This is a genomic window from Vibrio sp. NC2, from assembly GCF_025195005.1.
Taxonomy (GTDB): domain Bacteria; phylum Pseudomonadota; class Gammaproteobacteria; order Enterobacterales; family Vibrionaceae; genus Vibrio; species Vibrio splendidus.
Genome location: NZ_JANVFC010000017.1, coordinates 57,672 through 101,833 on the forward strand (window position 1 = coordinate 57,672; position 44,162 = coordinate 101,833).

At 44.4% G+C, this 44,162-nt stretch carries 41 protein-coding genes (1 of these 41 only partly in view); 16 read left to right on the plus strand and 25 right to left on the minus strand.

Annotation, left to right across the window (positions count from 1 at the left end; all coding sequences use genetic code 11):
• Positions 1-468, plus strand: partial view of a glycerol-3-phosphate dehydrogenase gene (gene glpD, locus NX845_RS18140; RefSeq protein ID WP_102569525.1) — the 3' end only. 1,092 nt of this gene lie to the left of the window's left edge; the window shows 468 of its 1,560 coding nt (coding positions 1,093-1,560); the start codon falls outside the window, past its left edge; its stop codon occupies positions 466-468.
• A gap of 302 nt (positions 469-770) precedes the next feature.
• Positions 771-1,580, plus strand: coding sequence for an SDR family NAD(P)-dependent oxidoreductase (locus tag NX845_RS18145; RefSeq protein WP_004732241.1), 810 nt, complete (start codon positions 771-773; stop codon positions 1,578-1,580).
• 104 nt (positions 1,581-1,684) lie between these two features.
• Here the strand turns inward: NX845_RS18145 and NX845_RS18150 are convergent, their stop codons facing one another.
• The 5 genes from NX845_RS18150 to NX845_RS18170 form a co-directional block, all read right to left on the minus strand.
• Positions 1,685-2,581, minus strand: coding sequence for a LysR family transcriptional regulator (locus NX845_RS18150; protein ID WP_260257042.1), 897 nt, complete (start codon positions 2,579-2,581; stop codon positions 1,685-1,687).
• 192 nt (positions 2,582-2,773) lie between these two features.
• A complete protein-coding gene (locus NX845_RS18155; RefSeq protein WP_004732244.1) occupies positions 2,774-3,010 on the minus strand; it encodes a YdcH family protein in 237 nt (78 codons plus the stop codon).
• 609 nt (positions 3,011-3,619) lie between these two features.
• The gene (locus NX845_RS18160; protein WP_017060945.1) at positions 3,620-4,315 is read right to left on the minus strand and encodes an aspartate/glutamate racemase family protein; all 696 of its coding nucleotides are present in this window, start codon (positions 4,313-4,315) and stop codon (positions 3,620-3,622) included.
• Positions 4,316-4,477: 162 nt separating this feature from the next.
• Positions 4,478-5,461 carry an HAD family phosphatase gene (locus NX845_RS18165; RefSeq protein ID WP_260257043.1) on the minus strand — a complete coding sequence of 328 codons (984 nt, stop codon included), beginning with the start codon at positions 5,459-5,461 and terminating at the stop codon, positions 4,478-4,480.
• Positions 5,462-5,696: 235 nt separating this feature from the next.
• Complete coding sequence (locus NX845_RS18170; RefSeq protein ID WP_260257044.1) at positions 5,697-6,941, minus strand: NADH:flavin oxidoreductase/NADH oxidase family protein; 1,245 nt, start codon at positions 6,939-6,941, stop codon at positions 5,697-5,699.
• Positions 6,942-7,220: 279 nt separating this feature from the next.
• Here NX845_RS18170 and nfsA point away from each other — a divergent pair, with 279 nt between their 5' ends.
• Positions 7,221-7,943: an oxygen-insensitive NADPH nitroreductase gene (nfsA, locus tag NX845_RS18175; protein ID WP_086968828.1), complete on the plus strand. Its 723-nt coding sequence runs from the start codon at positions 7,221-7,223 to the stop codon at positions 7,941-7,943.
• 149 nt (positions 7,944-8,092) lie between these two features.
• Here nfsA and NX845_RS18180 read toward each other — a convergent pair whose 3' ends face one another.
• A complete protein-coding gene (locus NX845_RS18180; protein WP_102540174.1) occupies positions 8,093-9,625 on the minus strand; it encodes a phospholipase D family protein in 1,533 nt (510 codons plus the stop codon).
• Positions 9,626-10,117: 492 nt separating this feature from the next.
• On the opposite strand from NX845_RS18180, the gene NX845_RS18185 reads away from it, so the two are divergent.
• Both NX845_RS18185 and NX845_RS18190 read left to right on the plus strand, forming a co-directional pair.
• On the plus strand, positions 10,118-10,615 hold the full coding sequence (locus NX845_RS18185) for a hypothetical protein (RefSeq protein ID WP_102561720.1): 498 nt from the start codon (positions 10,118-10,120) through the stop codon (positions 10,613-10,615).
• 207 nt (positions 10,616-10,822) lie between these two features.
• Entirely contained in the window at positions 10,823-11,113 is a 291-nt protein-coding gene (locus tag NX845_RS18190) for a putative quinol monooxygenase (protein WP_017062386.1), read from the plus strand.
• A gap of 120 nt (positions 11,114-11,233) precedes the next feature.
• On the opposite strand, the gene NX845_RS18195 is transcribed toward NX845_RS18190, so the two are convergent.
• A complete protein-coding gene (locus tag NX845_RS18195; RefSeq protein WP_260257045.1) occupies positions 11,234-12,115 on the minus strand; it encodes a LysR family transcriptional regulator in 882 nt (293 codons plus the stop codon).
• Between the two features lie 281 nt (positions 12,116-12,396).
• Here NX845_RS18195 and NX845_RS18200 point away from each other — a divergent pair, with 281 nt between their 5' ends.
• Entirely contained in the window at positions 12,397-13,584 is a 1,188-nt protein-coding gene (locus tag NX845_RS18200) for an MFS transporter (protein WP_102483345.1), read from the plus strand.
• Between the two features lie 71 nt (positions 13,585-13,655).
• Here the strand turns inward: NX845_RS18200 and NX845_RS18205 are convergent, their stop codons facing one another.
• The 6 genes from NX845_RS18205 to NX845_RS18230 form a co-directional block, all read right to left on the minus strand.
• Positions 13,656-14,219, minus strand: coding sequence for a sugar O-acetyltransferase (locus NX845_RS18205; RefSeq protein ID WP_017102277.1), 564 nt, complete (start codon positions 14,217-14,219; stop codon positions 13,656-13,658).
• 165 nt (positions 14,220-14,384) lie between these two features.
• A complete protein-coding gene (locus tag NX845_RS18210; RefSeq protein WP_260257046.1) occupies positions 14,385-15,383 on the minus strand; it encodes a LacI family DNA-binding transcriptional regulator in 999 nt (332 codons plus the stop codon).
• 99 nt (positions 15,384-15,482) lie between these two features.
• Positions 15,483-16,922, minus strand: coding sequence for a 6-phospho-beta-glucosidase (locus tag NX845_RS18215; protein ID WP_260257047.1), 1,440 nt, complete (start codon positions 16,920-16,922; stop codon positions 15,483-15,485).
• Positions 16,923-17,191: 269 nt separating this feature from the next.
• Positions 17,192-18,322 (minus strand): RHS repeat-associated core domain-containing protein, encoded by a 1,131-nt coding sequence (locus NX845_RS18220; protein WP_017081371.1) that lies wholly within the window; start codon positions 18,320-18,322, stop codon positions 17,192-17,194.
• Positions 18,312-22,004, minus strand: a complete 3,693-nt coding sequence (locus NX845_RS18225) for an RHS repeat protein (RefSeq protein ID WP_260257048.1) — start codon at positions 22,002-22,004, stop codon at positions 18,312-18,314. The genes NX845_RS18220 and NX845_RS18225 overlap by 11 nt, the downstream gene beginning before the upstream one ends.
• Before the next feature lie 64 nt (positions 22,005-22,068).
• Positions 22,069-23,196 carry a hypothetical protein gene (locus NX845_RS18230; protein ID WP_260257049.1) on the minus strand — a complete coding sequence of 376 codons (1,128 nt, stop codon included), beginning with the start codon at positions 23,194-23,196 and terminating at the stop codon, positions 22,069-22,071.
• Positions 23,197-23,973: 777 nt separating this feature from the next.
• Between NX845_RS18230 and NX845_RS18235 the strand changes: the two genes are divergently transcribed.
• A complete protein-coding gene (locus tag NX845_RS18235) occupies positions 23,974-24,225 on the plus strand; it encodes a hypothetical protein (RefSeq protein ID WP_241959147.1) in 252 nt (83 codons plus the stop codon).
• Between the two features lie 222 nt (positions 24,226-24,447).
• Here NX845_RS18235 and NX845_RS18240 read toward each other — a convergent pair whose 3' ends face one another.
• Entirely contained in the window at positions 24,448-24,972 is a 525-nt protein-coding gene (locus NX845_RS18240) for a hypothetical protein (RefSeq protein ID WP_102566836.1), read from the minus strand.
• 51 nt (positions 24,973-25,023) lie between these two features.
• The gene (locus tag NX845_RS18245) at positions 25,024-25,413 is read right to left on the minus strand and encodes a VOC family protein (RefSeq protein ID WP_017078507.1); all 390 of its coding nucleotides are present in this window, start codon (positions 25,411-25,413) and stop codon (positions 25,024-25,026) included.
• 198 nt (positions 25,414-25,611) lie between these two features.
• Between NX845_RS18245 and NX845_RS18250 the strand changes: the two genes are divergently transcribed.
• Positions 25,612-26,511, plus strand: a complete 900-nt coding sequence (locus tag NX845_RS18250; RefSeq protein WP_083994942.1) for a DMT family transporter — start codon at positions 25,612-25,614, stop codon at positions 26,509-26,511.
• A gap of 90 nt (positions 26,512-26,601) precedes the next feature.
• On the opposite strand, the gene NX845_RS18255 is transcribed toward NX845_RS18250, so the two are convergent.
• Positions 26,602-27,504 carry a LysR family transcriptional regulator gene (locus NX845_RS18255; protein WP_004732294.1) on the minus strand — a complete coding sequence of 301 codons (903 nt, stop codon included), beginning with the start codon at positions 27,502-27,504 and terminating at the stop codon, positions 26,602-26,604.
• A 188-nt stretch (positions 27,505-27,692) separates the two neighbouring features.
• On the opposite strand from NX845_RS18255, the gene NX845_RS18260 reads away from it, so the two are divergent.
• Positions 27,693-29,765, plus strand: coding sequence for an alkyl/aryl-sulfatase (locus tag NX845_RS18260; RefSeq protein WP_260257050.1), 2,073 nt, complete (start codon positions 27,693-27,695; stop codon positions 29,763-29,765).
• 198 nt (positions 29,766-29,963) lie between these two features.
• Here the strand turns inward: NX845_RS18260 and NX845_RS18265 are convergent, their stop codons facing one another.
• Together NX845_RS18265 and NX845_RS18270 are read right to left on the minus strand one after the other, a co-directional pair.
• On the minus strand, positions 29,964-30,878 hold the full coding sequence (locus tag NX845_RS18265) for a LysR family transcriptional regulator (protein ID WP_260257051.1): 915 nt from the start codon (positions 30,876-30,878) through the stop codon (positions 29,964-29,966).
• A 9-nt stretch (positions 30,879-30,887) separates the two neighbouring features.
• Positions 30,888-32,261, minus strand: coding sequence for an MATE family efflux transporter (locus NX845_RS18270; RefSeq protein ID WP_102448103.1), 1,374 nt, complete (start codon positions 32,259-32,261; stop codon positions 30,888-30,890).
• A gap of 327 nt (positions 32,262-32,588) precedes the next feature.
• Here NX845_RS18270 and NX845_RS18275 point away from each other — a divergent pair, with 327 nt between their 5' ends.
• The 3 genes from NX845_RS18275 to NX845_RS18285 all read left to right on the plus strand — a co-directional run bounded on the left by NX845_RS18275 (position 32,589) and on the right by NX845_RS18285 (position 35,559).
• Positions 32,589-33,434: an enoyl-CoA hydratase/isomerase family protein gene (locus tag NX845_RS18275; protein WP_102448104.1), complete on the plus strand. Its 846-nt coding sequence runs from the start codon at positions 32,589-32,591 to the stop codon at positions 33,432-33,434.
• A 210-nt stretch (positions 33,435-33,644) separates the two neighbouring features.
• Entirely contained in the window at positions 33,645-34,466 is an 822-nt protein-coding gene (locus NX845_RS18280; RefSeq protein WP_102445489.1) for an SDR family NAD(P)-dependent oxidoreductase, read from the plus strand.
• A 217-nt stretch (positions 34,467-34,683) separates the two neighbouring features.
• Positions 34,684-35,559 carry a radical SAM protein gene (locus NX845_RS18285; RefSeq protein WP_017059456.1) on the plus strand — a complete coding sequence of 292 codons (876 nt, stop codon included), beginning with the start codon at positions 34,684-34,686 and terminating at the stop codon, positions 35,557-35,559.
• Positions 35,560-35,690: 131 nt separating this feature from the next.
• On the opposite strand, the gene NX845_RS18290 is transcribed toward NX845_RS18285, so the two are convergent.
• On the minus strand, positions 35,691-36,275 hold the full coding sequence (locus tag NX845_RS18290) for a TetR/AcrR family transcriptional regulator (protein WP_108117267.1): 585 nt from the start codon (positions 36,273-36,275) through the stop codon (positions 35,691-35,693).
• A gap of 119 nt (positions 36,276-36,394) precedes the next feature.
• Here NX845_RS18290 and NX845_RS18295 point away from each other — a divergent pair, with 119 nt between their 5' ends.
• The gene (locus NX845_RS18295; RefSeq protein ID WP_260257052.1) at positions 36,395-37,285 is read left to right on the plus strand and encodes a DMT family transporter; all 891 of its coding nucleotides are present in this window, start codon (positions 36,395-36,397) and stop codon (positions 37,283-37,285) included.
• A gap of 33 nt (positions 37,286-37,318) precedes the next feature.
• Complete coding sequence (locus NX845_RS18300; protein WP_260257053.1) at positions 37,319-37,720, plus strand: SAM-dependent methyltransferase; 402 nt, start codon at positions 37,319-37,321, stop codon at positions 37,718-37,720.
• Between the two features lie 57 nt (positions 37,721-37,777).
• On the opposite strand, the gene NX845_RS18305 is transcribed toward NX845_RS18300, so the two are convergent.
• The 4 genes from NX845_RS18305 to NX845_RS18320 form a co-directional block, all read right to left on the minus strand.
• Complete coding sequence (locus tag NX845_RS18305; RefSeq protein WP_260257054.1) at positions 37,778-38,479, minus strand: lipoyl protein ligase domain-containing protein; 702 nt, start codon at positions 38,477-38,479, stop codon at positions 37,778-37,780.
• Positions 38,480-38,608: 129 nt separating this feature from the next.
• The gene (locus NX845_RS18310) at positions 38,609-38,959 is read right to left on the minus strand and encodes a hypothetical protein (RefSeq protein ID WP_215515226.1); all 351 of its coding nucleotides are present in this window, start codon (positions 38,957-38,959) and stop codon (positions 38,609-38,611) included.
• A gap of 12 nt (positions 38,960-38,971) precedes the next feature.
• Entirely contained in the window at positions 38,972-39,403 is a 432-nt protein-coding gene (locus NX845_RS18315) for a DUF4279 domain-containing protein (protein ID WP_260257055.1), read from the minus strand.
• A gap of 110 nt (positions 39,404-39,513) precedes the next feature.
• Positions 39,514-40,104: a hypothetical protein gene (locus tag NX845_RS18320; RefSeq protein ID WP_215515227.1), complete on the minus strand. Its 591-nt coding sequence runs from the start codon at positions 40,102-40,104 to the stop codon at positions 39,514-39,516.
• 91 nt (positions 40,105-40,195) lie between these two features.
• Between NX845_RS18320 and NX845_RS18325 the strand changes: the two genes are divergently transcribed.
• Together NX845_RS18325 and NX845_RS18330 are read left to right on the plus strand one after the other, a co-directional pair.
• Positions 40,196-41,221 carry an IS110-like element ISVisp6 family transposase gene (locus NX845_RS18325; protein ID WP_260257056.1) on the plus strand — a complete coding sequence of 342 codons (1,026 nt, stop codon included), beginning with the start codon at positions 40,196-40,198 and terminating at the stop codon, positions 41,219-41,221.
• Positions 41,222-41,807: 586 nt separating this feature from the next.
• The gene (locus NX845_RS18330) at positions 41,808-42,764 is read left to right on the plus strand and encodes an IS110 family transposase (protein WP_198594813.1); all 957 of its coding nucleotides are present in this window, start codon (positions 41,808-41,810) and stop codon (positions 42,762-42,764) included.
• Positions 42,765-42,786: 22 nt separating this feature from the next.
• Here NX845_RS18330 and NX845_RS18335 read toward each other — a convergent pair whose 3' ends face one another.
• Together NX845_RS18335 and NX845_RS18340 are read right to left on the minus strand one after the other, a co-directional pair.
• Positions 42,787-43,209 carry a hypothetical protein gene (locus tag NX845_RS18335; protein ID WP_065682920.1) on the minus strand — a complete coding sequence of 141 codons (423 nt, stop codon included), beginning with the start codon at positions 43,207-43,209 and terminating at the stop codon, positions 42,787-42,789.
• Between the two features lie 188 nt (positions 43,210-43,397).
• The gene (locus NX845_RS18340; protein ID WP_017094860.1) at positions 43,398-44,012 is read right to left on the minus strand and encodes a leucine-rich repeat domain-containing protein; all 615 of its coding nucleotides are present in this window, start codon (positions 44,010-44,012) and stop codon (positions 43,398-43,400) included.
• Between the last annotated feature and the right edge of the window lie 150 nt (positions 44,013-44,162).

Below are 44,162 nucleotides of genomic sequence, written 5' to 3' on the forward strand. Positions count from 1 at the left end.
GGCAAGTTAACTACTTATCGTAAACTCGGTGAAGCGGCACTTAAGAAGCTTGAGCCACACCTAACCAACATGGGTGCACCATGGACAGCAAACGACACGCTTCCAGGTGGTAACTTTAGTTGCAGCAGAGAGCAACTTGCGAAGATGATCCACACTAAATACCCTTGGGCATCTGAAGCGTTGTTACTTCGCTACGTGACTCAATTTGGTACTTACACGTGGAAGCTACTGGAAGGCGCAAATAGCGAAGCTGACCTTGGTATTCAATTCTCAAACGAAGCGCATGGCGTTTATCAAGTTGAGATTGATTACTTGATCAATGAAGAGATGGCGATGACTGACGAAGACATCTTGTGGCGCAGAACCAAGCTTGGCCTATACATGAGTGAATCCGAGCAGCAAGCAGTAACGGATTACCTGAAAGAGAAGCTACAAAGCAAGGTAGTGAGCTTTTCTCAAGTAGGCTAACCCCACCAGCCTAAGCATGGTTCAAGAACATACTTAACAACGAAGCTTAGCGTCCCCCGCGCTAAGCTTTTTTATTGCCTGCTATTCCGGCCTAAGAACTCGATCAGATAAATCTCTCGATTGATCTTCTCCTTCGCACGGACTGAGGCTTTGTTCACTCCCCCATTTTCAACAAAAACTAAATAGTGTTTTATTAATCCGGTTGATTATCAACTTCATAAAAGGTTGCTATTCTTTACCTCAACGAAACAACACATTTAAAAACGCTCACCATGTCAGCGCTTTAATAAGGAATCTATTCCATGCAAAAAGTTATTCTGCTCACAGGCTCTACCGATGGTATCGGCTTCGAAACGGCAAAAGTACTTGTTCAACAAGGCCACCACGTTTTATTGCATGGACGTAACCCAAGCAAACTCAAAGACGTTGAGCAGCAACTTGTGGCTATCTCTGCAGAAGCTAAAATTCAAAGTTACGTGGCAGACTTGTCCGTTCTGGCTGATGTGGATGCGTTGGCTGACGAAATAATTGCTGAGCACGATAAAATTGATGTACTGATTAACAACGCAGGTGTGTTCAACACTCCGAACCCAATTACTAAAGACGGTTTAGATGTTCGTTTTGTTGTGAATACCATTTCACCATACCACCTGACTAAACGTCTGCTACCTGTACTCGGTGCATCTAGCCGAGTGGTTAACCTGTCCTCAGCAGCACAAGCAGCAGTGAACATCGAAGCGCTAGAAGGCAAGAAGGCAATGTCTGATGGTGACGCTTACGCACAAAGCAAGCTTGCGATCACTATGTGGACTCGTGAGATGGCAAAAGAGTTAGGCTCTACAGGGCCAATGGTGGTTGCGGTCAACCCAGCTTCGTTACTAGGTAGCAAGATGGTGAAAGACGCTTACGGCATTGCAGGCGGCGACCTAAGCATCGGTTCTGATATTCTGGTTCGCGCATCATTGTCTGACGAGTTCGCACAAGCGGGCGGTCAATACTTTGATAACGACAACAACACGTTTGCGAACCCGCACCCAGATGCGATTTACGGCGATAAATCGCAGCAAGTTGTCGCTAAAATTGAAGAGATCATCAAAGCAACACTTTCTTAATTGCGACGACTCGTACTGAGTTAATTTGCAAATCTCAATAAAAAGCCCTGCGTTTCTAATAAATTAACTTAGACACGCAGGGCTTTTTCGTACAACGTTTGTCTCTACGTTTGTTCCCAATACGGCGGGTTACCATAATATTCAGAGAAGTAGTCGATGAAGGCTCTCACCTTTGGTGCAAGTAATCTTGTGCTTGGGTACACAGCCCAAATTGCAGGCTCTGAGGTTAATGGGTAATCTTCTAATATTTGAACCAGCTGACCGCTTTTCAGTTGTTCATAGGCACACCAATTCGATGTCACCGTGATACCCATACCACCTGAGGCTGCGTCACGCAGTGCTTCCCCGTTATCTGCCCTGAACGACCCAGATGCCTTAATCGTCTTAGGCCCGCTTTCAGTATTGAAGGTCCAGTTTTCTAAACCAATCAAGCTAATACACTGATGATCATTAAGATCTCGAGGTGTGGCTGGCTTACCATATTTGATTAAGTAATCAGGCGATGCACACACAATACGCTTGTCTGTCGCAAGTTTTCGGGCAATCAGTGTCGAGTCTTTCAGCTCTGAGATACGAATTGCGATATCAAAGCCACCCTCAACAACATCCACCATCGAATCTGATAGCCTGAGATCGACTTTTAACCCAGGGTAGCGCTCTAAGAATCCAGGTAAAGCAGGAACAAGATGCAAACGTCCAAAAGACGCAGATGCGGTAACTCGAAGCGTTCCGGTTGGAGAATCACAGCCCACACCGACCGCCGATTTGGCAGCATCCACGCTCGATAACACTTCTTCAGCATGAGGAAAGAATGCTTCCCCCTCTTCGGTTAAAGAGACCTTACGAGTGGTTCTGTGGACCAAGCGAACGCCTAAATTGTCTTCCAGTTTACTGATGTGCGAGCTTGCAACAGCAGGAGATAAACCAAGCTCTTGCCCAGCCATGCTGATGTTATGTGTAGAAGCTAAACGAACAAACAATTTGAGGTGTTCAATATTCATGAGATTACCAATAAAATCTTAAAAATCGTGTACCAGTAACCCTCATTATGCGTCATTAACATAACAATACAACGTATTAACTCAGTTGAATTGTGAAGAAGTGATTGAGCCAAAACGAAAAAAAACTCCCGAAGGAGTTTTTGTCTAAGTCTGTAATTTGCCATTTAGCTAGTCAGCAAAATTACCAACTCACTAGCCCGTTAAACGAGCATGCAGTGAATCTTTAAGCTCAGAACGATCATGTTTCAATTGGTGCATCGAGCCGTCATCAATGGGTGAATCTTTCAGCTCTAGTTTACGAATCTCTTTATCAAGGTTGTCGTATGTCTTCATATCTGCTGCAAAGCCATCGTCAGTTTTAGCAAGCTCAGCAATTTTGTCTTTCATTTCAGGAAATTCGTGAACAAGAGAGTGATTTTCACCTAGCATAGAAACCTCTTAAGTTGAGTAAAGTGATTGGTAGTACACATTCATTATTTACCTTAGCAAGGGACTCAAATAACAAATGAGATCCAGTACACAGCCTAGAATATAGACAGTTCAGATTCACAAATTTACAACATCCACCTAAAAAAATAAGATGCTTTACATAGAAGAAAGCCTTGTAAGAACACAAGGCTTTATAAGGTAGATCTATATACAAGTAGAGTTAACAATCGTTATCGAAGCAGCTGAAAAATGTTTCTACAAAGAGATTAGCTACTGCACCCGCTTGTATCTACTTTATTCATTTGATCATGTGAAGATGTTTCAGAGCCTGTTGATTGGCATCCCGCCACAAACAATAGCGTTACAGATAAGATAAGCCATTTCATAATTAATCCTCTTTTAGTCATGACTAAAGCATAGTGCTTAAAAGCGCGAATACCTCAGTCATTAACTAAAGCCTTACCTGCCGATAAAGCCTTAGTTAATGAACAAAGCATCGCTTCATTAATTAACGACCCGCTTTTGTACAAAAAACTTTCACTCAACTGAATAAAAATCGCACAAAAACTAAAAGAGGACTGCTATGGAGCTAAGAATAAGAGCTAGAAGTTAATCGCTCGTCGCCAAACGTACTGCCGCTTCTGCATGGATAGCAGTGGTATCAAACAGAGGAACATCAGTGTGTTGCTGCTGAATCAGTAGGGCGATTTCAGTGCACCCCAGAATAACGGCTTCCGCACCTTGTTGGCTTAGCTTATCAATGATTTGACGATAGACAGCTCGAGATTCTTCTTTTACTTCGCCTCGGCACAGCTCTTGATAAATGATGTTGTGCACTTTCTCTCGGTCGTCCTCATCAGGAATCACCACATCGATACCGAATTTGTTAGTCAGGCGTCCTTTATAGAAATCTTGTTCCATCGTGAAAGCCGTGCCGAGTAATCCAACTTTCTTTACGCCCTGTTCAAGCAGCTTCTGCGCCGTGGTATCTGCGATATGTAAGATAGGAATCGTGATTTTCTCTTCGATCTCAGGAACGACCTTATGCATGGTATTGGTACAGATCAGGATGAAGTCCGCTCCGCCCTTCTCTACCGATAAAGCCGCGTCCGATAAGATGTCAGCCGTCTCAGCCCAACGACCTTGGTGCTGTAGCTTTTCAATCTCATCGAAGTTCACGCTGTACATACAAACCTTTGCAGAATTGAGCCCACCAAGGGTAGCTTTCACACCCTCGTTGATGGATTTGTAGTAGCTCACTGTCGACTCCCAACTCATACCACCGAGCAAACCGATCGTTTTCATATTTTTATTCCTTTAATTTCCGACTATCCGATTAAACCGTCATGCGTTGAAAATTTATAGTACGTTCTTGCTTAAAATGAGACGAAGCCTTCGCTGTTTCACAAAAAAAGCTCGAATTTAAAATCCGAGCCTTTGAGGTTTTGACCAAGGGTATACTAGGTGTTAGTACACCTCACACCAATCGGATTTCATGTCGATCAGTGTCCAATCCTCTCTGGAATTCGCCTCATCTAGCGCTTTATCAAGCTTGCCAACATGAGACTCACGGTCGTACTGCCACTCGCGCTCGGCGTCAGTGTGATGAACAATCATCGCCATAGCGTTGGGTTGGCTCGTTGCCCATTGCATCATGGCTTGATCACCGTCTGAGTTACCGACCGCTAGAATAGGTTTTTTGCCGATAATATGCTGAATGTTAGTGACCTTTCCGGCTTTGTCATCAATGGTCAAAATGGACGAATCTTTGGTCACCGTTGGTTTGCCATCGTTGTAGCTGTAATTATATTTAAGGGCGCTGCCGATGATCTGTTCTGTAGGAATGTTGTAAGCTTGCGGAGCCCACGCCCTCATGAAATCAACACCTCCACCCGACACAATGTAAGTCTTAAAGTCATGCTCTTGCAGGTAAGTCAGCATCTCTTTCATTGGCTGATAAGTAAGGTCTGTGTAGGCTTTATTGAAGCGTTTATCTTTTGCTACCGCCAACCATTGCTCAACGTCTTGCTGGTATTGCTCTACTGTCATACCAGAATGTGTCGCCATGATGATTTTCAATAAACCTTCTTCGCCACTTCCTAGAACACTCTTGATGTCATCTTCAAGTACGAACTTAAACGGTTCTTCCGTTTTCCATTCAGGGTGCTCAGGCGCCATCTCTTTCACACGATCTAGTGCAAAGGCTAATTGAAAGTAGTAAGGCTTTTCCGACCAAAGCGTACCGTCATTATCGAACACGGCGATGCGATCGGCTACCGCAACGAACGTATCGGATTCAGCTTTGGTGGCTTGCCCAACAAAGTCGACGATAGCGGATTTTCTCTCGCTGTCCTTCCAAGAAGGCAGTAAATTAGGATCACAATCTTTAGCAAAAGATGAGAAAGAGAGGCTGGATAAGATCGCGACAGATAAAAGGGTTATTTTCTTCATAGCACTACCATGTTGTTGAATTAATTACCGGGTTTAATGTAATTCATCCTAGTTGGTCTACTCTGATTTTCCACTTATGAACACTATAACCGATACTCATGTTGGTATTAGATTAGTACCACAGCTAAGCTGGCTGAGGGTGCTCTACGATGTATTTATCGAGAATTTAAAAAGAGACAAACAAAAAAGCAGAACTTCAATTCCTCAAAATTCTGCTTTAACAATCCATGACTGCTTACGCTCTACGCTTTTTGAAAGCGTGCCAGCCGGCGCTGAGAATTGTTTTTACCACCACACCTAATGCGCTTAGTTTGGGGTCGGCATTCTTGCCAGAGGCAATGCGCCACATCTGATGTTCATACCAAACTAGCCCGACCATCGCCACCTTGTCTAATGCGGGTTTTCCTGTGGTTGGCACGGTTAACGGCATGCCGTGGCTAGGGTCTTCAATTAACTTGTTAGGAAAATCAGGATCAACCGCCATTGTGCGTGCAATACCAATAAAATCGGTCGCTGAGGTGTTTAATGCTTCATTCATTGCTTGCGCGGTTCGAAAACCACCCGTGACCACCAGCGGTGTGTTGACGAGTTTTCTCGCCTTCACCATGTAATCCATAAAATACGCTTCACGTTTTACCGTGCTGACTTTGATTGGTTCAGCTTTGTTTTTCGACCCCATCATTGATGGGCTTTCATAGGTGCCGCCGGAGATCTCAATCAGGTCGATACCGTTGTCACTCAGAGTTTGTACAACCTGCATCGACTCTTCTTCAGTGAAGCCACCTTTCATGAAGTCGGCGCTGTTGAGCTTAATTCCGACGGGGAAATCTTCACCGACCTCTTTTCGAATCGCGCGATAAACCTCAAGCACGAAACGAAGTCTGTTTTCGAGTGACCCACCCCATTTGTCTTGGCGTTGATTGTGTCTAGAAGACAAAAACTGACTGACAAGATAACCATGAGCACCGTGAATCTGCACGCCAGTAAAGCCTGCTTGTTTTGAAAGCTTTGCACTCAGCGAAAATTTATCAATGATTGCGATTATTTCCGTCTCAGTCAGAGCTCGTGGCGTATTGAAACCTTTTTCTAATCCACGCTCTAAAGAGATAGCCGAAGGAGCAACCGGGCTATCACATAAGAATTTAGGGATTTGCTTTCCTGGGTGGTTCAATTGCATCCATATCTGCGAACCATTTTGTGTTCCAGCCTTCGCCCACTCACGAAATACGCTTAAGTCACTTTGCTCATCTAACACAACGTTTTTAGGTTCACCAAGCGCACCTCTATCGACCATCACGTTGCCCGTCATGGATAGGCCAATTCCTCCTTGAGCCCAACGCTGGTAAAGCGTGACTAAACCTTGCTTAGGGTTATGATGTTTATCACCTAGCTGTTCACTCATTGCCGATTTGAACAGGCGATTTTTGATCACTTGGCCATTAGGAAGAAAAAAAGGGTCGTTGAGGCAGATTGGATTCATGCGCGTGGTTACTTTCTTGGGTTTATATATGGAGTCCAGTATGCCCTATTTTATCCGACAGTTTTTATCATTTAGTGCCTATTTCGAAGCAAGTTTCGCTCAATAATAAAATGCCAGCGGCATAGCAGCTGGCATTAATCGATTATAAATAGAATCTCAAAAACTGGGCTGACGCTGCTGAAATATGTCAACCAGAAAGGCTCGAACACCCTTTACGCTCATGGTAATTGTCGTTATTGTGATTCTCTACGTCATCATCACAAGGACTGTCTGAGAGTTATGAACAGCACGATTGAAACTATTCTGGGGCACCGCTCCATTCGTCAATATACAAATCAACCGATTGAAAAAGCACAACTTGATGTGATTATTCAGGCTGGTCTCGCGGCTTCGTCATCGAGCTTACTGCAGGCCGTTTCTATCGTGAGAGTGACAGACAAAGAGAAGCGCAAACTGTTAGCCGAATACGCAGGTAACCAAGCTTACGTGGAGAACGCGGCTGAGTTTTTGGTGTTCTGTATCGACTATCAACGCCACGCGCAAATCAACCCTGAAGTGAAAACCGACTTTACTGAACTGACCCTGATTGGCGCGGTAGATTCTGGCATCATGGCGCAAAACTGTATGCTAGCTGCTGAGTCACTCGGCTTAGGTGGCGTTTACATTGGCGGGCTGCGTAACAGCGCACAACAAGTCGATGAACTGTTAGAACTGCCACAGCACACCGCCGTGTTGTTCGGAATGTGCTTAGGTCACCCGGCACAGCAACCAGAGGTGAAGCCTCGCCTTCCTGCTCACGTAGTAATGCACGAAAACCAATACCAACCGCTGAGCCTAGATGACATTGCCAGCTACGATGATTCGATGCAAAGCTACTACGCAAGCCGTTCAAGCAATCAAAAGCAGAGCAGTTGGTCACAACAGATCACGCAAAAACTGTCTGGCGAATCTCGCCCGCATATCCTGCCTTACTTGAACAGCAAGCAGCTGACCAAGCGTTAAGCCGTTAAGCCGTTAAGCCGTTAAGCCGTTAAGCCGTTAAGCCGTTAAGAGCTTGCAACAAACCACAACAAACCACAACAAACAGCAGTACAAACAAAAATGTCAGCGTACAATACGCTGACATTTTTATTTATCCGGAGGCGGCTAGCTTACAGATATTTCTCAATCGGTAGCAATTGCAAAAAGCCTGACTGCATTCGTTCCCACTTACCCGTTTCTGGTTCGCTGTCCCAGCTTTGATCGCCTGAATACCAATACACATCACCGTCTTCCAGTTCCAAACGCCAGCTATTGTCGTCACTCATTGCTTGCTCAATAGTTTTTGCTAACGTTTCAGCAATCTCTTTATTCTCGATGATCAAAACCGATTCCGTATTGAGGTAGGTAGAACGCAAGTTGAAGTTAAATGAACCGATGCTCGCGATGCTGCGGTCGAATACGACTGATTTTGCGTGCAAGCCATAGGCCGTCTCAGGCGCACATTTAGACACGTCTTGAGTCGAAGCTTCGCACAGCTTAGATTCTGGTTTTAGCTCAAACAGGTCAATACCATGCTCCAGCATGTCGTAACGTCTACCCGCATAAGCGGAGTGATTGGTCACCAGATCATTAGACGCCATAGAGTTCGTTAGCGCTTTTATCTCAACGCCCTTGTTATTCAATACCTGCCACGCTTCAAGCTGACCATCATCGAATACAAGGTAAGCCGATTCCAATAAGATCTCTTGTTTCGATTCGCTCGCTAACTTACCTAGAAGAATCGCGGTCGCTTTTGGTTCATCAGTATTATCGGAGTCATCAGGGACGGGTTGATCATAAACAAAACGCGCATTCACCCAAGTCATCTCACCAATCACCTCTTTCAGTAAGCTATCAGAAGCCTTACGATCTAATGGTAATTCAGGATAATTTTGATAATGCGGAACGACAATATTATCTATCTTCGAGAGATCAGGTTGCTCGTCATCACCCAGCATATCGACAGGGTAAGACCAACGGCTGTTCCAGTATTCAACAAAACTGGTTTGGATGGTGTTAACTACCGAGCCCATGACTAATACATCGCGGTCACGGAAATTGATTTCATCAGAAAGGTCGAAGTATTCATCACCAATATTACGTCCACCCACCACAGACAAAGTACCATCGACGGTAAACGACTTATTGTGCATACGGCGATTTAAACGAGAAAAGTCGCCGACAAAGCTCAGCCATTTACTGAAGCCACGGCGTGTTGGTGTTGGATTGAAGATACGAATCTCGACGTTAGGGTGCGCATCCAGTGCCGACAGCAAACCTTCACGTTCGTTGAGGTTGATATCATCCAACATTACGCGCACCTTAACACCACGCTCAGCCGCGGCTAATAAACGGCTAGCGAGATAGCTGCCCGATTCGTCAGAGTTCCAGATGTAGTATTGAATATCGATAGTGTGCTCAGCACTTTCGACCAGTGCTAATCGCTGTGCCAAAGCATCCCAACCAGACTCTTGCAGACGAACCGCAGTGGTGCCTTGATCTAAAGCTTCAGGCTGAAATTCATTGGTTAGAACCGATAAAGAACTAGGTGCAGGAGAGGTTGGCGGTTCTGTTGGATGATCGATGCCTTCAGGAAGTGAAGAACACCCACCTAAAACGGCGATTAAGATTAACGTTAAACTGATGCGTTGGAGCACAGGCATGTATCTGACTTCCTTTTCACGATGCGTCTTTAGAAACTTTCCGTACAGCTTTTCAATGAACAAGCTATTCCGATCTATTCATTGATTATTACTGCTAAATCCTGAAATTTATAGGTAATTATCCAGTATAAATTTGAAGATCAGTAAATTGACCTACAAATCACCTAAGTTGAGTGAGTGTCAGGCAATATAAACTTAGCGGGTTTTCTACCATTTCGATGGTGAGTCTGTTCGGTCTGGGTGATGCTTCACCATTGTTTGGAGATCTAGTTTCACCGCTTGATTTCACACTAACAGGCGTGTCGACTTACTTATATGAGATTGTGCAAACGCATTACTTACGTAAGCGCTAAAGCTGTTGTTGATCTAAGGGCATGAAAGGATCAACACCGAAAACATTGTTCACGCTACGTAACCTTTATCGTCTCTACACAAGCCTTCCCTATCGTAGTACCCTTTATCGTCTCTCATTCTTGATGGTAGCTGGATATTATGAAGCTTTTGGTCGATCGCACTGGTGAACAGTTTTTAGAAATTCTGCAAGAATCGGGAGACACGCTGACGGTTCAATTCATTACCAATGAAGGCAATCGAAAGGGTAAGCCGTTCCAAGATAACTTGAGTGGATTGTTCCTCACAGGGTGGAAGCCGCGCACGACCTCAACCGCGATTGGCCTAGAACGCTTTAAACAAGGCAAGCTGAAAGACTCTAAAGTCAGCTTCGCTTTGCACCAACTTTACCCGCTCGGCCGAGATGTAAAATTACCTTCCGGTGATATCGCAACTATCGCGAGTTACGCCAATACCCATGCCGATGGCTACTATATGTTTGTGCGCCTCAACGATGAATTAACCCGACTCAAGATTACGCCCGATTGGGAACTGCAACCTTCCGCTCAGAGATTGGCTCTGCCTTATTACCCAGCCCCAAGAACTAAAGAAGAGCTCGACAACATTGACGATTTTGATGCGTGGGCGGGCGGTTTCTAAACACTCCTCACCTACGCTTAGTAGCACATAATACCCAAGTTATTATCAATTATTTTTTGACAATAATTCAAATGTAGCACTGTTTATCGTTTCAAATATTCCTACTATTATTTATCCATCGACACAGACTGCAGCTCAATGAACAAAAAGTGGCGCTGTATACACAGACAAATCACCATTTCGGTGAAAAATAATATAGGTACCAACATGACTCAACTAACTATCGTCGCAAACATCGTCGCTAACGAAGACAAAATTGAATTGGTTAAAGCAGAGCTGCTAAAGCTGATTGATATTACTCGCGCTGAAGAAGGCTGCATCAACTACGACCTTCACCAAGACAATGAAAACCCAGCACATTTCACTTTCTACGAAAACTGGACGTCTCGTGAACTTTGGCAAACACACATGGGTAATACTCACCTCGCTGAATACATGGCAGCAACCGAAGGTAGTGTTACGTCATTTACACTTAACGAGATGACTAAGATCGCTTAAGTACAGTTTCAGTAGTCTGTTACTAGAAAGCACACTGACAAGCTATCGAGTTCAATTTGAAAGCCCCGCTACACGTCAGCGGGGCTTTTTCATTTATGCGGATATCGTCAGCCGCCTTAGTTAGAGCTTCAAACGGGGTTGAATAAAATCAATAAACGCCGAGATACGTTTAGAGACAGATGACGACTTGTAGTAAACCGCATTCACTCGCTCTCGGTCTGTGTTGGCAAGTTTGTCTTGTTCCAGAATAGGGATTAGGCGACCCGAAGCCATATCTTCCTGCACCATAAACCCCGATAAACAAGCAATCCCATTTCCAGCTAAGACTAGTTGACGCACGGTTTCACCATTACTGGCTGTCACAGTAGGCGCGACATCACTTTGGTTTGGCAAAGGCCAATGGTTAAGCACTTTGTTACCCGCAAATCCCACAATTTGATGCGAACTCAAATCTTCAGGTTTGGTGGGTAGCCCACGCTTAGCGAGATAATCAGGTGACGCCACAATATGGAGTAAACTTTTTCCTAACGGTCGAGCGTGCAATGTTGAATCGGACAACTTACCGATTCGAATCGCAACATCAGTTCTCTTTTCCAGAAGATCAACGAAGCCTTCGTTGGAAGTGAGTTCCAATTCAATGTCTGGGTAAGCCTCTTTGAATGACTGCACCAACGGCACTAGCTGATGGAATACGAATGGACTGGCGGCATCGACTCTTAAACGACCTTTTGGCAACTCACCGCGCGACACGATTTCTTCTTCCGCGCTCTGGATCATCTGCAATCCCACCCTGACTGAATCGACAAACTGCCGCCCTTCCTCCGTCAATTCCACGCGTCTCGTTGTTCGGTTGAATATTGAGACACCGAGTTGCGACTCAACCTTACTCACCGAACGAGACACCTTGGCGACCTGCACATCCAGCGCCTCTGCCGCCGCAGAAAAACCACCAGCATCGACGACGGTGAGTACCATTTCTAAATCATCTGAACGGGTTAACATTAGGCTCCTTCGCTATCTTCATTTTGTTTAATGTCATCTCGCTTGTGCTCATCACAGCTCAAATCATCTATGTCTTTTCGATCTCATCAGCTTAACCCAATGATCGGCTAACTCTTCAATTATTGCATATTTAACAAAGGTTATTTGTTAATAGCGTCATTTATCACAAATATATATTGCTAGATAATCCTCGCCATCAAACGAAGCGCTCCTATTGCAGTCACAAGCTGCCCCATTTTATCGCGCTCGGTATTTAACAAAGAACAGTAAGAGAGATGATTATGCCATTAGCATTACTTGCATTGACGCTCAGCGCCTTTGCCATCGGAACCACAGAATTTGTCATCGTAGGCTTGATTCCTACCATGGCGAGCGACTTGAATGTATCTCTGCCATCGGCAGGCCTATTAGTCAGTTTATACGCGCTTGGCGTTGCTATTGGCGCACCAGTATTAACGGCATTAACCGGAAAATGGAATCGTAAAGCGGTGCTGCTGACCGTGATGGCATTGTTTGTCATTGGTAACTTATTGGCGTGGCAAGCTCCAGGCTATAACACGCTGATCGCCGCACGAATTTTGACTGGCCTTGCCCATGGTGTGTTCTTCTCGATTGGATCGACCATCGCGACAGGTTTGGTTTCAAAAGATAAAGCAGCCAGTGCCATTGCGATCATGTTTACGGGTTTAACGGTTGCATTGGTAACCGGCGTACCACTGGGCACTTATATCGGCCAAACCTTCGGCTGGCAAGCGACCTTCTTGATCGTTGCTCTGCTTGGCCTTATTGCTCTTATCGGTAGCGCTATCTTGGTTCCAAGCAACCTTAAGCAACCACCAGCGGCGAAGATTTCGGCACAACTAAAGGTTCTAACTCAACCACGCTTACTGTTGGTTTACGCTATCACAGCACTAGGTTATGGCGGTACATTCACAGCGTTTACGTTCCTTGCTCCAATACTGGAAAATGTATCAGGGTTTGATTCGAGCTCAATCAGCTTAATCATGTTGGTTTACGGTGTGTCAGTTGCGTTCGGTAACATCTGGGGCGGAAAAATGGCCGACAAGATGGGCCCGATTAAAGCACTGACCGTTATCTTCTCTGGTTTGGCCGCAGTACTGGTGGTATTCAACTTTACCGCAGTAAACCCTTACGCAGCTGTTGCCACCATTTTGGTTTGGGGTGCATTCGCATTCGGCAACGTTCCGGGGCTACAAGTGTATGTTGTGAAACTGGCTGAGAAATACACACCAGACGCCGTCGATGTCGCTTCTGGATTGAACATTGCAGCCTTCAACGTCGGTATTGCATTGGGCTCATGGGGCGGTGGTTTGATTGTCGCGAAATCTGGATTAATGAACACCCCTTGGGTAGGTGCTGTGATCGTTTTAATCGCTCTTGTTCTGACTCGATTCAGTGGTGCGTTAGATAAGAAGCAAGCACAACAAGCTGTTCCATCTAGCATCTAGCATCTAGCATCTAGCAAGAATAGAAAAAACAAAGCCCGAACCTAGGTTCGGGCTTCGTCATTTAAATCTAATTATTGTCCGTTATCGATCGCTTTCAGCACTTTACATGGATTACCGACTGCAACCACATTGGCTGGGATGTCTTTGGTTACCACACTGCCTGCGCCAATAACGCTGTTTTCGCCAATAGTGACACCGGGGCAGATGATTACACCACCGCCAAGCCAAACATTGTCGCCAACATTAATCGGTGTGCCAAACTCAACACCCTCTTCAACTCGGCCTTTCACATCAAGTGGATGACCTGCGGTCAGGATTTGAACGTTCGGACCAAGCAGCACATTATCGCCAATGGTCACTTCAGCCACATCCAAAATCACGCAGTTAAAGTTAGCGTAGAAGTTCTTGCCCAGCTTGATGTTCGAGCCGTAATCACAACGAAATGGAGGTTCTAGATGCGCGTTTTCACAGCCCGGAATGAGCTCTTGCGTTGCCGCTTCCCATTCGGGTGTGTCTGGAATACTGTTATTGAGTTTTTGAAGCACCTTACGACATTCGATACGAGCTGAATAAAGCTCTTTATCCCAAGCCTGATAAGGTTCGCCTGCTAGCATTTTTTGTTTTTCTGTTTTCACGTTACTTACCTGTTCTCACATTACTGAACTAATGCTGGTCAATTCATCGACCAAAAAACGCAATATCGCACATCTAAATAACAGTGAATAAGGAGTGTTTAAGCTTGGTTTAAGAGATGCGCAGCTCGTCACTTTTTGTAGGTAAAATATGAAATTCGAACAGTGCTAATTTAGCTTCGCTATCGAATCACGTAGCACCAAACTGCCGGTGGTTTTGATGGTGGTCGCTTGCTCTGTTTCACCGACAATTTGCAAGATCGCCTTTTGCGTCATTTGCTCTAATGGCACACTGACAGACGTTAAGCTTGGCGTTAAAAACGCGCCCACTTTGCTGTTATCAAAGCCGACAATAGAAACATCTTGAGGCAATGAGTACCCAAGTTCAGTTAACGCCTTAATCGCACCAATCGCCATATCATCGTTTTCAGACAAGATAGCAGTGAACGTGGTTTTGCTTTTTACCAGAGCCTGAGCCGTGTGATAACCGCTCTCCATCGTCCAATCACCTCGAACAACCTTGGACTCATCCAATGTAATACCCTGTTTAGTTAAGACATCTTGATAAGCTTGGTAACGCAACTCATCAGTCGAAGAACCGGCTTTTCCTCGAATCACTGCAATGTCTGTATGGCCTTGCTCGATGATGTGTTCAACCATCAAACAAGCGCTCTGATAGTGGTCGGTGGTGATAGCATGATTGGGCTTCGACGGCATTTCTCGGTTGAGTACCAGAATCGGTGTGTCAGTGCTTTCGATGATCTTTGCAATCTCGCTTTCGGTTAAGCATTGCGGATAGATGATGATGCCCGCGCACTTCATATCCAGCAGGAAGTTGATCGCCTTTACTTCGTCTTCAGCACTGTGTTTGCCATCGGTGATCACCAATTGGTGATTCGACTTTTCGCTATAAGAAGCCGCGTGATACATCAAGGAAGAAAAGTAAGGGCCATTGAACAACTCATTAGTGATTACAAAGCCGATGAAATTGGTCTTCTTGGTCGCCAATTGCTGGGCCAACAAGTTCGGTCGATAACCTGTTTCTTGAATCGCATCGAATACCTTTTTCACCACATCTGGGCGCACGATGTTCTTGCCATTTAAGACACGAGAAACCGTCGATTTAGATACACCTGCGCGGTTTGCGACGTCAAGCATGGTTACCATTCGCTTCTTTTCCTTTATAAAAAATTAGCCGACATAGGCCGACTAATTCATTGCAAAATGACAGCTCACAGTTCACATAACTGCGCTGGGAAATGCATTCTAAATAGTGGCACCGTTAGATGCAATCACGCCTTTATACCACTCAAACGACTTTTTGCGCTTGCGTTCTAGTGAGCCAGATCGATCGTTATGCTTATCTACGTAAATGAATCCGTAACGTTTTTTCATCTCGCCGGTGGTGAACGACACTAAATCGATACAGCCCCAAGGGGTATAACCCATCAAATCAACACCATCAATCGCAACGGCTTTTTTCATCTCTTTGATGTGGTCGCCAAGGTAAGCGATACGGTAGTCGTCATTAATGCTGCCATCTTCTGCAATGGTATCAACCGCGCCAAAACCGTTCTCAACGATGAACAATGGCACTTCATAACGTTCATACAGAGACGCTAAACAGAAACGCAAACCTGTTGGGTCAATTGGCCAGCCCCAATCGCTAGACTGGATAAACGGGTTATCGACCGAGTTTTCATGACCGCCGTCCATCGCTTCTTCGGTTGACTGATGCGAAGACGAGTCCAAGGTATTCGACATGTAGTAGCTAAAGCCTAAGTAATCGGCCTTACCTTCTTTTAGGATCTGCTCATCTTCTGGCTGCATCTCAATGTTGAAGCCTTTGATTGCCCAGTCACGCTTAGCGTAATTTGGGTAATGACCACGCACCATTACATCCGAGAAGAAATAACGGTCACGCATCGCTTGTTGTGCCACCATGATGTCTTCTGGCTTTGAAGAACGAGGATAGAAAGGCACCATCGCACACATTGCACCGATTTGAAGATCTGGATTGATCTCGTGACCTTTCTTAACCACCAAAGCACTCGCCACAAACTGGTGGTGAACCGCTTGATACATCGCCTCTTGCGGCTTTTCGCATTGTGGAAACTTCACGCCTGAGCATAACCAACCGAAGATGTCTGCCGAAGTGTTCATCTGGTTGTTGATCTCGTTAAACGTCATCCAGTATTTCACTTTGTGCTGGTAACGCTCCATCACCGTAGTTGAGTACTTAACGAAAAAGTCGATCACTTTACGGTTCATCCAACCGTCATATTCGTTAGCTAGGTGGTAAGGCATTTCAAAGTGGCTCAGTGTGACCACAGGCTGAATGTCGTATTTCAGCAGTTCATCAAACAGATCATCGTAAAATGCTAAACCCGCTTCACACGGTTCTGATTCATCACCATTAGGGAAAATACGCGTCCAAGCGATACTGGTACGGAAACACTTAAAGCCCATCTCAGCAAACAACTTAATGTCTTCTTTGTATCGATGGTAGAAATCCACTGCGACTTGGTTTGGATAGTTTTCGCCATCAATCACACCATCGGTGATTCGACGTTGCACGCCATGAGCGCCAGCTGTTAATACATCAACAACACTTACACCCTTGCCATTCGCATCCCAGCCGCCTTCTAGTTGATGTGCAGCAACCGCACCACCCCATAAAAAATCGTTCGGAAATTCGTTGTTCATACCATTACTCGCTACAAGTTATTCGTGAAAAAGATCAGAATTTGAGCTGCGATTACAACTCTCAAACCGATTTCAATAAAAGCAAAGATACAGACCGAAACCGGTTTCAGCAAGGTGGTTTTGATCTTTTTTTGATCACGAAGTGGGATCTAAGGAAAGTACTCATGGTTGATGGATAACGTTCGAGAACGCCTACACAGAATGCAAAAAAGCCAGTTCAATGAGGATTGAGCTGGCTTTGTGTTGTTAGAGAAAAAGAATAAATCAGACTACGACAATGGCAACTGACGGATCATCTGCTGAACCTCATTACCATATTTTATTCGTTGTCGTGTCTCTTCGAGTGCGTACATTTGCGTCTTCTTGGCTGCAGGGTTAGCACTTCGACCTTCCGTAACCATGGTATCTGCTGATGACTTTTCTTCATCTAATCGCCCTGGTATCGTTTTAACCGATGACCAACCTAAACCACCAATCGAGCGCGCCGTCATTATGCCTTGATAGATGGTATAACCTCGGGCGCCCACTTTGACTTGTCCAAGAAGAATCTTGGTAAATCCACCATGGATTGGAGGAGGCGTGTACGTCATCGTCTTACCGCCCTGCGTCATTCTGGTCGCAATCACCTGCCCCTTAGAGCTGCCTATGCGCATCGCTGGGTTCGTTTTAGAGGCCCACGCAAGATTGTACTCACCGGAAGGTCTAATCTTGTTCATCAAACGAGAACCAAGGCCGGGCTGAGTGACATCTTCCAATGCCCCACCCGCTCTTACCCAACGTAAGTTCTGAACCGACTTGTAGGCTGAATATCCGCCACTTACCACACCAATGATATCGAATGGAATGGTCGCAATATCGAGTTTATGAGAGATATCCCCATCATCGATAACTCCCGAGGCAATTTGTAAGGCACCACTGGTCATCCCAGCAATACCACCGATAATACCCGCCGCCAATACCAAGCTAGATCCGCCTGTTGGTGCAGCTAAGGCAATACCCACAATACCCGCGATAACCCCAAAAGCACCAAACAAGATCTTACTGATATTCAGGTGTCCGCTTGGGTCGGTGAAGTTAATCGGATCGTTATGGCAGTACACATAAGCATTGTGAACCCCCTCATTGAAAGGGGCCAAACTGTCCGGTGCATTGAAGCGCATCAACTTCGGCTGGTAAACGCGATAGCCTTGACCTAGATGGTAGCCTTGCAGTACAGGATCCAACCACTCGCCATTAAAGCCAATCTCCGAATGAGAGATAGTCATCGACTGTGCCATCGCTAAACGAACCGAAGTCGGAAGCAGTGAGATACCACCAGCCACCGCTGCAGTTTGACCAATTTTAATCAGGAACTCACGTCGATTAAGTGGGGTAATAAATACCGAGTCTTTATTGTTCATTTGCATTCCCCGCTTGATCACGTTGCCCATATGGAGAGTAACGGTACATCGACCCTGTTTTACCCGGCGTATTTGACGCGATTACCGAACCATTTTGATCCGTTGCCAATAACGTAGTTTCCGAGTCCATCTCTGACCATTTAGGCACTCCTTCGTGATAGATATACTGAGTGAGTTTGCCATTTTCCTCGATCGAAGCGAGGTCACCCCATAGATAGTTAAAGTGACGAGATTCAGAAACGGACTGTTGTGTAGACAGTCGGTCGTTGCTGTCATATTGATAGAGCCATTCGGTATTATCAGCTAACACACGCTGTAGTCGGTCGAAATGGTCATATTCCAGAATTCGACCATCCGCATCTTGAATCATGTTGCCATTCAAGTCGTATTTCACTGTTACCTGACCGTCGAGTTGTGGGTGGGAATGAGTAATACGAGTCAACTGGCAAGGGTCATCCGACTCATAAAAGTAACGAGCGAAATCCTCAGATTCAGCAGTAACTGTGCGTTGCGTCAGCATGTTACCTAGCTCATCATAGCTCCAATCAATAGACGTCATAGGCTGAGACCAATCACTCAGTGGACCCGCGCCGAAGAACTCAACTTTCGTCAACTGAGAGAGGTCATCATAGGTATAGATTTCCGTCAGGTTACCTAAAGTTGCACACTCCTTTTTACGAGAATTAAGCAGCCCTAACGCGTTATATTCTTGTGATTGCTCAGAGATATAATTATCGTTCAAGGCTATAGCTCGGTTGACTTCGCGACTATATTCATCCCATTCGAGTTCAGTGACTTGGGTTTGACTACCCGATATCAGTGTTTCTAATATCACTCGATCAAACTCATCATATTCGTAGTAAACCGTTGTTGAATTTGAACTCAACTTCACTAATCGTCCGAGTTCGTCGTAGCCATACTGGCGAGTGTCCGTGTCACTATCAATTGCAGCGATCACCCCACCATCGGAGTAGCTGTAATAACGAGACTGACCATCATTCACCTCGGCTTTAGGCAAGCCTTTAGTCGAGTAGGTAATGGTACTTTGATTACCTTCACTGTCCTGACTCCCTGTCGGTAAGCCGGATATTGGATCATGACTGTAACTAGAAGCCTGCCCATCAGACGACTTAGCACTTAGCACACCCAATTGGTTATCGCGAGTAAATAGCCTTGTTGGAGCTGCCATGCTGGTTTCAGTTTCTGGGATATTGCTGCTATCCGCGTAAGTCCACGCCAATGAAGCTTGGGTACTCGCTCCTCTGCGCAGGGATCGCGGCCGTCCCAATCCATCAATATCGCGTTGCCCTAAAGTCACCCCACCAATTTTCAGATCTACAACTTGTGACTGGTCGGTATGTTCAGCGTAAGTGATATCTTGATCGACACCGTTCGCTTGAGTCATGCGAATCACACGATCAAAACGGTCGTAATGGTAATGCTTGGATCGAGCGAGAGGATTCGTTTCTTTAATCAATCTTCCCCATGAGTCGTACTCATAATTCCAACTGTTGATGCCTTGCTCTTTTTTCTCTTCTAGCCCCCAGCTATTCAGAGAACTGACCGTCATGGTCAAACCTTCAATACCTTGGGTTTTCTTACGTGAGGCAAGATTATTGAACTCGACACGACGTTTTCCATTCGCTAACAAAGTCGCTTTAACCTGATCCCACTCATCGTATTCATAGCTTTCTGTTAACACCACAGGCGCAGATCTAGAATGGCGATCAGGCAGCACATCGTAGGTACTCTTGCTTTGGAGTCTGCCCAACGCATCGTACATTTTTGTCCATACGACTGAGCTACCAACTTTAGCCTCTAATTCACGTCCTTGACCGTCCCAGCTTTGTTCACACAAGTTGCCTTTGCAATCCGTTAGCAACAGGATTTGTCGACTCATACCAGTATCAACAATGTATTGATACGAACGGGCTGCACTTCCTTCAATCCGTTCTTCAGTAGTTCTACGAAGCGAATCATAAGTAAATGCACAGCTAACTCCGTCTGAATCGACATGACGCGCGAGTTCTCCAATATCAAGGTAGTGCCCAACCGCAAGATTGGTTTTCGTATTGTCGTGACAGGTCAGCTCTTCGTGTTCTTCAAGGACATCGCTATCCAACTCATAACGATAGTGAGAAATAGCAGAATACGTGCCGTTAGGATGAAGAATGTCATTTTGGACTGAAGCCAATCGGCCGAAAGAGTAAGTCTCACCAGTATCAGTTTGATAAGCGTAATGACTTCTATAGCGTTGGACGTCTTCTTCCAAACTCAGAACCACATCACGATGGCCATTCAGCCCCTCAAGAGAAGCATATTGATAAGAGATCACTCTCTGTTCTGATCCATTGTTGAGCGTACGAGATTTTACGAAATTCACCATGGCAGTAGGCGATGCAGGACACCCTGCTTCACCATTTTTTGCGTAATATTCGTAACGTTCTGCGATATCATTCTCATCAACGAAGTTAAGCATGTTGCCATACTCGTCATAGTCCCAGAATCGACTTTGAGCTTGGCTATCCGATCCAGAAAACCAGACTTGTTCCTCTTTACTGATCAATGAATACTGAGCGGGTTGAGCGGAAAACTGTTGATTATCAATCGCTGGGTATTCCAGCCTTTTCAAATGAACAAGGTTTCCGTTAACCTGTCTAGCTTCTTCAACGAGTAGATGAAATTGATTGTATGTTTGAGCGGTGACAATAGAGCCATTTTCGATTTTTTGTACGCGATAAGTATATTCGTAACCACGCTCAAGTAAGTTATCAAGCCCTTCACTTAATTCACCGCCACGTACACCGTAACCCATGAAATTGCGGCTATCTGTACCAACACTGTCGTAGGTTGTGCTAATAACTGGCGAATTAAGGGTAAGAACATCATGTGCAGTAACGGCTGGTAAGTAAGTCATTGAGTTGACTCGAATACCATCAGCCTTATATCTCAAACGCTCGGTCAAGCCACAAGGATGGTTTACCTCATTGATTAACGTATATGAACCAATGCTTTCATAACCGAAGCTATAGCTACCTGCTTGTTCTGGTAAATTGCATTTGACGAGCTTGTTATTGCTAAGAGTAAGATTGAAGTAAGCTTCATGGGTACTGCCAATATTAGTAAAAATATTAACGCGCCCTACCGAGATATACTCAACCCATAAAAGTGCGGTCTGTTTGGTTGTTCTGTCATCCCAAACTTTATCTAAGCGTTTATTTTGTCCCACGTTGAGCCAAGAAAAGTAGAGAGCATGACCATTGCTTTGCGTGATCTTAATGATGTCGCCATCTTTATCTAAAAGATCAGTACGGCCATTTTTATACGTGATTTCATAACCATTCGCGCTAGACGATACCGAGAAATCGAGTAGCTTTTTGTAGCGAATACTCATCTCTATATTGGCGTTTAATTCAGCACGGTAGGATTGCCCATTTGCAAGATAGAGCTGTTGGTTCTCGATGTCGTATCTTGGGAGATTCAATTTCCAGCCTTTACCGAAACCAAGGTTGTCCGTCGAGTAAGGTGAGAATTGAATCGAGATATCGAGGTTTGGTCCCTTAAGCCAGTTACCAATAAGAGAGCCAAGTAAGATTTGATATGAATAGCTTCTGGTTCTTTGGTCTACGCCGCCCGAACAAAAGCTATCAAAGTTAAAAGCGTTTGAAGTCCAATTAGACATAAATTTCCCCTAAAGTGAATGAGTTAGCTCAAAGTGGATGAGCTAACTCTGATTTATCTGGATGTTATTGGCTAACGAGATTCCAATGGGTGTAATCCCATTTCTGGCCGCCACCAGTAAATTCACTTTGAGGATAAATAAGCTTTAGTGGTCCTTTATTTCCGTATTGGTCAAATACAGTAAATCGGTACTCTTTTTGAGAATCATTGTTCGATGTCCCGCTATTTGAATAAAGCAATTGGCTCAGAGTCACTGATCTTAGTTGCTGGTTAACTCGCCATACCGCCGTGCGACCTTCGCCAGCGGCGCTATTCCAAACATATTCATCAGATACATTACGCTCTGAACCTGGAGCGAACACATAACCTTTCACTGAACGAAAGCCATTAGTGCAATCTGAATAACAACCTAACCACTCATCGTTTAGGAACACCTTATCGCTGTCCGACTCGTCGAAGTTATCCATAGCAACCTCGACCAGTTTCACTGAAGTATCTTTGGGCGTCACATAGAAGTTATACATCTCAGCTTTGTCGAAATAGAACCCATCAGCGTTACTCTCTTCCCATACCTGTTCACCTTCACCAAGTTCAGAAAAATCAGCAGCACTATAGGACTTAGGCTGTACGCTTTGATAGAAGGCACTTGATTCATTTGGATAAGCGCAGCTGTCGTAGTAGTTATTGTCATATTGGCTACCAGTATTGAATTTAACTTTCATACAAACTTCACGATGCTGAGCTACCTCGTTGCTATAGACCCAAGCGGTTAATTTGGTATCAGATGCTGCAACCCGAGACGTTGGTAGGCCCTTAGAGTATCCATAACTGTTCCCCATTTGGTGAGAATAGTCATTTGGGTTTAATGTATACCCCCAGCAATCCCTTCCGTAGGTACAGTCTTTGTTTTTGCCTAACTCTTGCTCACTATTCTTAAGGTAAAAAGATATCGCACCTTCTAAGTCACTCTTAGGTACTGTCACTGGTCTGCCGTAACTATCAGCGAAGGAAACTGACACACTAAGTTTGGACTGCATCCTTCCATTGCCATAAAACGGCATGGGTACGCCGTTGCTTTCATTATGATCAGCCGTTAAGTCATCGGCCACCACATGATAATCACTATTAATTCCTGCAAAACTTGCACTAGAAAAAAAACACGCTGACATTGCTAGTAACAATGATTTATTCATCGACAACTTCATATTATTAACTCTACATATTATTAGGTAAGAAATTAAAGAAAAGACAATGATATATCTGGATATAACAACTTTGTTGATAGTTAAATTCACCCTAGGGTCTTCGCCCTATTTTAAAATTCACACTATCAACGATTACAAGTGCCATTATCTATTCTGATAACCATTGCTTACACGCCATTTAATTGATTAAACAGACAGCGCTAATTTAATTAATCAATTCATCAATGTAAAATTTCAAAGTCTTCTTAGCCCTAGCCAATTCATAAAACCCAATGAAAAAATATACCAATAAAAAACAACAACTTAAGATTGCATGTGTAACATTATTTCAAATTCATTCATGCAATAGCCACACTCAGAATCGAGAGGGAATTACTTTTTATAAAAATCAGCCTATTTATTTGTTGTGACTCGCATCGTTACACCACCTTACTGTTAATACTATCATCGCTTTTACATTATTTTTATATTAAGAAGAACTATTCGAGATAATTGCCCTTACCAATAAAATGGTAATATTCATTATTCAGCTGATATCCTCAGATATCTACCGCGTTCGTTAATTACGTCAAAATATAAAAACCACCATAAAATTACCACTATGTTCAATTATTAACCGACAAGATGGTAATTTATATGCTTTTATCTAATTTCTATTAATATAATTAATGAAAAGTTAATGAGTTCTTATTAATGATCTCTTTCAATATTTTGAAAAACCTGTTTGCCCCTCTACCAGGGTAGACTTTAGACTTAACACTCTCTATGTTCTACGTTGGAACTCGGCTTAGTGGCCACGTTAGGCGCAACGATTGCCGCTATCTGCGTAAGGAAAATCGCGAATGTGGAATAGAAGGTCGTAGTGCTAGCTTATCAAGCCATATTCGTGGGGGTGTTGCGCTGATTCCGCCGCTTATCGAGTGGCAATGGCCGACGTGGTATGAGTTGGTGCTGTTAGTGTTGGTCGGTGCTATTTCTTCTATCGGCCAATGGTTTGGTGTCACCGCTTACAAATGAGGAGAAGCGAGCATAGTTTCAAATATTGAGTACTCACAGAGAATCTACTCATGATTCTTGGTTACTATTGTTTGCCGAGTTGCCAAACACCATAGCGCTGATTGGCGCCGCGGTGATTGTTTTCAGTGCCATTATGCCTTTGTAATCAAGCTCAAGAAAGGTCAATAATTCACGGTTCCATTTGCCCCGACCAATTCGATAGGGACGAATGGCACCCCAACATCAATGCTGCTCAAAATACTGGTCGTGTTGTGATTTGCCAGATTGGTCTTGAGTGCCAGGGTAGAACTGAACGAGTGTCTGGTCGGCTAGTGTGAGGTGAATCCAACCCTCTTTGACTTTCAGCCAATTGGTGCCGTTGGTCTCATAGACCGCAGGAAAATTGCCCCAGCCTGACTCTGATACCTGCAGCTCTTGAAAGCGGTTAATCGGCGTTAGCTTATTACTGTCGAAGTTTGCGTCGGCATAGACTGATAAAGGTTCGATAGCATCGTTTGGCTTAAACGTGTAACAGCTGACAGCGGCTGAAATGCGATCAAACCACTGGTAGGGTTGTGCGCCTGTTAAATCGTAGACCGTGCAATCGTTAAATTGAATGGCCCACTCTTGATGGGCTTTGAAGCCAAGGTAACCTATGGGTTGGGATGGTTCAGGCTTCGAGTCAGCCTCTGGTTCATATACCGGTTCTGAGGTAGCACATCCCATCAGCCCAAGACTAAAAAGGAAAGTCAAAGCACGCTTCATCATTGTAATACCTCAGTTCCGTTAGTGAGTTAAAAGCTATTCAAGCTCCCTCCATTAAACGGTAAGTTCTAAGCGATTACCATCCGGATCGAGTACACAGCTCTCATAATAGCCATCGCCTGTTCTTCTTGGGCCATCTAAGCGCTCATAGCCGTCTTCGACCAAGCGACTTGTAAGTTCATCAACCGCTTGTTCCGAGCCTAATGAAATCGCCATATGAATGAAGCCCGTAAATTGATCATAGATGTCATCTTTCGATTCAGGCACCGAGTCCATTTCCATGATCTCTAAACGGCTCCCTGTTTCGAAAGAGAGGAAGTATGAAGAAAACCCTTTGGTTGGGTTGTGATATTTTACGTTGGATGTCGCGCCGAAATAGTTTTCATAAAACTGCTTCAACACGTCGAGTTGTTTCGTCCAAATAGCGATGTGTTCAATTTTCATTTTGTTCACCTAAGTTTGATATCTAGCGCTAGATTACTCATCAAATAAGGAACAATAAACAGAACGAAATTCATCGAAACTGTTCCTATTTAATGGACGCGATCTTATGTCCATAACTGCACAGTATTGGTATCTATGTTTGTGTAATAGTTATCTTTCCTACATAGTCGGTGTTTTACACATTCTGAGATATAAGCCGTGAACTTTATAAAACTAATAACTCTCGCTGCGATATGGGGCGGTTCGTTTCTGTTCATGAGAATTGCCGCTAATCCATTGGGCCCTGCGGTGCTGATTGAAGCGCGAGTTCTGTGCGCTGCCGTCACTCTACTCTTGGTTTCTTTTTATCTGAAAAGGAAGCTTTCTTTTAATGCCCATGCGAAACACTTTTTCATTCTTGGCTTGTTTAATACCGCACTTCCCTTTTTATTTTTCGCTTATGCCGCGCAGACACTGAACGCCTCGACACTCGCTATTTTGAACTCTACCGCGCCAATATGGGCGGCAATCATTGGTGCGATATGGACAAAAACAACACTCGAGGCGCGTGTTCTATTAGGGCTTGGGATTGGCGTAACGGGAGTTGGCGTGTTAGTTGGCTGGGACGCGATGAACATTGGCCGTGAAGCCATACTTCCTATTTTTGCAGCGGTGATGGCGGCCTTTAGCTACGGAATAGCGTCAAACTATACCAAACAAGCACCTAAAGTTGAGGCATTCAATAACGCTCATGGCAGCATGTGGGCTGCGGTATTAATCGTGTTGCCGTTTGTCTTTTTCATTCCGATGAGAGAGGCTCCAGATCTCACCATCACCACATCAGTTCTCTTATTAGGCGCCGTTTGTACTGGCCTTGCTTACCTGCTTTACTTCAATCTCGTTTCTGAACTGGGTGCGCCTTCGGCTCTGTCTGTTACCTTTTTGATTCCAGTGTTTGGCATCTTGTGGGGCAACCTTTTCCTAGACGAAGCGATTGGCCTTAACACCATTTTCGGTTCGGTTCTTGTTATTACCGGCACCATGTTAGTGACCGGTATGACACCTTCTAGGATGATAGAGAGCGCTAAACAGAAACGAGCGGCAAGAGTAGCTCGCTAATCAAATGCCAATGAGCACTTAGAATCTCAGCAATGCATGTTGGAATAACGTTGGAGAGCTAGGCCGCTGACGGTTAACTAATCGAAACCATTAATCGGCCATGTATTGCTGAATCTTGTTTCTCAACCACTGATGAGCAGGGTTCGGTTCCGTTCTCTTATGCCAAATCATGTATTGCTGCACAGGCAACACCTCAAACGGCTGATCAAGAACTTGAAGCTGGAATCGCTCGGCAAATTGATTAGCAAAACTACGAGAAGTACTGCCGACACAATCAGAGCCAGAGACTAATACACACATCATCATCAATGAGTCACATTCTGAGCTCACTTTTCTTTGTTTGATGGCCTTCTTAGCGAAATAATCAGCCGTATAAAGACGAGAACGACGCATTCTAAAAGTGATGTGCTTTTCATCGTAATACTGCTCTTCGGTCACGACGCCATCAATTCTTGGGTGCCCTTTACGAGCAATCAATACCAACTTATCCTCAAGCACTTGCTGGTTCATATAACCATTGACCTGCGGGTAGTGAATATCTATGGCGAGATCCGCTTGCTGCATGCTCAAACTCTGCAGAAGTTCTTCTTCGTTATTCGGCACCATATTGAATTCGATTGAGATATTTCCCAGCGTTTCATCTTGCTCGACAAGCGGCTGAAGCTTGGTTAAACCTATCTCATTCACCAGAAGTCGGAATACATGATGCTGCTGATTATCGAATTGCTTCAAGGTACTAACAGCGCTGGTGATTCCCTCGAGTGCAGGTTCCACTCGGCTTGCTAGTTGCACCGCAGCATTGGTTGGAATGATCCCTCGCCCTTCACGAATAAACAGATCAGTATCAAGCTGAGATTGGAGTCGCTTCAAGGCTCCACTCACCCCGGGCTGAGTCATACCAAGCGATTCTGATGCAAGCGTGATCGACTTTAATCGATACACTTCTAAGAACACGCTCAATAGATTTAAATCCAACTTTTCCACGTCGCTCACCGTTACTCTCCCTGTCAATGTGGTCTTAATCAATCATAGGTCAGGATTCGTCTTCGTCGCCCAACCATTGCATGATTCAATACATAGCCAATCGTGATGTATTAAATAAAGCTTACTTTATTTTTTGCTATATGTCTTATTCCTATAATCGCCTCAACGAAACAAAATTCTGAAATGAAGAGGCTCTTATGACAACTTCTCGCACGTTCAAAAATGCATCACTGTTCCTGGCTATCTCGCTCGCATTCCCGGCAATTGCAGCTAACCATGACCACGCACACTTCAGCGAAATTGGCGACCAAGGTGGCAAAAGCGCAACCGAGATGACGACCAAAGCAAACCAAGAGTTCGCAAAAACACTTAACTTTGCCGACACTCGCGCTTTCGACAATAACAACAAAGGTCTAATTGCTAGCTTTGATCAAGAGACGGGCGACATCATTCGTAATAGCTTTAACTTCATCGATCCAAGTGTGACGAATGCAGACCAAGCACCAGATTCAGTAAACCCTTCACTGTGGCGCCAAGCGGTATTGAACCAAGCGGCAGAAGGTTTATATGAAGTTGTTCCGGGTAAAGTTTACCAAGTTCGAGGCGCGGATTTAGCGTCTATCTCTTTCATTCGTAGTGACAACGGTTGGATCGCCTACGACGTTCTTCTTACCAAAGAATCAGCCGCCAAATCACTCGAATTCTTCAAGAACAATGTGCCTGATGGCGGTGAACTGCCAGTCGTTGCAATGATTTACTCTCACTCGCACGCTGATCACTTTGGTGGCGCAAGAGCAATCAAAGACGCGTATCCAGATGTAAAAGTGTACGGTTCGAAAAACATCACCAAAGAAATCGTCGACGAAAACGTACTGGCGGGTAACGCAATGTCTCGTCGTACTGCTTATCAATATGGCGCGACCTTGAACCGACATGAACACGGTATTGTGGATGCGGCACTGTCGAAAGGCTTATCAACTGGTAGCATTACTTACGTATTGCCAGACTACGAGCTGAACCATAACGAAGAGATTGAAACTCTGGTTATCGACGGCCTAGAAATGCAATTCATGGATGCTTCAGGTACCGAAGCGGCATCAGAAATGGTGACGTATATTCCCAGCATGAAAGCACTTTGGACTGGCGAACTGACCTACCAAGGCATGCACAACCTGTACACGCTGCGTGGCGCTAAAGTACGTGACGGCTTGAAATGGTCTAAGAAGATCAACGAAATGTTAGTCACTTGGGGTGAAGAAACAGAGGTGTTGTTTGCGTCTCACTCAGCCCCAATCTGGGGTGAAAAAGAGATTTCTGATTACCTAAAAATGCAGCGTGATGCTTACGGTTTTACTCATAACCAAACGCTTCGTTTAGCCAATAACGGTGTGGTTCTACAAGACATCGGTGACGAGATTTACAAGGTAATGCCAGACAGTATTCAACAGTCTTGGCACACCAATGGTTACCACGGTACTTACTCTCACAACGCTCGCGCTGTGTACAACATGTATCTTGGTTACTTCGACATGAACCCAGCTAACCTTAATCCATTACCAATCGAGCCAGAATCGGTGAAGTTTGTTGAGTACATGGGCGGCAGCGACGCTGTGATTGAAAAAGCGCAGCAAGATTTCCAAGAAGGTGAATACCGCTTCGTTGCAACAGCACTGAATAAGGTGATTCAAGCTGAGCCTGAGAACAAAGTTGCACGTGGCTTATTGGCAGATACTTACGAGCAATTGGGTTATCAATCAGAAGGTGCAGGTTGGAGAAACATCTACCTAACGGGCGCTCAAGAGCTTCGTATTGGCACACAACCGGGCGCACCAAAAACTGCATCTCCGGATGTATTGGCTAACATGACCATTGAGAACTTGTTGGATTACTTGGCAGTTAAAGTGGATTCGCTAAAGGCACAAGAAACACCATTTACGTTGAATATTCAGCTGCCTGATGTGCAAGAGTTCTACTACGTTGAGATGTCTAACGGTAACCTGAACAACATTCAAGTGAACGAGCTGCAAGATGCGGATACAACACTGATCATCAATAAGTCTGACGTGTCTGATATCGTACTTAAGAAAACAAGCCTAGGAAAACTGTTAGAAGATGGACAAGCAGGAGTGAAAGGTGATAAGACATCGCTTAACAAACTGCTGTCTTCACTGACAGAAGCTGACACCTCTTTTGAGATTGTTCCTCGTCCAAACAAAGGCGAAGAAGTTGATGCCGAGCTATACCAAGATTCAGCGGTACACGCGCATTAAACGTCCGAAACGCTAAATAGATAAAATAACAGCAGTAAGCTAGAAAAAACGTTCTATAAAGAACATAAAACAAGCCCCTACCTTTTGGTCGGGGCTTTCTTATTTGTTCTCAATAAGTGCTTCTTGAACGCTACTGCGTTTGCTCTCTTACTGAGGCTGAGAGCTTAATGAAACTGATAATTTGTTGAAGCTGATAGATTACTGAGCTTGACCGTTTACTTCGCAATCCCAATAAGAAGGTGAACCATAATATTGAACAAAATAATCGATAAATACGCGCACCTTAGGCGCAAGCAGCTGTGCACTTGGGTATACCGCCCAGATAGCCGCCTCATCCTTTAAAGGGTAATCTGGCAACACCTCAACCAGCGAACCTTCCGCGAGCTGCTTGTATGCTATCCAAGTCGCACACATAGCAATGCCCAAGCCATCGACACATACATCCCTTACCGCTTCACCGTGATCAACACGGATCGCACCTTTTTTCTTGATGGTGACATAGCCTTCTGGTGTATCAAACGTCCATCCCTCCAAGCCAGTTTGATTGATGCACTGATGTTGCTTGAGGTCTTCTGGTGTTTTCGGATAGCCATGAGCTGCCAAATATTCTGGCGATGCACACAAAATACGTTTATCAGTCGAGAGCTTACGAGCGATCAGGCTTGAGTTTTGTAGCTCCGCATTACGAATCGCCACATCAAATCCGCCATCGACCAGATCGACGATTGAATCACTGAGTGAAATGTCCACCGACAGATCTGGATACTTAGCCAAAAACCCTTTCAAAGCAGGCATAACATGCATGCGACCAAACGAAGAAGGTGCAGATATTCGCAACACCCCTTTTGGTAATTCATTACCGGTTCCGACAGAGGCAACACCCGCTTCGACACTAAAAAGGATTTGCTTGGCGTGAGGAAGAAATGCCATGCCTTCTTCGGTCAGGGAAACCTTTCTCGTGGTGCGATGCACAAGACGAGCACCTAGGCTCTCTTCGAGCTTTCCGATATGAATACTGGCTACCGGAGGTGACAACCCAAGCTCTTGTCCTGCTTGACTTATATTGTGCGTAGACGCGAGTCGCACAAACAATTTCAGATGTTCAATGTTCATCAATAATGGCTAGCCTGCGCTGAGTACACGCTGCTTATTGGCCGCAGCGGCACGGGGAATAATGTGAGTTTTAATATAGGCATTAAGCTTAAACCATGCAAAAGCGCCCGCTAAAACATTGGCGACGGTCGCAGCAATAACCGCATTGATCATGTCTCCAGTTATCGAGCCGAGCCATAACGCCGGAATGTAGAAAACAAACAAGCGTAAGAAAGAGACATTCAAAGCTTTACGAGGCACACCCAAGGCATTAAAGACCGAAGCAACCAACATGCAAAGCCCAAGCGGCCCATAGCTGAACGGTATAAATAACAAGGTCACTTCAAACCAGCTGCGTATGCTTTGTTCTTCCGAGATAACAGGAATAATCCAGCCACTAAACAGCGCCAGCAATGCTGCCATCACGGTGTGGAAAACCAATAAGAACTTCGCTGTTGTATTCAATAGCTCAGGGATTTTGCATCGCTGCTGCGCCCCTAAGTAACGACCAATCATAGGCGGTATGGACATCGTCAGAGCAAGAGAAAACACCAACATAAAGCTTTCAACACGGGCGAGTAAGCTCCAAAAAGCCATCTCATTGGTTCCGATTCTCGCAATCAAAAGCATTGAAAAGAACGCGCTGACCGCAGGTAATATCTGATTCGCTGTGGTTGGCATTACCGTCTTAAATAACTCAAAACTGTAGCCTTTGATTTGGTTACGGCACGCGCCATTGAAGCCAAACCAAGCTTTGCCGCGAGACTTGATTAACATGTAGATTGCGCCGAATGCATAGCCAATGCTCGATGCGATCGCCGCCCCTGCAATGCCCATATCCAATCCAAAGATCAGAATAGGGTCGAGAATTAGGTTAATCACGCTGGCAGCCAAGAACATGCTGCCGGTTGTTTTAGTATCATCATTGGCTCGATAAACGCAGGTGGCCAGATAAAGCACCGCCACCATCAATGCACTGAACAGCCACAACGGCCAATACACATTAAAAATCGACAGCATGGATTGGTATTGGACGTCAGAGACATCATTCACAAACGACGCAAAAACAGAATCGCTAAAAACAATCAGGCCTATGCAGATCAAAGCAATCACCAAGACACCAAACCCGACCGACAACGTCGCAATTGAAGTAGATTTACGTTGCTCTTTTGCCCCTACCGCTTGAGAAATAATGGACGTTGCCGCGACACCGATTCCCACTTGAACACCGGTAAACGCCGCTTGGAATGGCAAGGTGATACCGTGAACCGCCAACTCATTCACCCCTAGCTGACCAATAAAGATCGAATCGACCAATTGCACCATCATGATCGCAAACACACCCAGCGTCAGTGGCAGTGTTTTCTCAATAATGGTTTTCAAAGTCGCGGATCTCATCTGCATCGGTCGGTTTACTCTTGTCTGTACTTTGGGGCTAATTACCTAGTTGAGCAGTATACGAAGCTAAATGAAAAGGATAAGAGCGCCAAACAAGGAATGAGTTTTTAGGTTTCGTTGACAATCGAATTAGCAAGATACCTTCAACGCTAGAACAAGAAGCTAAGATATTGAATAAAATGAAATTACTAAACTCATCAACACTCTTAATAATTCGTTAATAGTGTTTCGTTTAATGGTTAATTGTTGGTTCGAACATTCCTCGTTAGCCTGAATTTAGGTCGCATTCACACTGAATAGGCTGAAATGAAATATCTCAGAAGGAATATGGAAATGGCATATCAAGGTTATACAACGTTTAAAGCTCAAGCCGAGGATGGGATCCTTACCGTCACTTTTGACTTCGGTACTGTGAATGTTCAAGGGCAAGAGATGCTTGCCGACCTCAATGGTTTAGCAATGAGACTAGAGCGCGATCGTGACATCAAGGTCGTGGTATTTCAGTCAGCAAACCCTGAAGTTTGGGTCTGTCACTACGACACCAATCTATTAAAAGACATGTCGACAGAAGCCGTTTCTCGTGAAGAAGCGAAGTTACTCGACCTGCAAGTGGTGCTCGAAAGAATCAGCAAACTGCCACAAGCTACAATTGCCAAGCTTGAAGGCTTCGCTCGAGGTGGAGGCCACGAATTTGCACTAGCATGTGACATGCGATTCGCAGCTCGTGGTAAATACAAATTCATGCAAATGGAAGTGGGTATGGGCATCCTTCCTTGCGGTGGCGGCGCATCACGTATGGCACGCCAAGTCGGCTTAGGTCGCGCACTTGAAATCGTCCTAAGTGCACGAGACTTTGATGCTGACGAAGCCGAAGCATACGGCACCATCAACAAGGCACTAGAGCCGGATGAAATTGGTGAATACGTCGATACGCTTGCCAAACGAATTGCTCAATTCCCTGCCGAATCGATCAATGCATGTAAGCAAGCGGTGTACGAGTCTATCGATAAACCGATCGACGAAGCACTCAAAGCAGAGGCCTACTGGTTGTATCAAGCCACCAGCAAAACACCTGCGGTTAAGCGCTTCCAAATTGCCGATGATCAAGGCCTAGAGCACGATATGGAAAACCAACGCAATTGGGAAACTCTGGTTATGAACGTTCAAGACATCAAATAACTCGTTCACTGCTCTTAATTTGGGTCAGCCACAAACTGACCCATAGTCTTACTTAATCGTTAAACGCCAACGGTTAACCACCAAGTGTTAAAATGGTCATTATTTGTCCCATAGACTCACATTTGAGTCTTCAGCTTGTGAGCCAAATGCAACTATGTGTCATTAATCTTTGTTATAAAGTTGTTCAAACTATTTTTTGAAGGACGGAACATGCAAAAAATAATTCTGATCACAGGGGCCACGGATGGCATTGGTTTAGAGACCGCAAAAGCACTGACGCAACAAGGGCACCATGTTCTGATTCATGGCCGCAACCCAGCTAAGGTCAATAAAGTCGTGACCGCTCTGTCTCGCCTGTCTAAGAATGCAATCATCGAAAGCTACATCGCAGATCTATCGACGCTCGCTGAAGTTGAGGCGCTCGCAACCCAAATCAAAAGCGATCACAAACGACTCGATATACTCATTAACAACGCAGGTGTGTATAAAGTGTCGGACATCACCACTCCAGACAATCTTGATGTGCGTTTTGTCGTAAACACAATTGCGCCGTATCTCCTGACACAAAAGCTGCTTCCTCTTTTTGATGCGACAGGTCGTATCGTCAACCTATCTTCAGCAGCCCAAGCCCCCGTCGATTTGGATGCATTAATCAGCCCGAATGCGGGTGAACTTGATGGTCCGGTTTACGCGCAAAGTAAACTCGCACTAACGATGTGGTCCATCGAATTAGCCAATACTCTTTTAGACAAAGGCACCGCAATTATCCCTGTAAACCCAGCTTCTTTCCTTGGTAGTAAATTAGTGAAAGATGCTTATGGCGTTGATGGTAACGACCTAGCGATTGGAGCCGACATTCTTTGTCGTGCTGCGCTCAGTGATGAGTTTGCCAACGCTTCTGGTCAATATTTTGATAATGATTCTGGGTTGTTCAAAGACCCGCACGCCGACGCATTAGACAACACAAAGAACCACAAGCTGGTGACAGTGCTTGATCAATTACTCGAAGAAAAGCTGTGCGTTGCGCACTGATCATTCATTAGTAAAAAACGACCACTAACACTCCCACCCACCCCCACACACACAATCCAAGCCGCAGTTCTATCCATACAGACAAAGAACTGCGCGCTCTTTCGATTATTAAAATTTCTTTAATACTGATTCCCCGCTTTGCCCAATTATCACCCAATATGCAAATTGCTAAACTTGCCCTCGTCGAAACAACACAGGCTACGGCCGAGGAGCATTTATGCGTTTTGAAGGTAAAGTTTATCGTCCTTGGATGGAAGCAGAGAGCGTACTCATCCAGACAACATTGGGGTGCAGTAACAACCAATGTACCTTCTGCACGATGTTTGATGATAAGCGTTTCAAAGTAAGAGATATCAAAGACATCTTTGAAGATATTGATGCAGCGAGAAAAATCTACCCGCATGTTGAATCTATCTTTTTGGTCGATGGTAACGTAATGGCGATTAGAACCGAGATGCTGATTTCGATTCTGGATTACATCAAGATCACCTTCCCAGAGATCAAGAACATTTCTCTGTATTCAGGGTTCAATGACTTCCGTCGTAAGAGCTTGTCTGAATTAAAAGAGATTAAGTCGGCAGGTTTAAGCATGGCCTATTCAGGCTTGGAGTCAGGTGACCCAATTGTGCTTGAACGCATTCAAAAGCGCATGACGCGTGAGCATGCGATTGAAGGCATGAACCTAGCCCGTGAAGCAGACATCAAGGTACTGGCTTCTTTCATCTTTGGCCTTGGCGGCAAAGAGCGTTCTATAGAGCATGCGATTAATACCACCAGCTTGCTGAACATCATGCAGCCGGATGCGATTGCACCAATGGCTTTAGCCGTTCAACCGGGATCGGTGTTGGAAAAAGAAGTAAACCGTGGCGAGTTTGTTTTACCAACGCCATTGCAGATTCTGGAAGAAGAAAAATACTTACTCGAAAACCTAGAAGATTTCGATTGCTACTACTGGGGCGACCACGGCAATAACATCTCACCAATGCGTGGCATGTTGCCTCAAGCTCGCAAGCCGTTTCTTGATAAGATCAATCAAGACATCGCGCATAACCCGATCACCAAGCAAAATGTTATTAAGACCTTTGCTTGGTAAGCACTCGATTTAGCTCGTAACCAGTAAACGTAAACAGACCAAACGACAGGCGTTGCAGCTCCCTATTATGGAATAATCAAAGTCCAGCAGCGCCTAACGTATGTTTTATTTTTTCAGGTTTACAGCCCTACCTAAGCCAAAGCCGCTAACAACAAGTCAGTACTCGCTTCCACGTGAGCAACAATCTCTTGTTCTGTGGGTGCAGGCATTCCCATCAACACACCATCTCTGACACTCATCACCATACCAAGCCAAAGCTTAATTTTGGTTTGTGGTTCTTCAATATCGAATCGTTCATTGAAAAACTGAGCAAGCACGCAATCGGTATCATCTGGGCCAACGTCCATAAAACGGCTGACCAATTCTGGAGACTTGCTGCCTTCTGCTATCAACAGCTTAAAGGTCGCAATATGTTCGCTCGAAAGGTGAAACAAAACGAAGTCTTTTGCGAAGCCCAATAGTGCTTGCCGAGTATCGGTGTGTTGCAAATGCACCACCAGCTTATCGTCTGTCTGGCTACCCATTTGTCTTAACGTCGCTTCAAACAACACATCTTTAGAAGAGAAGTAACGATAAAGCGTTTGCTTCGTCATTTCCGCTTCACTAGCGACTCGGTCCATGCTGGTTTGCACATAGCCTTCCGCGAGGAATATCTCCTTCGCCGCTTTTAAAATCGCGAGTCGTTTCTTCTCTTTGTTCTGCTCAATCTTACTCATGACTTCATCCACCCCAAAACAGAGATCATACTTTAAAGTATGATTTGTGTTGACTCAACCAATTTTTAAAATCATACTCATCGGTATGATTTGTTGGTAACAGATAATTGGATAGAGAAATGACAACAATGAACCTCCCTAAAACTGAAGTAAGAAACACTCGAACCCTCGGCTTTACCCTTGCGATCGCAGGTGCCGTATTAATGAGTATTGACCCAATCTTTATTCGTTATGCGGGTGTCAGCGGATTTGATACGGCCTTCTTGTTCGGCTTATTCAGCGCAATTTCGATGCCGATTTTGCTTAAATTCAACGACAAACGTGGAATACGAAAGGCAGTAGCACAAAGCGGTTGGCCATTGTTGGCAGCGGGTATTCTTATGCTCGGCAGCGCATCGGGTTTGGTGTTCAGCATTAAGATGACCTCGATTGCCAATACCTTTGTGATCCTCAGTGCAGCCCCTGCTGTGGCCGCTATTTTCAGCTGGTTGATCCTAAAAGAAGCCACTAGCCGATCGACCTTAATTGCGATTGTGGCAGTGATGATTGGTATTACGATTGTCGTTTCAGGTTCGTTTTCTTCAGGGAACTGGATGGGTGATGCTTTAGCGGTATTCGCAGTGATCTGTTTATCTATGATGTTTACCTTGCTGCGTAAATATCAAGACGTCAGCCGATTGGCGAGTGTGGGCCTAGGTGGTTTGTTGCTAGCGGTTGTGATGTTTTTCTTTGCAACACCATCAAGCTACAGCGTTGAAACGTGGTTAATCATGGGCATGATGGGCTTGTTTACGGCACCTGTTGGCAGAGTGTTATCTATGGTCGCAACACGCCACATTACCGCGCCAGAGGTATCAATGACTCTGATGTTGGAAACTGTGTTAGCACCAGTTTGGGCGTTTATCTTCTTCACCGAGATCCCGCCAACAACCAGTATTATCGGTGGTGTGGTGATCTTGATTACGATCTTCATCTACACCTTAGTGACCATGAAAAACGATGACAAATAAAGAGATTAATAAAGAGACTAATAGGAGCTAAATATGTCTGCTGAACTGAAATTTATTGGCCGAATTGCCACGCCTTATAACTTGGTTTCAGAGTGCCCGAATAATATCCAACCGGGCAACGGTCCGATCTGTGAAATCATCTTAGATGACGTTTACCAACAAGGTTTGCTAGGCCTAAACAGTGGCGAGCACATCTTGATCTTGTATTGGTTAGAAGGCGCAAAACGAGACGAACTGATACAAAGCTGGGATGAAGAGACGCCGACCAAAGGCACCTTCGCACTGCGTTCACCACACAGACCAAACCCAATCGGTACAGCCGTGTTACCGATTGAAAAAATCGAGAATGGCACCGTAACCGTGAGAGGCTTAGATTGCTTAAACAACACACCACTGTTGGATATCAAGCCGGCGATCTATAGAGAGAAGGGATAAGCGAGAAGTTGGCCTTCCTAAACCAAAAGCGAGCTGTGCGTTAGCGAAAGGAAGGCATTACGCATACTTGATGAAAGCTTGGCTTAATCTCTGAAAGAGTGAATCTACGTTAGGAAGGCTCGTCAAATGCGCGGACAAGGGAGTATGAACCTGCGCATCCACTACGATTGGGTTGTCGCAAATTTGATTATAAAAATTCACAGGCGCAACGATGTTCTCTAAGTCGGCATCTAACAAGATACAAGCTTGCGAAAGTACAATTTGGCCGCCCCCTTGTTTAAGCAATACACGTTGCGCAGTACCCACTATTTTTTGTTTATTGATATTGAGGTTGTAGTCACCATCGCAATAAGAACCGGGAGTGGCGTGCACATCCACATCGATGCCCAATTCTTTGAAAAACAGGGTTAATACATTGCACAGATGTCGATACGCTTTTTGGATATTGTAGGCTTCATCGCGAGGCCAATGGTAAATGTGCGATAAGTTAATGATCCCCGGCAGTTGGGGAACGGGAGCGCCACCTGTTTTACGCGAGGTAAGCTGCCAGCCTTGTGCCGCGAGTTGTTTTCTAGACTCTACGGTCACAGGCCACTTTTTACCTGCGGGCAAAACGAGTGTCGGCGTTTTTGCTTGCCACAGCATTAAGGCTTGCGCAATCCCACCAGCCTGTATTTGCTGCAATAATTCAGCTTCTTTTTCAAACGCACGATCAACATCAATGTGCGGGTAACGTACGAGTTTATTCGTTAACTTCAATGCACTTTTCCTCTACAGATTGTGGTGACTTAGTATTTAGCGTTCTGGGATGGTTGATGATAGACCGGACTATATAGGATAGAAACAGCGCTAAAGTTTAGTTATTGGCGCCATAGTCGTTTTTACACGTCACAAAGGTTTAGTTAATAAACTTTCCATCCTTTCAAACTCAACTGGTGATAAGTCACACTGAAACATATACTTGTCATTGTCTAATGTATGCAATTCAACAAGGTATCCAGTATCGTAATTATGATAATTTTTATCTCTTAAACTGATTAGACGTAATACAGTACCTGGTTTTATCGCCCATCCTGTAACGTCTCCAGCGCGGTAGTAGAGCCAACCATCACTTCGACTTAAGTAAATAGAATGTGTAGTACGCTTTTTATAACCTTTAGGCTTGAAAAAATACCTATACAACGCCACTAACGGCTGAAAACCTAACTTAGTTTCTATCTGCCACTCGAATGATTTCATTTATGGACCTCACTAATTTTCAGGGTACGCGCATAAAACAATGGAGATACCTAAATCCGCAGTGTTTTTTAATAACGGTGGTTCCAAATAGATACTCATATTTATGCTGTCAACAATAAACCAGCCAACAAAGTATTCAATTACCCCACCAGTAGCGCGCAATTTATTGAAGAAGTCTTTGTGCTTTTCTAATTTTGCATTTTTTTGAGCAATAAACTCTTCGAATAAAACGTCTTCTGCATCTATTCGTTTACCATCACATAAATCTAAATTCCAGAACATGTCCTCATATGAACCACCAAGAAGCCTACCGTTTTTTGTTACCCTCAAGTCGCCTGTGTCATGTGAGTTCGTAGGTGATAAAGATAACGTGTCACTTATCGTTTTAGCATCAACTTGAGGATGTGAAATTTTTAATGAGACACTAAACTTATAATCTGGCACCGACTCTCCCTAAAAACATAACGTCTACTTAAGCGGACGAGAATAGTTAACTAAAAATGTGTAGCAAAGCGGAACTGAGCCAACTGTTTGAGTTCCGTTTAAAGTGCTTGTTATAGCGCTAGTCTACGATCTAAGCCCTTAACTACAAAGCCTCTTGCATTTTTCTTTTTAAATATCGTCGGAACATGCAACAAAAAACTTTCCCATTGATAATCACTTCTATTTCTCTCTGTAGATTGAATATAGTTTTTTAAGTCTACTGCCGATTCTCGGTTAAAAGCCCAAAGGATTTCCCCTTTATACGATAAGGAATAAAAGGCATCTTCAGGCCAGTTTAAAATATGAATTTTACGAGAATAACAACTATTACAGGAATATGAACCAATATCCCCACCACTTTTCGGCGTTAGATAGCGAGAGTGTGACCAATCGGTAGCTTTATAGCCCTCTGGTAGATCTTTGATAGCATCTATTGAACATCCATGCAGATTTGCAAAATACATTGCTCCATGCCAGTTATGCCCATAGCTATCACGAAATGGGCAATATTCAAATATGTCACTTTTCTCAAAATACTCTACATCTTTTTTGAGTGAAATTTTAACAACTTCAGAAAACTCAAAAACTACATGCTCTCCACAACAAGGACAAATGATATCTACTGTGTGGGGCATTGGATTAAGATCATAAATTCCAGTCACTGCAACCTCATCGCGCTATAACAAATGACATGGATTCCCCCTACCGAGGATCTGCCACACTTATGTGGTACTTAAATGCATCGGAGGCACCATGTCTGATTATTCTTATTTCTGCGGTATCGACCTAGCTAAAAACCACTTTAGTCTTCATGCCGTAGACCAAAATGGTAAGGTCATACTTCATAAGTCAGTAACCCGCTCTAAACTACTGACTACAATAGCAAATATGCCACTCATGCGTATAGGCGTTGAAGCGTGTGGTGGTGCACATTATTGGGCAAGAACACTCAATAAACTGGGTCACGACACCCGCATTATGGCTGTTAAATACGTAATTCCTTATCGAACTAAGGGAAAAAACGACCTTAATGATGCAGTCGCTATCTGCGAAGCTGTTCAGCGGCCATCAACTCGCTTTGTGCCCGTAAAATCCCCCGAGCAACAAGCTATCTTATCGGTACATAGAATGAGAGAGCATTGGGTTCGTGAACGCACCGCGCTCATGAATCGCATGCGCGCCCTACTTTCTGAGTTCGGGTTGATCATTCCCGTTGGTCGCTCTTCGTTAATGAAACAGGTTCACTTAATGCTGGAAGATGCAGAAAATGAACTGCCACATCTCGCTAGAACGGTGATTGCCGATGCTTATCATCACCTTGGTGAATTAAATCAACGTATCGCCGATACTGAACAAGTCTTCGACTCTTTTGCTAAGGTCAGCGCTAATGTTCAACGAGTGATGAAAGTTCGAGGTATTGGGCCGCAAACCGCTACTGCGATACTTGCTTCGATAGGCAATGGTTCTCAATTTGATAAAAGCCGTGATTTCTCTGCTTGGCTAGGACTCGTACCAAAGCAATATTCCACAGGAGGAAAACCTCGCTTAGGCCGAATAACCAAACACGGTGATAAATACTTACGAACACTATTAGTTCATGGCGCAAGGACCGTGATTGCCAACCTTGGCGACAAGCAAGATAAGTTAAGTCAGTGGTGTCGCGGCGTTCTAGAACGAAGAGGAATGAACCGAGCAATAGTGGCACTGGCCGCGAAGAACGCACGAATTATATGGTCGCTTTTACACAATCAAACAGAATATGAAAACTATGCTGCTTAAGTAGAAACCTAAGCAGCATAAAGAGTTAAACCCACCGGGTCATTGCAGACGCTAATGATGGAGATAGGTTAAGACCACTTGCGGAGAGCCTGTTAATGCGGCGGACACACTAGATGTCATCTAACGAATAAGGCACCGCAGTCGCGCAAGTCATCAGGGCCACGACGTATGCGAATCGTCGATAAGTAGGCCGAATGTAGAGCGGCAGTCCAAAACCCATCAACATAAGTTTAGCGGATGTTTGACAACCGGGGGAATCCATGTAGCCGCATTAAGGTGTGAACAACGCGACCACTGAACCCAACCATACCACCGTAAACACAAGACTCAACGATGGAATAAAAAATGCCAAGCGTTGAGAATCACTCTTAAATGCTTTGTATGGATAATAAGCACTCCAATCGGGTAATGTGAGACCCAGGCTTTAGCTGCAACTAAAGCTTTCTATGTAGTAGTTCGTTTAAACGCTGGCTCCTCTATCGAGAGACCGATAACAAACATGAACGCTACATAGGACTTCAAGCATAAACCTCGAATAGTCGACTGGGTCTCGAACCCGCATTACGCAAGCATGAGTTAGCTTATTATGAATACCAAAATCAATCAAAGCATCAACGTTGGAGTTGATACCGGCAAAACACAATTAGACATCCACATCAGGCCACTAGACCTATTTTTCTCAGTAGAGAACAATGATAAAGGCATCAAAAAAGCACTCAAAACGATTAAGAGTCACAGTCCTGAACGAATCGTTATTGAAGCAACAGGCCGATTAGAAATGCCTTTTGTTCTTGCATGTGCAGAGGCTCAATTACCTATTGTCAGAGCAAACCCTGTCCACATAAAACGGTTCGCTGGTGCTATTGGCCGCAGAGCCAAAAATGATCGTTTAGATGCAGAATTGATTGCTCACTATGGAGAAGCAATCAAACCAGCTCTTACTGTCATAAAGCCAAAAAACATACGCCTAATGAGTGACTTAGTCATTCGCCGAAACCAGTTGTTATCCATGCAAACCATGGAAAAGAACCGAATCCAGATACTTCCCGCTTCTCTCCATCCGACTATCAAACCGATGCTAACCACGATAAAAAATCAAATCACCAAGTTAGAAGAAAAGCTCGTTAAACTCATTGAAGATAGCCCTGAATATCAGGCTAAAAACACAATATTGCAGAGCGTCCCTGGAATAGGAAACATTGCCGCTGCATCAATAATTAGCAACGTACCAGAACTTGGCTACATCACAAATAAACAAGCGGCATCACTAATTGGTGTCGCTCCAATAACACGCGAAAGTGGGCGCTACAAAGGTAAGCACGTGATCCAAGGCGGTAGAGCGCAAGTACGCACAGTGTTATATATGGCAATGATGTCAGCCATGCAATGTAACCCCGTATTCAGAGCAACTTATGCTCGACTTGTAGCTGCCGGAAAGCCTAAGAAAGTCGCAATAATCGCGTGTGTTCGAAAGATGGTTGTGACTCTTAACTCTATGCTGAGAGATGGCGCCATGTGGGATGAAAACACTGCCAAAAATTAATCATTGACGCCATAGTCGTTTGTTATGTGTTTGTTCTGTTAAGCACGATTGCACCACTAAAATCGACCGGTCGTTTACCTGAGGGAAGCATGTTTATTCGAATACTATCTTTTGATACAAACTCTACAATACCGTAAATTTTTTTAATTTTGCCATTATTATTTCTGATAACTAGAACAAATTCTGATGGTATTGCAGATGGATCATAATGGTATTTGATCGTCCCTCTATTCCTAACAACAGTATCCTTAATTGAGATTCCATCGTTGATTACATCGGCACTACCGTCAGAATTAAAAATAAAAGAACCTTCGATTCCTTTCTCATCAACACCAGTCCAAACGCCAACGATTGGAGTGTTATGTGAAAAAGTCTCTTCAGTAGATACACACCCTGATAAAAACATAAAGAACGTTATGAGCATGATATGCTGTAATACTTTCACTAAATATCCTTTTCCTAATTTGATACTGATTCAACAAGCAGTGTTTATTTCAAATGTCGATTACTTAAATTTGCAGAATACACCGGGTCACATAACGCCCGCAATAAGGTGTGCCCCACTGAACCAGCCAAGCACACTGAACTCCAAACCAAAACTGCCGAGTGTAATGCATCACCTTGATTGCATTGTTATGTGCTGACACGATTGCATGCTTCAATTTCTATTGCTTTTAGATGCAGACAACGTTCAGTACCACTCAATGATAACAAGTTTGGACAGTTATACAGGTCTAAAACCTCAAGGTTAGTTAGTTTTTCGATACCCTTTAAAGATCCGAGTTTCCTTGATGTAAGGTATAACTTTTTGAGTCCAGACATTGCCGAAATAGCCTCTAAATTACTCTGAGGGTAATTTTGGATATTTAGATGTTCAACCGTTGAAAGGTCAAGCAACGAGCTTAAACCCTTAGACCACGTAACCTTAGCTACTTTTAATTTTGAAAACGATGAAAAATCAACTTTCTGAGCCGACTTATATTGCAAACCAATGACCTCTAATTGCGGCAGTGATTCAATGATCTTTACACCTTTGGACTCCCAGCAATAAAGTTCTAAGCTTCTTAAGAAAGCCAACTTTGAAAGAAATGAAAGATCATGTCCTTTGAACCCGAATGAATCAGATAGTCTTAGTGCAAAAATACCGTGTTCTTGCATGTAACATGCGTAATCATCACTCCATGCACCTTTTAATATGAGAACTTTCCCGATTCCATTCTCATCATTCCTTAATTCAAAGTTATTCATAACCCCTCTTTAGCACATAACGAATGACATGGATTCCCCCTACCGAGGATCTGCCACACTTATGTGGTACTTAAATGCATCGGAGGCACCATGTCTGATTATTCTTATTTCTGCGGTATCGACCTAGCTAAAAACCACTTTAGTCTTCAT

Bases quoted from the DNA above. Each gene is read 5' to 3' on its own strand.
- NX845_RS18145 (WP_004732241.1), top strand. From the start codon at position 771: ATGCAAAAAGTTATTCTGCTCACAGGCTCTACCGATGGTATCGGCTTC.
- NX845_RS18150 (WP_260257042.1), bottom strand. From the start codon at position 2,581: ATGAATATTGAACACCTCAAATTGTTTGTTCGTTTAGCTTCTACACAT.
- NX845_RS18155 (WP_004732244.1), bottom strand. From the start codon at position 3,010: ATGCTAGGTGAAAATCACTCTCTTGTTCACGAATTTCCTGAAATGAAA.
- NX845_RS18160 (WP_017060945.1), bottom strand. From the start codon at position 4,315: ATGAAAACGATCGGTTTGCTCGGTGGTATGAGTTGGGAGTCGACAGTG.
- NX845_RS18165 (WP_260257043.1), bottom strand. From the start codon at position 5,461: ATGAAGAAAATAACCCTTTTATCTGTCGCGATCTTATCCAGCCTCTCT.
- NX845_RS18170 (WP_260257044.1), bottom strand. From the start codon at position 6,941: ATGAATCCAATCTGCCTCAACGACCCTTTTTTTCTTCCTAATGGCCAA.
- nfsA (WP_086968828.1), top strand. From the start codon at position 7,221: ATGAACAGCACGATTGAAACTATTCTGGGGCACCGCTCCATTCGTCAA.
- NX845_RS18180 (WP_102540174.1), bottom strand. From the start codon at position 9,625: ATGCCTGTGCTCCAACGCATCAGTTTAACGTTAATCTTAATCGCCGTT.
- NX845_RS18185 (WP_102561720.1), top strand. From the start codon at position 10,118: ATGAAGCTTTTGGTCGATCGCACTGGTGAACAGTTTTTAGAAATTCTG.
- NX845_RS18190 (WP_017062386.1), top strand. From the start codon at position 10,823: ATGACTCAACTAACTATCGTCGCAAACATCGTCGCTAACGAAGACAAA.
- NX845_RS18195 (WP_260257045.1), bottom strand. From the start codon at position 12,115: ATGTTAACCCGTTCAGATGATTTAGAAATGGTACTCACCGTCGTCGAT.
- NX845_RS18200 (WP_102483345.1), top strand. From the start codon at position 12,397: ATGCCATTAGCATTACTTGCATTGACGCTCAGCGCCTTTGCCATCGGA.
- NX845_RS18210 (WP_260257046.1), bottom strand. From the start codon at position 15,383: ATGGTAACCATGCTTGACGTCGCAAACCGCGCAGGTGTATCTAAATCG.
- NX845_RS18215 (WP_260257047.1), bottom strand. From the start codon at position 16,922: ATGAACAACGAATTTCCGAACGATTTTTTATGGGGTGGTGCGGTTGCT.
- NX845_RS18220 (WP_017081371.1), bottom strand. From the start codon at position 18,322: ATGAACAATAAAGACTCGGTATTTATTACCCCACTTAATCGACGTGAG.
- NX845_RS18225 (WP_260257048.1), bottom strand. From the start codon at position 22,004: ATGTCTAATTGGACTTCAAACGCTTTTAACTTTGATAGCTTTTGTTCG.
- NX845_RS18230 (WP_260257049.1), bottom strand. From the start codon at position 23,196: ATGAATAAATCATTGTTACTAGCAATGTCAGCGTGTTTTTTTTCTAGT.
- NX845_RS18235 (WP_241959147.1), top strand. From the start codon at position 23,974: ATGTTCTACGTTGGAACTCGGCTTAGTGGCCACGTTAGGCGCAACGAT.
- NX845_RS18240 (WP_102566836.1), bottom strand. From the start codon at position 24,972: ATGATGAAGCGTGCTTTGACTTTCCTTTTTAGTCTTGGGCTGATGGGA.
- NX845_RS18245 (WP_017078507.1), bottom strand. From the start codon at position 25,413: ATGAAAATTGAACACATCGCTATTTGGACGAAACAACTCGACGTGTTG.
- NX845_RS18260 (WP_260257050.1), top strand. From the start codon at position 27,693: ATGACAACTTCTCGCACGTTCAAAAATGCATCACTGTTCCTGGCTATC.
- NX845_RS18265 (WP_260257051.1), bottom strand. From the start codon at position 30,878: ATGAACATTGAACATCTGAAATTGTTTGTGCGACTCGCGTCTACGCAC.
- NX845_RS18270 (WP_102448103.1), bottom strand. From the start codon at position 32,261: ATGCAGATGAGATCCGCGACTTTGAAAACCATTATTGAGAAAACACTG.
- NX845_RS18275 (WP_102448104.1), top strand. From the start codon at position 32,589: ATGGCATATCAAGGTTATACAACGTTTAAAGCTCAAGCCGAGGATGGG.
- NX845_RS18280 (WP_102445489.1), top strand. From the start codon at position 33,645: ATGCAAAAAATAATTCTGATCACAGGGGCCACGGATGGCATTGGTTTA.
- NX845_RS18285 (WP_017059456.1), top strand. From the start codon at position 34,684: ATGCGTTTTGAAGGTAAAGTTTATCGTCCTTGGATGGAAGCAGAGAGC.
- NX845_RS18290 (WP_108117267.1), bottom strand. From the start codon at position 36,275: ATGAGTAAGATTGAGCAGAACAAAGAGAAGAAACGACTCGCGATTTTA.
- NX845_RS18295 (WP_260257052.1), top strand. From the start codon at position 36,395: ATGACAACAATGAACCTCCCTAAAACTGAAGTAAGAAACACTCGAACC.
- NX845_RS18300 (WP_260257053.1), top strand. From the start codon at position 37,319: ATGTCTGCTGAACTGAAATTTATTGGCCGAATTGCCACGCCTTATAAC.
- NX845_RS18310 (WP_215515226.1), bottom strand. From the start codon at position 38,959: ATGAAATCATTCGAGTGGCAGATAGAAACTAAGTTAGGTTTTCAGCCG.
- NX845_RS18325 (WP_260257056.1), top strand. From the start codon at position 40,196: ATGTCTGATTATTCTTATTTCTGCGGTATCGACCTAGCTAAAAACCAC.
- NX845_RS18330 (WP_198594813.1), top strand. From the start codon at position 41,808: ATGAATACCAAAATCAATCAAAGCATCAACGTTGGAGTTGATACCGGC.
- NX845_RS18340 (WP_017094860.1), bottom strand. From the start codon at position 44,012: ATGAATAACTTTGAATTAAGGAATGATGAGAATGGAATCGGGAAAGTT.